Source organism: Mariniflexile ostreae, assembly GCF_042427585.1.
Lineage (GTDB): Bacteria > Bacteroidota > Bacteroidia > Flavobacteriales > Flavobacteriaceae > Pseudalgibacter > Pseudalgibacter ostreae.
On sequence record NZ_JBHMFC010000077.1, the window covers coordinates 1 to 57,671 of the forward strand.

Here is a 57,671-nt window from a genome sequence, read left to right on the forward strand (position 1 = left end):
GAACTTCGGGAAGCAATAAATTGGCTATGGATAGTAATGAATCTGGGAGCATAAATATTTTTGATTCAAAGTTCTTTAATTTTTAGTTACTCCACAACTTTTTGTGTTGACCCGTCAAAGGGGTCAAGGATCAAGTCGTTTTAGGCAAAAATTCTAGTTAATCTATACAGGAAGAATTCTATTTTCTCACACCTCTAAATTGAGCTCTAAAGGCTTTAATTTTAGAACTCAAAAACCACACAAAAAACTGATATTTTCTTCACTTAAATTACTAGAGACCGCTCCACAAACAAAAACCCCTCAAGACTCTGAGGCGCTCCCCCCAGAATCTAAAGGACAAAGCAAAACGAACCTAAAGCAGTTCTCGCAACATCTTTACAGCTGTTTCTGCTGTGATATCTCGTTGTGGTGACCCGAACATTTCGTAACCGACCATAAACTTCTTTACAGTAGCACTTCGCAATAAAGGTGGGTAAAAACTCATGTGCCAATGCCAATGCCCGTTAGCCTCGCCATCTGTTGGCGCTTGATGGATACCGCTAGAATATGGAAAGGATGTATTAAACAATTTATCGTAAGCTTTCGTTAATACCGAAATCGCTTCGGCAAAATTTAAAGCTTGCTCGTCACTCATTGCTAAGATATTAGCTTGCACTGCTTTAGGCACAATCATGGCTTCAAAAGGCCAAATGGCCCAAAACGGCACCAACACCACAAAATCATTATTCTGAAAAATAATACGCTCGTTCTTTTCTAGTTCCTGAGCTAGATAATCTCCTAAAAGACTACTCTTATTAGCCTTATAATACTTAGCCTGTTGGGTGTTTTTCTTATCAACCTCATTTGGAAGTGTCGACTGGCTCCATATTTGGCCATGCGGATGCGGATTGCTACAGCCCATAACAGCACCCTTATTTTCAAAAATTTGAACATAATTAATATCTGGATTTTCTGCCAAAAGTTTAAATTCTTTTTGCCAAGCGAAAACCACTTTCTGAATTTCATTAGGATTCATATGCGCCAAACTCTTGGAATGATCTGGACTAAAGCAAATCACTTTACAAATTCCCGTTTCGCTTTGCGCCTTCATTAAACCATCTTCCACTAAAAAGGTTTTAGAATCACTTTGCAAGGCTGCAAAATCGTTGGTAAACACAAAAACATCTTCGTAATTAGGGTTTACTTCTCCGTTAATCCTTGTGTTTCCAGCACACAAATAACAGGTTTCGTCATAGGTTGGTCTTTTCTCATTTGACACGGCTTCATTTTGACCTTGCCATGGCCTTTTAGCACGATGCGGCGACACCAAAACCCATTCCCCTGTTAATATATTTAATCGTTTATGTGAGTAATCCTGTAAATCTGTATTCATTATATTATTTTTTTATGTTCTATGCCTTAGGAATGAAAATATCTTAAATCCATCTTGATTAAGAGAGATAAAAACTTATATGCTTTTCAAATAAAAAACACTTTATTCTGTCTTTGCTTTTAAGCTTAGCAACCCTGCGTTCGAGATCATCTATCAACCTATTTCTATAATTCCAATACCTCTCCAACTATACCAATCCTGCTCCGTTGGATAAAGACACGGCATAAATTGAACAGGCTTTATTAAATTTATTTTGATATGCTTTGGCTACAGATTCTTGAAACTGTTTGGAGCCACTTTTTAAAACCAAATTAATAGTACAGCCCCCAAAACCACCGCCCATCATTCTAGCACCGATAACTTGGCCACTTGCTTTTGCTTCTTCTACAAGAAAATCCAACTCGTCGCAACTTACCTTGTATTGATTTGAAAGTCCGTAATGTGACGCATACAATAATTTACCAAGGGCCTCCATATTATCGGTTTTCATTGCATTTCCGGCATCAATCGTTCTTTGATTTTCTTGAACCACGTATAGTACCTTTTGATAATCTTCTTCAGATATTTTATCTTTTATACTCAACAAATCCTTTTCTGAAGCATCTCTTAGCGCAGGAATATGTAGCATTTTTGAAACGGACTCGCATACCGAGCGCCTATTATTATAAGCACTATCAGACAAACTGTGTTTCACATTGGTATTGACCAACACCAGTTCATGGTCTTTAAAATCAATCTTAAAAGGTGTCGCCTGAATAGTTCTACAATCTAAAAGCAAAGCATGATCTTTAACTCCAAACATACTGGCATATTGATCCATAATCCCACAGTGGACGCCTGCAAAATTATGTTCTGCTTTTTGAGAGATATAAATCATATCCTTTTTAGACAGCTTTAAACCAAAGGTTTCGTTCAATCCCACAGCTACACTATTTTCTAAAGCAGCAGAAGAAGATAAGCCAGCACCACCAGGAATATCACCACCAAAAACAATATCAAAATTTCCTATTTCAATACCTTTTTTTTGTATTTCAGAAACCACGCCCAGAATATAATTTCCCCAGTGGCCACTTGCCAAAGGCTTAACATTATCTAGCGAGAACTCAATACCGCTATCCTTATCTGCAGCAAAAGCAGTAGAAACTGCAGCATCACTTTTTTGTATAGCAGCCACGATCCCTCTATCGATGGCGGCAGGAAACACAAACCCTTCGTTATAATCGGTATGTTCACCAATAATATTTATCCTTCCCGGAGAAAAAACCAGTAAAGGTTCTGTCTGGAATTTACTCTTAAACTTCGCTTTAATTCTTGCAACCATTGTGTTGTCCATCTTCAATTAGGATTTAATTCAAAAAAATGAATGTTATTGATTTATTATTTTTAGTGCCCAGGTTAAACTATAACGCTCATCCGGTTTTAACACCTGAAGGCCTATTTGATTATTAAAACTATCGGAAACCCCTGTGGTAGGTTCAATGGCAATAGTATTTTCTTTAGGCGGCGTGTACATTTGTAAAAAATTATCTTTAGAAGTCGCTTTAATTTGCAAATCATAATCAGGCGTCTTAAACACTATCGTATCTGCATCCAAAATGTAACAGTCATCCAATTGCTGGTCTTTCACCTCGAACATATCGACCGGACTGATTGGCTCGATACCTGTGGTAATATTTCTATCGCCTAAAATCACTTTTTGATGGGAATTAAAGTCAACCGTACTGTTATACAAATCACTTGACGAAAAATAAGGATGCCACCCCAATGTAAATGGAAAAGCTTTGGTATCTGTATTGGTAACAGAAACTTTTAAGCTTAAGTCCTTTTCAGTGATGGTATATTCCAATTGGATAATATATTTATAAGGAAACCCCATAGATTCCTTTTCTTCAATATATTGTAGGATAACCGACGCGCCAGATTCTGATTTTTTTTGCTCTACAATCTCGAACCTTTTATTGTACACCAAACCGTGCAAGGCATTATGCTCTTCTTTTTGATTGATTTCAAAAGCATAAGCCCGCCCATTAAAAGCATAAGCACCATCCTTAATTCTATTTGCAAAAGGAAATAGAATGGAAGAAGCATAGGTTGTAGCATAAGACAAGGGAGACAGATTTTTTATTACAGCATGTCCATTTAATGTTAGTTCTTGCAAACTCGCCCCTTGGTCTAAATGGATTTTGGCATAAACCTTATTTTTAGAATGTTTTAGCTCTAATAAGTGTAATTCTTGATGGTGATGGATTTTGTACACAGCGTTTCGTTTTTAATACTATAAGGAGTTCCTTACAATAAGGTTATTCGTATTTTCTATTTTGAGTTGTTCTTTATTCAGTATCATCTCTGCTAATCGTTTTCCCATAGCATTAAAATCTGTAGAAATGGTTGTAATGCCACCTTCAACAATTTCCTTTAGTAAGGTGTCGTTATATGAAATCACTCCTATATCATCTTTAAGTTTCAACGATTTATGTTTCATTTCTTTAATAATTTTCAAAAGCATCTTATCTTCAGGAACAATATACAACTCTCCTTTTTCGAGTGGTTTCTTTTTTAAATCCCCAACCACATCATAAGCCAACTGGTGTTCTTCACAAAACATAACAAAACCCGAGCGCATCCCTTCTGGTTGTTTCTTTTGGCAAAAAATCAAGATTAACTTTTTATAATTTTTTATATACACCAATGCCTTATTGAGATTTATATAAATATCTTTTTCAAAATTTTGATAAATAGCAGAGTACACCGATAATTCCTCATGCATTTGGTCTAAAATATACACTTTTTCTTTGGGTAGTATGTGTATATACGACTTGGTGTTTTTTAAATTGGCAGGCATGATCACATAAAAATTATAGTCTCCAGCATGATCATGAATCAATTTACTAAAAACACCTTCATTAAAATGATGAAAAAAGATATCAACCTGAACATGAGGCCCTAAATTTTCTAAAAACGCATTATAAAGATCCTCTTTAAAAGAATTCAGCTCATCGAAAAGCAAAAATATTTTTTGAGAAACAGTTACATTTTCACTAGAAACATAATACCCTTTACCCACAACAGAATGCACGATACCTCTATTTTTCAACTCATTAAAAGCCATCAAAACAGTATCTCTGGAAAGCTTATGGCTTTTTTTAACATTATTGATTGAAGGCAACCTATCCCCTTTTCGTAACGTTCCAGAAAGTATAGCCTCCTCAATAGAATTGATGATTTGTTTATATTTTGGAACCCCTATTTTCTTTTTGATGTCAATCATAGTCTTATGACAAATATATAGTATTTTTTTATACAAAACCATACTAGACCCTACTAGTTTGATTTTATACGTTTAAAGGATCATTTTTAAAATTAAATTTCTATATTTGGTTTCTTAATTAGAAAACAACTAACTAAACTAAAACCATCACTATGACAGTTGGATTTGATTTTTGGGATTATGCGGTATTTATCGCTTATGCCACTTTAATTTTAGGAGTAGGACTATGGGTGTCGCGAGACAAGAAAGGCCATGAAAAAAATGCAGAAGATTATTTCTTAGCCAGCAAATCTTTACCGTGGTGGGCCATAGGCACGTCGTTAATTGCTGCTAACATTTCTGCTGAACAATTTATCGGCATGTCTGGATCGGGATTTGCTCTAGGTCTTGCCATTGCTTCTTACGAATGGATGGCTGCCATCACCTTAATTATAGTTGGTAAATACTTTCTCCCTATCTTTATAGAAAAAGGACTTTATACCATTCCCGAATTTGTGGAAAAACGATTCTCGACCAACCTTAAAACCATATTGGCGGTCTTTTGGATTGCTCTTTACGTGTTTGTAAACCTAGCATCAGTTTTATACTTAGGCGGCCTTGCCATAGAAACTATTATGGGGGTTGATATGATGTATGCCATTATCGGCCTGGCACTATTTGCCGCGGCATATTCTCTATATGGCGGATTGTCTGCAGTCGCTTGGACCGACGTTATTCAGGTGGTCTTTTTAGTCTTAGGAGGATTAGCAACCACATATTTAGCTTTAAACATGGTTTCTGGTGGCGCAGGCATATGGGCCGGGTTCTCAAAAGTAATGGATGCTGCACCAGAAAAATTCCATATGATTTTGGATGAGTTTAACAATGATGGCACCGATAACGCCAACTATTTGAACTTACCAGGAGTTTGGGTTCTTGTTGGGGGACTATGGGTTGCTAATCTTTACTATTGGGGCTTCAATCAATACATCATCCAAAGAACTTTAGCAGCCAAGTCTTTAAAAGAATCACAGAAAGGGATTTTATTGGCAGCTGGATTAAAAATTATTATTCCTCTTATAGTTGTCGTACCTGGAATTGCAGCTTACGTTATTATTAACGATCAAAGCATATTAGATAGCTTAGGTGAAGCTGGACAGATGAATTTACCTACAGCAGGAGAAGCCGATAAAGCTTACCCATGGCTGTTGCAATTTCTCCCCACTGGCCTCAAAGGCGTGGCTTTTGCCGCTTTAGCAGCAGCTATTGTTTCGTCTTTAGCATCCATGCTAAATTCAACATCTACTATCTTTACTATGGATATTTACAAGCAATATATCAACAAAAACGCAAGCGATAAAGCGACTGTAAACGTGGGGCGTATTTCTGCTGCGGTAGCGCTAATTACTGGTGTTATTATGGCACCACTTTTAGGAGGCATAGACCAAGCCTTCCAATTTATACAAGAATGGACCGGTATTGTGAGCCCAGGCATATTAGCCGTATTCATTTTAGGACTGTTCTGGAAAAAAACAACAAACAACGCGGCCATTTGGGGAGCACTTTTATCCATCCCCATAGCATTGGCCTTAAAATTTATTCCTATTCCTGGATTAGAGCCATGGATGCACCAAATGGGATTAACAGCCGTTTTGACGCTATTGGTGATTATAATTTTAAGTTACTTGCAAAATAAAGGCGCTGATGATGAAAAAGGCATCACATTCACTAAAGACCTATTCAAGACGTCTCCCTTATTTAATATCGGAGCATTTGCCATCTGTATCGTTACTGCTGCGCTCTACGCCTTATTCTGGTAAGATGCATAGGAAAAGCATCCATTTTTAATACTTTTTAAACAAAACAGTAAAGAGTCAAAAAAATCTAAATTCATTTTTAGATTTTTTTGACTCTTTTTTTTAACCATTAAAGAAACCTATAACTTTTGTTAAGTAATAATTAATTTTTCGACTTAAGCTTTAAAGATTTCTATCTTTAGAAAAAACATTTTTATGCAAAAAACATACTACGACCCAGCAGACCTTAAAAAGTTTGGAAAAATAAGTGAATGGAGCCCAGAATTAGGTGCTAAATTTTTTGAATATTACGGAAAGGTTTTCGAAGAAGGCGCGCTTACAGCCCGAGAAAAATCTTTAATCGCATTAGCCGTAGCACACACCGAACAATGTCCTTATTGCATTGATGCTTATACAAAAGACGGACTGCAACGTGGTATCACCAAAGAAGAAATGATGGAAGCCCTACATGTAGGAGCCGCCATTAAAAGCGGTGCCACTTTAGTACATGGTGTACAAATGATGAATAAAGTAAACAAGTTAGACCTTTAAACGATTTATAATTTTTAAATTACGTTTGACCTTTTTTATCTGCGAATCGTAATTTATGGACCATAAACCATACATCATAATATGATAAAAAACTCTCTGCATAAACGCAAAAGCGATCTGGCCAATAGCACTAGACAAGTCGATATCCTATCGAACGGTATTTTTAAAAATGGCGACTTACCAACTTTTAAGGATAAAATTTCTGAAACAGGTCAGTTTCCACTTACAGCCAAAAAATTAGAAATATTACAAATTAATCTAGGCTATATGTGCAATCAAGTTTGCGAACATTGCCATGTAGATGCTGGACCAGACCGAAAAGAGATTATGACCAGAGAAACCATGCAGCAATGCTTGGAGGTTATAAAAAACACAGAAGCACATACTCTAGACTTAACGGGCGGGGCGCCAGAAATGAATCCCGACTTCAGATGGTTTGTAGAAGAAGCATCCAAAGTTGGCATTAAAAACTTTATCGTAAGGTCTAATCTGACCATTATTCGCGCAAATAAAAAATATTATGATTTACCAGAGTTCTTTAAGAAACACCAAGTGCATGTTATAAGTTCGATGCCACACTGGACTCGAGGAAAAACCGACAAGCAGCGTGGGGATGGCGTTTTCGACAAATCTATTAAAGCGCTACAAGACCTTAATGCCATTGGTTACGGAATGCCCGAAAGCAACTTAAAGCTAGACTTGGTTTACAATCCTTCGGGAGCATTTATGCCAAGCGACCAAGCTTCTATGGAAAAGGATTTTAAAAAAGCATTAAAACAAGATTTCGACATCCTGTTCCATAACTTATTCGCCATTACCAATTTACCTATTAGCCGATTTCTAGATTATCTAATTGCTTCAGAAAACTACGAAGATTACATGCATGCACTGGTAGAGGCCTACAATCCAACCGCTGTTCCCCACGTTATGTGCACCAACACCTTGTCTATAAGCTGGAACGGCTATTTATACGACTGCGATTTCAACCAAATGCTGGAACTGCCCGTAAACAGTAAGGTAAAACATATTTCAGAATACAATGAAAATTTACTGGAAGGCAGGAACATTTCTATCTCTCAACATTGCTATGGATGTACAGCAGGAGCAGGAAGCAGTTGTCAAGGAAATATAACCTAAAAACACTTGTCATTTAACACCATTTGACACAAAAGGATGACAGAGTCTCTCCAACAAAAAGGCATCTTACATAACAAATACTATTAAATGAGCGCCATTGATTACCAATGGGCATTAATTATTGTGTCCAGTTTAATGCTATTTTACCTATCGCCCTTAGCTAAAACTACAGATCAATTTTTCAGAGCGGTTAGAAAACAAAAAACGCCCCGTACATTTATCCTTACAGGCAGTTTAATTATCTCGTGGATTTTTGCCAAAAGCATTACCAATGCCGCTAATTTAGGCCTCGAATTTGGTATTGTAGGAGGCGTGGCTTATGCTGGCTATTATCTATCATTTGCCGTTGCAGGTTTAATTATTTACAACATGCGCACCATTGGCGGTTTTGAGAGCATCCACCACTTTCTGGTTTCTAAGTTTGGCAGAGGTGCTATGTCTCTTTTTTCTGTTTTAATTTCAATCCGGCTATTTAACGAGGTGTGGAGCAACACCTTGGTTATCGGTAATTATTTTGGCAGTTCGGGAACACGGCCCTTCTATTTATCGATTATTGTTTTCACCCTTTTAACTTTAGCATATACAATAAAAGGAGGATTAAGCAGCTCTATATTCACAGACATTATACAAATGGGCTTATTCGCTGTGTTATTAATGGTTATCTTATCTCATGTTCTTTCTGTGGAAGACTTTAACACCCAAGACATTATAAGGTCAGGGACCTGGCGTTTTGATTTGGGTCTTAATTTATTTTTTGCAGCTCTAATCCAGTCGTTCAGCTATCCGTTTCATGATCCAGTTTTAACCGACAGGGCGTTTATAAGTTCTCCAAAAGTAACCCGCAAAAGTTTTTTATGGGCAAGTGTTTTAGGCGCCTTATGTATTATATTATTTAGTATTATTGGTGTGTATGCCAAAACACAAGGCATGGAAGGCCAGGCCGCTGTAGAAGTTGGAAAAGCTTTTGGTATTGTTATCTTACTGGTGATCAACTTTATAATGATTACTTCTGCAGCTTCAACCCTAGATTCTACATTTTCATCGTTTTCAAAACTATTGGCAATAGATTTGAGTTTTAAAAAAAGCCTCACGTTTGGACGGCTTTCTATGGTTATTATTGCTGTATTAGGAACAATCCCCGTATTTTTAGATGCTGAAATTTTATCTGCAACTACTATTTCTGGAACAATGATTATTGGCTTAACCCCTATTTTTATGTTCTGGAACATGGACGCTCCAAAAATTAGTTTTTATTTGAGTGTGATTTGCGGATTGCTGTTCGGATTTTTTTTAGTTTTCGAAACGTTTCCAAAGGCACTAATTCTAACAGAAGGGAAATACGCCCTTTTACTCTGGATTAACGTTTGGGGCATCCTTAGCTGTATAATATTATATATGATTCCGAAATGGATAAAAAAATAGAAGATTTAGGAAAACTATCTGGAAAAACACTTCTCTTTGGAGGTGTATACAGCAACCTTCAAGCGCTTGAAGCTTTAATTGCTGTTGCCCAAGCAGAAGGCATCCCGGCGCAAAACTGTATTTGCACAGGAGATATCGTGGGGTATTGCGCACAGCCAGAGGAGAGTATTCAGGCTTTCCAATACTGGAATGCGAAAAGTATTCTGGGCAATGTAGAGATCCAATTGCGAGAAGGCGCTGAAGACTGTGGATGCGACTTTAAAAAAGGGTCACGCTGTGATGGTTTTTCACAGCTCTGGTATCCTTATGCACAAAGCAAACTTTCAAAAAACTCCATAGCATTTATTTCAAAACTACCCGACCACATTCAATTTAAATACGCCAATAAGCAAGTCTGCATTGTTCATGGTTCTTATTTTAATGTATCAGAATTTATTTTCAAATCCACCCCCTGGACACGTAAGCTATCTAATTTCGAAACGACTAAAAGTGAGATTATTATTGCTGGACATAGCGGATTGCCTTTTCAGCATGCCAAAAACAACCACCTATGGCTTAATCCGGGTGTTATTGGCATGCCAGCAAACGATGGCAACACAAGTGTTTGGTACGCTATTTTAGATGATAAAGATGGCATATTAACTTATCGTCATCACACATTAAACTATAATTATAAATTAACCCATACTTTAATGGCAAACACGTTACTCCCTAGCGCATATGCTAAAACTATCATGACAGGTATTTGGGACAATACTGAAATTTTACCAGCTACAGAAAGGGGTTTACAGGGATTTGACATATTAATATAGCACATGAGATATTTATTGGTTTTTGTATTTGCATATGCATCCGTTTCCCTTCAAGCACAAGAAACGCTAGAAAGTTTATTAAAGAAGCACAATACCAAAAGCATCCCATACATGACTGTACAGGAGTTGGCTATGCCCAAAACCAATGCAATTATTTTAGACACTCGCGAATTAGACGAATATAAGGTGAGTCATTTAAAAAACGCCATTCATGTGGGGTACAGTCATTTTAAAATTGATAGTGTCCTCTATAACATACAAAACAAGGCTACCCCTATCGTAACCTATTGTTCTTTAGGAATTCGCTCAGAAACCATTGCTATCCATCTTAAAAAAGCAGGTTACACGCATATTAAAAATCTGTATGGCGGTATTTTTGAATGGAAAAACAACAACCTATCGGTTTATAATATTCAGGAAAAAGAAACGGATAGTATTCACACATTCTCCAAAGTTTGGAGCAAATGGTTAAAAAAAGGTATAAAAGTATATGACTAAAGAACTTCTTATCATTTTCGTTAAAAACATCACACTAGGCAAAGTAAAAACACGTTTAGCAAAAACCATTGGTAACGAGGCCGCTTTCGAAGTGTACAGCGCCCTTGTAGAGGTTACCGAACAGGCTACTCAACATATAAACAAGGATAAATGGGTTTGTTTTTCTAACACCATCGTGGATTCAAAGTGGATTGGATATACAAAATCTGTGCAACAAGGCAACGATTTAGGCGAACGCATGAAAAATGCCTTTAAAAAAGGTTTTGAAGCAGGCTACGAACGTATTGTTCTTATAGGCTCTGATTTACCCGATATTTCTAAAGATCATATTCAAGAGGCTTTTGAGAAGTTAGAAGACCATAAGGCCGTTTTTGGACCCGCTGAGGATGGCGGTTATTATTTAGTAGGATTACGGGATATGCATACTTTTATTTTTGAAAACAAACCTTGGAGCACCCCCAACCTATTGCAAGAAACCCTATTGGAACTCAACCAGAACCATATAAAATTTACTACTTTAGTAACGCTAAATGATATCGATACTTTTGAAGATCTAGAAGTCTCGACATTTTACAAATCCAACATACTATTACAACAAAAAATAAAGCAATTAAATGATTAAAGACATAGAAGAAACCGTAAGTTATTTACAGAACAAAGGATTTGATAGCCCTGAAATAGGCATTATACTCGGCACAGGCTTGGGGCAACTCCTCGATTCTATCGAAATTTTAAAAGAAGTAAGCTATAACCACATTCCCAATTTCCCAACGGCAACCGTCGAGTTTCATAAAGGCAAACTCTTTTATGGTAATTTGGAAGGCAAAAAAGTAATGGTTATGCAAGGTCGCTTTCACATATACGAAGGTTACACCTTGCAAGACGTTACGTATCCCGTTCGTATAATGGAAAAACTAGGCATAAAAACCTTATTGGTTTCCAATGCAGCTGGCGCGGTTAATTTAAATTTCAAAAAAGGCGAATTAATGCTTATTGAAGACCATATCAATTTGCAAGGCAGCTCTCCTTTAGCCTTTAAAGGTGTTGAACTATTAGGCGAACGTTTCACAGACATGAGCGCTCCTTATAATGCCGACATCAATTCTAAGTTTAAAACTATTGCTGCAGAGCACAACATCACATTGCATAGTGGCGTTTATGCCAGTGTAGTAGGACCACAATTGGAAACTAAGGCAGAATACAGAATGCTAAGCATTATGGGTGCCGATGCTGTGGGCATGAGTACTGTTCCTGAAATTATTGTAGCCAATCATTTGAAATTAAAAGTTGCCGCTGTTTCTGTTTTAACAGACGAATGCGACCCCAACAACCTAAAACCTGTTGATATTACTGAAATTATTAAAATGGCAGAAAAAGCAGAGCCCCAAATGATTACTCTTTTTAAAGAATTGATAAAACTATTATAAGTATAACTTATTGTTCTCCTAAAATAAAAAAGCAGACCTTACAAACAACACAATAAGGTTATAAATCTTAAAATTAGCAGTTTACTGTTTTAATTTTATTTGATATCTCATTTTTAGATATGGACCCCTATTTAAATATCATAAAAAAATCCTATTCAGGGTATTGGAATTACCTTAAGAATGAAATTTTCTTTCCAAATCATTGGGATAATTATTTCTATGGCCTAATTATCATATCATTAGCAGTCTGGCTTTTAGAGATTATTTTTCCATGGCGAAAAGACCAATCTATTTTTAGAAAGGATTTTTGGTTGGATACTTTTTATATGTTTTTCAACTTCTTCATATTAAATCTTCTTATTTTAATTGCATTATCAAATACGGTAGCCCAGTTTCTAAATGATATTATGGGTGTTGTTGGCCTTTCACTAAAAGACTTTCAGCTTTTTGATGTAAATGAATTACCTACGGGCCTTGGATTACTTGTTTTCTTTCTAATTTCAGATTTCGTACAATGGAACACCCATAGACTATTACACCGCGTTCCTTTTCTATGGAACTTCCATAAAGTGCACCACTCGGTTAAAGAGATGGGGTTTGCCGCCCATTTGCGTTTTCACTGGATGGAACCCGTAGTATACAATTCTTTACTGTATATCCCTATTGCTATTATTGGAAACTATAATGCTAAAGACGTGGCCTTGGTTCACTTTTTCGCTATCATTATAGGGCATTTAAACCATGCCAATTTGGGTTGGGATTACGGTGTATTAAAATACATTTTCAATAATCCGAAAATGCATATATGGCATCATGCAAAAGCATTGCCAAAACATGTTAGATATGGCATTAACTACGGAATAACCTTAAGCCTCTGGGACTATATTTTTAGAACAAACCACATCCCCCATAATGGAAAGGACATTGAACTGGGCTTTTCTGGTGATGACACGTTCCCTAAAGATTTTTTAAGTCAGGAATTGTATCCCGCATCAATAAAACCCAAAAAAAATCAACAAAAAGAGAACACTTAAAATCTTAATTTTCATATGAAACATATTACCGCTATTTGCATCCTATTATTTACAACACTACTATGTGCTGTAAATCAAAAAAACATAAACTTTAAAAAGGAAACGCAAACGGTATTTAATCATGATATCTGGAATGAACTACTCAAAAAGCACGTATCTAACGATGGGCACGTGAACTACAAAGGCTTTATGGCCGATAAACAAAAATTACTGAATTACATAGCAGCTTTGGCTGGAAACACTCCAAATAATTCTTGGACAAAAGAAGAGAAATTAGCCTATTGGATAAATGCTTACAACGCGCTGACCATTGATTTAATTATACGCCATTACCCTATAAAAAGCATTAAGGATATTGACAAACCATGGGACCAAGATTTATGGACATTGGGCAACACATCGTATAGCCTTGGCCATATTGAACATGAAATTTTAAGAAACATGAACGAACCTCGCATCCATTTCGCCATTGTTTGTGCCTCTTTTTCTTGTCCGAAATTGCAAAATTACGCTTTTACAGCCTCGAAATTAAACGCCCAATTAACACATGTTACAAAAGAATTTCTAAATGATGAAGCTAGAAACAGCATTTCAGAAAACAGCTTAGAGCTTTCAAAAATCTTTCAATGGTTTTCCAAAGATTTCAAACAAAATGGCTCTCTAATTGATTTTTTAAATAAATATTCAGACATTACAATTTCCCAGCATGCAAAAAAACGCTTTAAAGATTATAATTGGGATTTAAATGACTAACACGACACCAATCCATTTATGAAAAAAATTATCCTATTTTTAATTTCTTCTCTTTTTCTACTTGGCGCTTGCAAGAGCAACATTTCTAAAGATATGATTCCAAATCGCATTACAGAATCGAACAAATTAAATGCTTTTTTTCAAAAAACCTATGATGAAGATGTCGCAGAATCCCCTATGCAACAGACCAGACTCGGTATTAAAACAGAAGATTATGGTAAATGGGATGATATTTCGGAGAAAAACCGTGATAAAAAACTAAAGATTAATAAAGAGCGATTGGCATTCTTAGAGGATTCCATAAACGTTGATTTACTTGACAAAACGACGTTACTAAGCTATAAGTTAGCTAAAGAAAACCTTCAAAATGATATTTCAGATTTTAAATACCGCTTACACAATTACCCCTTAAACCAGATGTTTGGCTGGCACTCTAGCATTCCTGCATTTTTAATAAATATGCATAAAATTTCAAATATTAGCGATGCCGAGGCCTGTATTTCTAGATTACAAAAGACTACTATATTATTTTCACAAGTAGAAGACGAGCTTAAGCTTAGAGCTGAAAAAGGGATTATGCCACCGAAATTTGTTTTTGATTTGGTAATCAACGATTGTGAAAACATTCTCTCTGGATCACCATTTAACAAGACCACTAATGATAATCTTCTTATTGAAGATTTTAAAAACAAAATCAACGCATTAGCAATTAACAGCCATCAAAAGACCAGCCTAACGCAAGAGGCAAACGATGCTTTATTAAAGCATGTAAAACCCGCCTATACATCACTAATAGCTCTATTAAAAACTCAAAAAGAAAAAGCAACTACAGAAATTGGTGCATGGAAGCTACCAGGCGGCAAAGCATTTTACAATGCTGCTTTACAACGTACCACTACAACAAACATGACATCCGATGAAATTCATGAACTTGGCTTGAGCGAAGTGCAACGTATACATAACGATATGCGCAACATCATGAATACCGTAGGCTTTAAAGGAGACTTACAAGCCTTTTTTACCTTTATGAAAGATAGCGAGCAATTTTATTACCCCAACACTCCTGAAGGCAAAAAGGCATATCTAGCAGAAGCTGCTTCGCTAATTGAAACCATGAAATCTAGGTTAGATGAATTGTTCATTACAAAACCGCGAGCAGATATTGAAGTAAAAGCCGTAGAGGCCTTTAGAGAGAAAAGTGCTGGAAAAGCATTTTACCAAAGAGGCACCCCCGATGGCAGTAGACCAGGAATATTTTATGCTAATTTATACGACATGAAATCCATGCCTACGTACCAAATGGAGGCCTTAGCCTATCACGAAGGTATACCTGGGCACCATATGCAACTGTCTATTGCTCAAGAAATGGACAATCTGCCCATGTTTAGAAAGTTCGCATACTATACTGCTTACTCCGAAGGTTGGGGCTTATACACAGAACTTTTACCAAAAGAAATTGGCATGTACAGCGACCCGTATTCTAACTTTGGACGATTAGCCATGGAGCTTTGGCGTGCTTGCAGATTGGTGGTAGACACGGGTATTCACGATAAGAAGTGGACACGAACACAAGCCATTTCTTTTTATATAGAAAACACACCCAATGCAAAACTTGATGCTGTAAAAATGGTGGAGCGCCACATTGTAATGCCTAGTCAAGCTACAGCATATAAAATAGGCATGAACAAAATACTAAATCTTAGAACCGATGCCAAAACCCGACTGAAAGATAAATTCGATATCCGAGAGTTTCACGAGGTTGTATTGTCTAACGGACTCGTTCCTTTAAACGTTCTAGAAGATCTTGTTGACGAATGGATCGTATCCAAATTAGATTGATGTATTACCGCTTACCATGCCTATAGAAATGTCTTATCTACATTATGTCTCACAAATTATCTATAATTATTCCCACTTTAAATGAAGCAGCCATCATTTACAACTTACTCGATTATCTGATAGAACATACATCAAATAAAGCCCCTATAGAACTAATTTGTGTGGATGGTGGAAGTACAGACAAAACCCAAAGTATCATATCTAAATTCAACAATGTCACACTTTTAAATTCAGAAAAAGGACGTGCTAAACAGATGAATTTAGGTGCAAAAGCTGCTACAGGAAGCATCCTTTATTTTTTACATGCCGACTCCTTCCCTCCTAAACATTTCGATACATATATTATTAATGAAGTGAAAAACGGACAAGAAGCAGGCTGTTTCAGGATGCAGTTTGATAGCAAACATTGGTGGTTACGCTTGGCAAGTTGGTTTACAAAATTCAATTGGCGTATCTGTCGAGGCGGCGATCAAAGCCAATTTATAACCAAAACCCTTTTTGAGGATATAGGCGGGTTTAATGAACATTATGTTATTTATGAAGACAATATCCTAATAAACCAACTGTATGCTAGAAAACAATTTATAGTGATCAATAAAAAACTCGCTACCTCAGCTCGTTTATATAGAAAGCATGGGGTTTGGAAGCTACAATTTTTCTTTTGGGCTATCTACATTAAAAAATGGCTTGGCGCCTCTGGGGAAGAACTTTACCGCTATTATAAAAAGAACATCTGTGACTAAAATCAATTTTTATTCCTTCCTTTTTCATTTGGGTATAAATTGGGCAAATGATCGCTTTGAAACACTTCTTTTGTGTGTATATCAATTCCAGACAGCTTCCCTTTAAAAGCAGCACCCGTATCTATATTCCATACATTTGCGGCATTCATCGGCACATCAGAATCAAAATTAGTTGTGGGAGTATGCCCAATATAAATTTCTTCGTAATGTTTTAATCTTTTAGGATAAAATGCAGACGCTCTTTTAATACGTTTATCCAAAGTCAAAGCTACCTCCCAAAGCGTTCGATCAAAATAAAGGGTCGTCTCAAAAGCCTCTTTTTCAACACCGTGCATAGAAGTAAAACCAGCATGCAGGAATAATCGGTTTGCATCGTCTAAATAATAAAATGGCATGTTTTCTAAAAACTCTAGATGCGCTTTTTTATCTGCTAAAGAAACATCTTTATAACTCGCCATCGTCTCCTCTCCACCGTGCAGATACCAAGTAGAATCTACCGTATCGGTTCTCAACCATCGCTCACACCAAGCATCATGGTTACCTTTTATAAAAATACAGTTTGTCTTTTGTGATAATTCGATTAAAAACTGGATAACCTGTGCCGATTCGCTCCACCCATCAACATAATCGCCTACAAAAATAAGCGTATCGTCTTCTCTCACCTCTATTGCGTTAAGCACTTGCACCAAAGCCTTTAACCCTCCATGAATATCACCTATTGCTATAGTTCTCATAATCTGCTTTTTTTACAAAACTAACAGATCAATTACCATATATAAAATATGTTTTGTACTTTATATGGTTTCTATGAAAATCAACTCATACGCTACACTTAATTTAAATCGATTCTAAATTACATCCCCACCATAAGGTATTACCTTTAACTTCGACCTAATACAACATACTCTAAAAATATGGATCATATTGTTATTATAGGAAATGGTATTGCTGGTGTTACGGCAGCACGTCATATCCGTAAACTTTCCGACAAAAAAATAACTATTATTTCTGAAGAAACCGATTATTTTTTTTCCCGTACAGCACTTATGTATGTTTATATGGGCCACATGACCTTTGAGCATACGCAACCGTACGAGAATTGGTTCTGGGAGAAAAACAACATCCATCTAAAAAAAGCCTATGTTGAAACGGTTGATACTAAAAACAAAACCCTTTGTTTTTCTAAGGGTGCAACCTTAAGCTACGACAAACTTATTATTGCAACAGGTAGCAAACCAAACAAGTTTGGATGGCCCGGACAAGATTTAAAAGGGGTTATGGGCATGTACCATAAGCAAGATTTAGAAAACCTAGAACAGCATGCGCCAAATAACACTGTATGCAAAAGAGCGGTTATTGTTGGTGGTGGTCTAATTGGTATTGAAATGGCCGAAATGTTAAGTTCTAGAAAAATTCCTGTTACGTTTTTAGTTAGGGAAAACAGCTTCTGGAACAACGTCTTGCCAGAAGGCGAAAGCGCACTAATTAACAAGCATATAAAAAGCCATCATATCGATTTGCGCCTTGGAACAAATTTAAAAGATATTATTTCTGATGAAAACGGCCATGTTAAAGGGATACGCATTGCAGAAACAGGAGAAGAAATCCCTTGTAATGTTGTGGGGCTTACAGCTGGTGTTTCACCTAACATCGACCTTTTAAAAAACACGGAAATTGAAACCGCTAAGGGCGTAAAAGTTAATCGCTATTTAGAAACCAATATTCCTGATGTTTATGCTATTGGCGATTGTGCCGAACAACATGAAGGCATAAACCAACGCAAGACTATTGAATCTGTTTGGTACACCGGAAGGATGATGGGTGAAACAGTGGCGCAAACCATTTGCGGAAATCGCATACCATATACCCCCGGCCATTGGTTTAACTCTGCAAAATTTTTTGATATCGAATACCAAACTTATGGTTGGGTGTTCCCTAAGCCCAAAGATCATGAAACACATTTTCATTGGAAACATGAAGACAATACAAAATGCATTACAATTTGTTATGATACCAAAACGAAGCAGTTTTTAGGAATAAACACTTTAGGCATACGCCTGCGCCATGAAACATTTGATAAGTGGCTTAATGAAAAACGAGATGTTAATTATGTAATTGAACATCTAATTGAAGCGAATTTCGATCCAGAATTCTATAAACGTTTTGAAAAAGATATTCTTAAAACTTATAAAAATGAGACATCACAGGTTTAGAAAATCGGTGAACACTATAAAATAATAAAAAAACCATGAGTTCGAAATTAAACCACAGCATGTCTTTAGCGAAACCCGAAGCTAACGATTTATCCATAAAACAAAAAATAGCCGTTTTTTTAGGGGTTGTAGGGCTATTCATTTTCGTATTGGCCTTGTTTAATGCCGAGTTCCCTAATAAAGCCATTTTTCTTACCTCGTCTTTAGCCCTTATTGCTATAGGAACAATCATTTTTGCCAACGACTTGTACTTAACGGCATCTAAAGGAATCAAAAACGATGGAGTTTGGTTTAAATCGATATCCTCTAGAGGCATATTGGGATGGATTGTTGGCATTGTACTTACGGGCTTTTATATTGTTCTGTATTTTTATCCAGAATATTTAGGTCTAGCATCAGATGGTTCTAAAAACACAGGTCTTATTTCATTATTCGACCCTTTAAGTTACATGTTAAGTGGAAACCCTGCGAGCCAATGGTTTGTTTACGGCACATTATATACCTTGGCAATTTTAATTTTCGGATATAAATTCATGCTTAAATACCGTCACAACCGCTACCAACAATTACGTACGGTTTCGGTTATGTTTTTTCAACTCGGATTTGCTTATTTGATACCAGAATTTATGGCCAGGCTAAATAAAAGCCCTGGTTATAACCTCCCTTACTATGATTTAAAAAGCATGTGGCCACTAAATTATTATCTTTTTGATAGTTGGTCTATAAATGGTTTTTTATCTTCTGGAGGACTGGGATTATTGCTTTTAATTTTTGGTGTCTTGTCTATTTTCGTGGTATCACCTATTTTAACCTATAAATATGGGAAACGCTGGTACTGCTCGTGGGTCTGTGGTTGTGGTGGTTTGGCCGAAACAGTTGGCGACCCTTTTAGGCACTTAAGCAGTAAAAAACTATCGGCATGGAAAATTGAGCGCTGGTTGGTACATACGGTTTTAGTATTTTCAATTTTAATGACCACGGCTGTAGTTTATACCTATTTGGGCAATGATCCCAATAAGTTTTGGTTAACCCGTAAAGTACTTCTATTAGGTGTTGGTTTACTATTAACTTTAGTATTCAGTTTGGTTATGGTATTTAAGCGCAAGCAACTTGCCAAAGACGCTCGCTATGGCGCTATTGGTTATTTTGTAATTATTATGGTTTTGTTCCTTATGCATTACACGGGTGCTACAGACAACATTTTTTTAATAAAATCCAGTAGTTTACGGGCTGCTTATGGCTTCTATATCGGTTCGATATTTTCGGGTGTTGTGGGCACAGGTTTCTATCCGATATTAGGCAATAGGGTTTGGTGTCGTTTTGGTTGTCCCATGGCCGCCATACTAGGGTTCCAACAACGTATGTTTTCAAAATTTAGGATAACCACTAATGGCGGACAATGTATTTCATGTGGAAATTGTTCTGTTTATTGCGAAATGGGTATCGATGTACGTGCATATGCCCAAAAAGGTGAAAATATTGTACGCTCCAGTTGTGTGGGTTGCGGTGTGTGTAGTGCCGTTTGTCCAAGAGGTGTTTTAAAATTAGAAAATGGTGCTATGAACGGTCGTATCAACTCTAATGATATCTTATTAGGAAATGATGTAAATTTAATGGACTTGTTAAATAAGAAATAAGGTTTAGAACTTTATCAGAGGCCTCTTTACAAAAATAAGACTCTTTTTTCTAATAACAAATCACCATGTTTTATAGAGCTAACTTAACTATTCTGTTTTCGTTAGCTCTACAAAACATGCTTAATCCTTCCAAGCCTAATAAAAGTAATCATTCGTACACAAAAGTACATTCAAGCAACACATACATTATCACCGTTTTACACCTTTCAAATTAAGCCAAAAAACATTAAACACACTAAAAAGCTTCAGTTCTTTAAAAAACCTCTAGAAACTTAGCTAATTCATATGAAATAAAGAAAATGGGCAGCGATACTTCCTTAAAAACTAAAAGAATAAATTAACTTTGTACCGTAAAATAGAAAATAAACACATCATTATTAAATGACGAAAGTAAAAGTCATCATTCCTGCATATAATGAAGCAGATTCCATAGCTCACGTTATCCATGATATTCCTAGCACCGTAAATGAAATCATTGTGGTTAGTAACAATTCCACAGATCAAACAGAACATAATGCCAAAGCAGCTGGTGCTACCGTTTTATTGGAACCCCGTAGAGGTTATGGTTATGCGTGTTTAAAAGGGATGGAGTATCTTAAAAATCAAGAAGACAAACCTGATATTGTTGTGTTTTTAGATGGCGACTACAGTGATTACCCCGAGGCATTAGATAAAATAATAGCACCCATTATAAACGATGGTATCGATTTCGTGATAGGTTCTCGTGTAAAAGCATTAAGAGCACCAGGCTCCATGACGAAACCTCAAATATTCGGCAACTGGCTAGCTACCACTCTTATGCATTTATTTTTCAATGCTAAATTTACGGATTTAGGCCCTTTTAGAGCGATTAAATACGAAAAATTATTAGCCCTTAAAATGGAGGACAAAACATATGGCTGGACTGTAGAAATGCAATTAAAAGTTTTAAAACATAAATTTTCATATACTGAAATACCTGTAAATTATCGTAATAGAATTGGCGTCTCAAAAGTATCAGGAACCATAAAAGGCGCTATATTTGCAGGCATAAAAATATTAGGTTGGATTTTTAAATACAGCATTAAAAGATGATTATAGAGACCACGATTATAGTAATTTACACCATTGCACTTATTCTTATATTCCTATATTCATTAGCACAGCTAAACCTGCTTGTAAATTACTTGTCATCCAAAAGAAAAAAGGATGATTCGCCGCTATTCGACATGTCAAATCCCGATGAGGTGCCTTACATCACCATTCAACTGCCCGTTTATAACGAAATGTATGTTATGGAACGGCTGCTTGACAATATTGCTTTAATAGATTACCCAAAAAGCAAGTTAGAAATCCAAGTGCTGGACGACTCTACAGATGAAACCGTTGAAAGCACTCGAAAGCATGTTGAAAAAATCCAAGCCACAGGTTTAGATATCAGGCACATTACCCGTACCGATCGCTCAGGCTATAAAGCTGGTGCATTAAAAGAAGGCCTAAAAGTGGCCAAAGGCGAATTTATTGCCATATTTGATTCCGATTTTTTACCAAAACCAGATTGGTTAATGCAAACCGTTCCTTATTTTAAGGATGATAAAATTGGTGTGGTACAAACGCGTTGGGGACATATCAACCGAAGCTACTCCATACTTACAAAAATTCAAGCCTTTGCATTAGATGCCCATTTCACATTAGAGCAAACAGGAAGAAACAGTAAAGGACATTTTATTAACTTTAATGGTACTGCGGGTTTATGGAGAAAAACCTGTATTATAGATGCTGGAAACTGGGAAGGAGACACGCTTACAGAAGACTTGGATCTGAGCTATCGTGCGCAATTAAAAAACTGGAAGTTTAAATACCTTGAACATGTTGAAACTCCTGCAGAATTACCTATTATTATAAGTGCTGCCCGTTCACAGCAATTTAGATGGAACAAAGGTGGTGCAGAAAACTTTAGAAAAATGCTTGGGCGTGTTTTAAGAAGTAAGACTATTTCTCCCAAAACCAAATTACACGGTTTACTGCACTTACTAAATAGTACTATGTTTTTAAATGTACTTATAGTTGGTATTTTAAGCGTTCCGATGCTATATATTAAAAACGAGTATGCACATTTAAGACCTTATTTTTATTTTATGAGTTTCTTTGTAATGAGCAGTATTATTTTCTTCATCTGTTATTGGTTTATGTATAAAAACATTTATGGAAGTGGTTTTAAAAACTTTATAAAATATATAGGTATGTTTTTTGTGTTTTTTTCTATAGCCATGGGCTTTTCATTACATAATTCCATTGCTGTGCTAGAGGGACATATGGGAAAGAAAAGTGAATTTATACGTACTCCTAAGTTTAATATTAGCAAATATAAGGACAATTGGAAAAACAATAAATACATAAAAAAAACGGTATCTGTACACGTGATCTTTGAAGGGCTTCTTATGCTTTACTTCGGGTTTGGTATGTACAGTGCTTTTATTGTTGGCGACCAAGGTGGCGATTTCGGACTCTTCCCCTTTCATCTCATGCTGTTTTCAGGCTTTGGGTATGTGTTTTTTAAATCCTTGACCTCGAAAGTTTAAAAGAGAAAGATTATGCTTTTTTCAATTTAGAAACACCTCAAAGAGGCTTAGCACATTGCAGATAGATAATAAATGATTTTCGGCTTATGCCTATAAAACCATTATTTTTAAACACGAATAAGTACGCTATCGTTATGGTGCTTATAAGTAGCTTGTTATACGGCTTATTTGCATATGATTTGCAACGCACCGAATACACAAAGCTCATGCTCCTGTACACCGCTTTGTTTTTTCTGTTTTATAAGTTAGTGCACGTTTGGAAACACCAGCCAACCTATTTGATGGCTGTCGCTTTTATTTTTAGAGCGATTTTCATTTTGGCCATTCCTAATCTATCACAGGATTTTTATCGTTTTATTTGGGACGGTAGACTCATTATGCAAGGCTTTAATCCATATTTACATACTGTTGAATCTTTTATAAGTAATAACGAGTTTCCCATAGCGCAAGCCGAAGAGCTCTACTTGGGCATGGGTACACTTAATGCGAGCCACTTTAGTAACTATCCGCCTTTAAACCAATTCTGTTTTGTTATTGCCGCAGTATTTAGCGGTAAAAGTATTCTGGGCGCCGTAGCCACTATGCGCTTGCTCATTATTGCCGCAGACTTCGGAACCCTTTATTTTGGCAGTAAACTATTAAAGAAATTAAACCTTTCGGTTTATACTATTTTTTGGTTTATACTCAACCCTTTTATTATCATAGAACTCACTGGGAACCTTCATTTCGAAAGTGTCATGATCTTCTTCCTAATTTGGAGTCTTTACCTGTTACATTCCGGAAAATGGCAATTAGCCGCATGTATTTTAGCATTATCTATATCTGTAAAATTGATACCTCTTATGTTTATGCCCTTGTTTTTTCAGTGGTTTTTGAAACAGGGGAACAACTTAAATAAACCGGTACGTAATAAAAAAACTATAGCTTCTTGCTTTCCAAAAGAAATTAAGACACACTATAACCGACAAGGGATGAAAACTTTTATAGCATTTTCTTTACTTGTTCTTTTAATTAGCGGCTTGCTCTTTTTACCTTTCTTTTCTTCTCAGTTTATAAAAAATTATACCAAAACAGTAGGACTGTGGTTTTATAGTTTCGAGTTTAACGCCAGCTTGTATTATGTTTTTAGAGAAATAGGCTATATGTTTAGCGGTTATAACCAAATTGCTCTCATTGGAAAAGTAACGCCTATGGTTGTAATTGTATTTGTTTTGATAATTACATTTTACAAAAAAAACATAACAAGCACCCAGCTGATAAGCTCAATGATAATGGTTCTATCCTTTTATTATTTTACAGCTTCAACGGTGCACCCATGGTATATAGCAATGCTTTTAATTCTCTCCGTTTTTACCACGTATAAGTTCCCACTGGTTTGGAGCTTTGTAATCATACTCAGTTATTTATCATATATGGATGTAGGCAAAGCAGACAAGTCTGAAAACCTATGGATAATCGCCTTAGAATATGGTGTCGTTTTTGGTGTGTTACTGTATGAGCTTATAGCTAAAAAAAACGCTAACGGCTCGCTAGTGTAGCCATATGTTTTACTCTGAAGGATGACCAAACCTATATCTCATATATTCCTTTACAATATTTTTAAAATAAAAAAAGCCTCCATACAGGAGGCCTAATGCATTATATAACAATTGATAAAACTACACTTTTTCTAAAGCTGTAATGGTGTTTTCTTCATTTTCATCTTCATAACCATCGGCATCCTTAGTCATTTTTATGTCTTTATCGAAAGTGATTTTAAATTTGGTTTTTAATAAAGCATCTGAATTCAAATCAAACGTTTTTAAAACATTAGCATCTACTTTTTGAAAGGTAAGCGTATATTCCTCATTGTCCTTACCCTTCGTAACGAAATTATAACCATAACTTTCATGACCATCATAGGTAGCATAAATAATAAATCCCTTTTGCAGTATTTCATTTTCAAGACTAGCACTAGGATTAAAAACCATTTTAAAACTTGTTAATACCACAAAGGATAAAACCAAACCACTTAACACAATTATTTTTTTAATTTTCATCTCTACTGTTTTTCGTTTTTTTAATAAAGTTTATCGGAAACCCGATTTACCAAAAGCCCGATATGCTTATAATAACTTTAGCTTAAAGTTATTGGCGATGTTTGCTATAAGTGTGTTTCTATATTAATTAAAGGATTTAAGTTAAAAAAAATAATTAATAAATAATCTTAAAATAGTATGGATACGCGCTATGATTTAAGAACTTCTTTTGAATCTTTAAAGCTCTTTTACACCAAAAACGTAGCTTTTGTAAAAAAGGAGATATACTCTTCACCTGATTTTATAACAGCAAACACTTTCAACTTAAGCTAAATTTAGTTAATAGGGTTTAACGTTAATCAAATGCTTTATTTTAAATCGACAATTCCCTACAGATTCAGGACAAGGTTTTCCTTAAAAACATAGTTTGAATGATGGAAACTGGAGTTTAAAGATTTTATGGCCATTTTAATGACCATAAAATCTATACCTATCCAATTTTGGGCGCTCGTCGCTTTACCAAACCCCTATATAAGTATAAAACGTTTCGGTTTCTTTTACATTTAAGGCCAAGTAAAGCCAAGCAAAATCATGTGATTATAGGCATAATTTTAAATCGGCTTTAAGCTTTCTACCCTATAAATAACATCATCCCCGTCGGCATTCTCAACAAATGTTATTCTAAAATTTTGATCTATAAAACGTTCATCATGCTTTAAATCGAATTGTTTTAAAACTCGGGGATGTAACTCTTCAAAGGCTAATTCTTCCCCATTTTCAAACCAAAAAATGTAAAAACCGTTTTCATACGACTTAAAAACAGCAGTTCTCATATCATTTATTTTTATTCATTATCGTCTTCGTCGACTTCATCCATGATGTCGGGTTCTTGTATGGCTTCTGGATCGTTGCCTTCAAAATCCTCATAATCATCTTCATCGTAATTTTCCATAGTAAGTGCGAGCTTAGTACTCACTTTTACTAAATACTTGGTATCTGCAGTAGTAACCTCTACACATTCTACCCATTCGTTATTGGCATTTTTAAAGGAAATAACATTATCGTCATCATATCCATGTGGATATTTTTCAACGAGCAAGGCCAAAATTTCTGGTGTTAATTTTTTAAAATCGACAATTACACGTTTAAGATTATCGTTTCTTTTAGTCATAATTACATGTTTAATAAATAAGCAAATATTAGTGGGGCAACAATAGTCGCATCGCTTTCAATAATAAATTTTGGAGTATTGATATCTAATTTACCCCATGTGATTTTTTCATTTGGCACAGCTCCTGAATACGAACCATAACTTGTAGTAGAATCACTAATTTGACAAAAATAACTCCAAAACGGTGTGTCTGTTCGTTCCATATCTTGGTAGAGCATAGGCACAACACATATTGGGAAATCGCCTGCAATACCACCTCCTATTTGAAAGAAGCCAATACCTTTTGATGAATTTTTCGTGTACCAATCTGCTAGAAAGGTCATGTACTCTATTCCAGATTTCATCGTACTTACCTTTAATTCGCCTTTTAGAACATAGCTTGCGAAAATATTTCCCATGGTACTATCTTCCCAACCTGGACATATTATAGGTAAATTCTTTTCTGCGGCAGCATACATCCACGAGTCTTTTAAATCGATTTCGTAATACTGCTCCAAGACGCCAGACAGTAACATTTTATACATATACTCATGTGGCAAATAACGTTCTCCTTTATCATCGGCATCTTTCCATATTTTATGGATGTGTTCTTGTAATCGCCTAAAGGCTTCATGCTCTGGAATACATGTATCTGTAACACGATTTAAACCTTTCTCCATTAAATCCCACTCCTCTTGAGGGGTTAGGTCTCGGTAGTTTGGCACACGTTTATAATGGGAATGGGCAACTAGATTCATAATATCTTCTTCAAGATTAGCTCCTGTACACGAAATAATCTGTACTTTATCCTGACGGATCATTTCTGCAAAACTTTTTCCCAACTCTGCAGTACTCATAGCACCTGCAAGAGACACTAACATTTTTGCACCAGACTCCAATTGTGCCTCATAGCCTTTAGCGGCATCAACCAAAGCCGCTGCATTAAAGTGCAGGTAATGTTTTTCTATAAATTGTGATATTGGTCCTTTAGTACTCATCGTCATCATTAAATTTTGAAGTGTTATTCTTTTGTTTTGAAATATCGAAAGTATTATCGTATTCGTCATTTATGCCTTCGTCCATAAATTTATAACTTAACATCTTATAATACAATTTTGCAGCTAAGAAATCTGAGGATTTCTCTATTTTATTAGGACAAAGCTCTACAATATCAAATCCTACTACATTTTTCTCTTTAAAGACCTGTTTTAAAAATTCTAGGGTTTCATACCACAATAGTCCACCTGGTTCTGGTGTTCCAGTACTAGGCATAATGGACGGGTCGAAAGCATCTAAATCAAATGTAATAAATACGTTATCGGTCATTTGATCGATTGCAGCATCCATCCATGTGTCGTCAATAGCCATTTCGTGTGCGAAATAGGTTTTTTCTAGATCCATTACAGATTTCTCCATAACATCCATAGAACGGATACCAACTTGTATTAAATTAGTGTTTTGACTGGCTTCATACACTGCACAGGCATGATTACAGCTTGTGCCTTCATAACTTTTTCGTAAATCGGCATGTGCATCAATATGCAACACTGTTAAACTCGGGAACATTTCATTAAACGCGCGAATAGTACCTATAGATATAGAATGCTCTCCACCAAAAACAGTAACGAATTTGTTTTTTTTAATATATTTTTTGGTTGTTTTATGTACCGCATCCACCATCGCTTCAGGCGAGGTGTTCTCGGTAATGGCATCTGCTAAAAAAACACCTTGTTGGTAAACTTCCGTATCGGTTTCAATATCGTAAAGTTCCATGTTTGCAGAAGCATCCAAAAACGCATCCGGACCTTTATCCGATCCTTTCTGCCACGTGCTCGTACCATCATAAGGTACAGGAATCAACACGATTTTCGCACTATCTAACTTTGCGAATTCGTCTGGTATTCCAGCATAATTATTAGTTGTCATTTGATAATTTTTTATTAATTTTTTTTGCTTTATTTTAAATCGTTACCGTTACTTGATTTATACCCTAATATTTTAAGAAGGTCTTCACTTTTCTGTTGTTCGCTAAATAATTCTGTTGTAATATTTCCGTTTTCATCCCGATCAATTAAGATATGTTTTGGCGACGGAATCAAGCAGTGTTGCAAACCACCAAAACCACCTATGGTTTCTTGGTAGGCGCCTGTATTGAAAAACCCAATATACAAGGGCTTGTCCTTATTGTATTTTGGTAAATAAATGGCATTCATGTGCTGCTCACTATTATAATAGTCGTCGCTATCGCAAGTTAAACCACCTAATAGAACACGCTCGTAGCTTTCTTGCCACCTATTGATAGGCAACATGATAAAACGCTTATTAATCGCCCAGGTATCAGGTAAAGTGGTTATGAATGAAGAGTTGATCATGTTCCACTTTTCGCGATCGTTCTGTTGCTTTTGGTAAAGCACTTCATAAATAGCACCGCCGCTTTCTCCTACTGTAAAGCTACCAAATTCTGTAAAAATATGGGGAACGTCTACTTCTTCTTCTTCGCATACTTTTTGTATTTGGTTTAGAATTTCATCGACCATATACTCATAATCAAAATCGAAAACCAAAGAGTTCTTTATAGGAAAACCTCCACCAATATTTAAACTATCTAAAGTGGGGCAAATCTTTTTTAAGCTCGTATAAACTTTTAAACATTTCGATAACTCGTTCCAGTAATAGGCATTATCACGAATGCCTGTATTAATAAAAAAGTGAAGCATTTTAAGGTTTACTTTTTTATTTTTCTGAATTTGATTCTTATAAAAGGGCACTATATTTTTATAACCAATGCCCAAACGAGACGTATAGAACTCAAACTTTGGCTCCTCTTCTGATGCAATACGAATTCCTACATTAAATTTGCCATTTATTTCCTCGGAAAGCAAATCGATTTCTTCATAATTATCTATTATGGGAATGGCATTTTTATGACCATTATTTATCAATCTAGCAATATTAGATATGTATTGTTCGCGTTTAAAACCATTACTGATAACGTAAGTCTCATTTGAAATTTTACCCTCTGCTTTTAAATTTTCAACAATATCGATATCAAATGCAGACGACGTTTCAATATGAATATCGTTTTTTAAAGCCTCATGTAATACATGTTTAAAATGTGAACTTTTTGTACAATAACAATAGCTATAAGTACCTTTATAATTATTTTTTTCGATTGCATTGGCAAACCATTGTTTTGCCTTGTTTATATTGTTAGAGATTTGTGGTAAATATGTGAACTTTAAAGGCGCACCATATGTTTCTACCAATTCCATAAGGTTGATGCCATGAAACTCCAATGTTTTATTTTCAAGTGCAAATTCTTCTTGTGGAAAATCAAAAGTCTGATTTATTAAATCTATATATTTAGTATTCATTTATTATTTTTAAAGTTTAAAGATGTAAAAATTTAATCTAACTAAGTGTTAAACTAACAAAAAAATAACGAATATCAAACTTGTATTTCATTCTGAGTAGTAGGTACAAAGCCATAATGATGCTGACTAGCATATATGGGCAAGGGGGAAGTTAACTTTAAAATCCGGTGGCTTAATCGGTAAGCTGCTCTTGAAAATGACTTCCAAATTTTCAAAAGCCCGAACATATAAACAGGTCTCAATTTGTTTAGTTAAATGCGGTACAAATGAAATATAAATATTTGTATTACATCGTATTTTTGAATGTTTTTTTTATTTTTTTTCACAACAATTATTAACACCATTACTAGCAGGGCACACCCAACAACGGGCTATAGCTCAAAGAGCAAAAGCAAACACAAAACACTCATAACAAGCGCTTTGCGTTTCAAAAAAAACCTCAATTACAATAAGCACTTTATCAGAACAATGTATCGTCTTTAATATTCTTACATCTTAAAGCGCGTTATCCATAAGCTTTGCAAAGGGATTAGTTTTTCTGTTTTGATATCCATGAATAGCGACAATCAAAGTGAGTACTATTGCGCCCCCAAAAGCCACATACATTACAGTGTTATATTGGTCTTTATTTGCGACACCAATGCCTACAAGTGCCCAAGCGCCAACTACGGCAAACTCACGCATATTTCTTTTCCAGACCATTAATATATTAAGAATTACGGCAGCACAAATAACCATTACAGTCCAACTAATTTCCGATAGACCAAAACGGCTCCACTCTATTTTCACTAAATACGCCGAAACGTTCGCAATGCTAGCCACTGCAATCCAGCCGCTATACACCACAAATGGCCACCATAAGAATGCGATAACAGCAAGCGGCTGATCGTCAAGCTCCATTCTATTGTTTACAACTATTTTGAGTAAAGAAAACAAAAGCAAAAACATCAAAACACAAGACACCCCAGTATATTCGTAAAGCCATGCCACTACCCATAATGCATTAAATAAGCAAGACAATATAAACCACCATCCTGTTTTTATAACAAAACTATCAGGGTTTATTGTTTTCGACCAAAGACTCTTAGCTTGGTAAACTACAAAGCCAAAAAGCATAAAATATATAAGCCCCCAAATAGCAAAAGTATATCCCGCAGGTGTAAAAAGTGATGTATACCGGTTTGAAACTGCCCCTATAGTGCTGCCATTAAGAACTCCGGTATTAGACAGGTAGTTTATAAAAACCACCGAAACAAATGCTAGCCCATTGCCTATTTGTAATGTTTTTTTCATTAATAACGGAATTTAGTACAATATAAACTTAATAATAGGCAAAGCCGATCTTTTACAATCAAAAAACTAACTCATTTCCTTTATATAACAAAAAAAAAGCCCATGAGGCTTTTTTATATATTAAATAGCGTTTGTGCTTATAGCATTTTCAAGGTATTCAATTCTTGTTCGCTTAAATGCTTCCAGCTACCTCGGGGAATATCTTTTTTGGTTAGATGGCCAATAGCTACACAGTCCAGACTAATAATCTCATACTTTAAATAATCAAATATCGTTCGAATAATACTATTACCTGTGTTTTTTATTTTTAAGCCAATTTCCTTTTTGGAAGCTCCATCAATATAGCTTACTTCTTCAACCGCAACTAGTTTACCTTCAACTTTAAAACCCGTCTGTATTTTTTTTAAATCTTCAAGCTTTAAATTTTTATCAAGCTCCACCTGAAACAACCTGGTAACCCCTTTTTTAGAGTTTGTAAATTTGTCGTGAATAGTATCGTCGTTAGTAAACAACAACAAGCCTTTGGAGTTTCTCCCTAAACGCCCGATGGGTTTTATTCTGGATGTAGTAGCATTTGCCACCAAATCCATTACTGTTCTCCCTTTCCCCTCACTAGTGGTCGTTGCAAACCCTTTTGGTTTGTTCAACAACACATAGGCCTTTGGTTCTGGGTTTACCCGTGCACCATCAAACCGTACTTCATCCCCTATTTTCACTTTATACCCCATTTCTACAACCACTTTTCCGTTAACAGAAACCAAACCAGTAGCTATATGCACATCGGCTTCACGTCTAGAACATGCACCAGAGTTGGCGATATATTTGTTCAAACGTATTTCATTAGGGTTACTCGATTTCTTTGGGGTCACGTTAGTTTTCTTAATAGGCGCATTTCCGCGCGCAAAACTTTTGCTCTTGGGATTGCTTATTTCACCTTTTTCGGAACCTTTTCCTCCTCCATTTTGCTGCCCTCTTCCAGAAGGTTTTCCTTTTCCACTACTTCCTTGATGTCTACTCATGACTCGTTATTTTTTGACAAAGATACTTTTTAAAATTCTGAATTTTGGATTCCGAATTCCGAATTTCTTAAATTCGATTTAAAACCAACCCAACATTGATTAAAACTATAGAAAAAACACCCGAAACAATAATAAATTTCAAAATATTATGAAGTATTAGATAGTGGATTTTAGTTTTGGAATGCCATAAAAGCAATAAAAACACCAACAATAGAAATACACACAAATACAAATAAAGATACATGTAACCAATTTCAAAACGATACAACAAAAAATAAGCTGGCAGCAAGGTCAATACAGATAAGATAGTCAGCATTACTTTTGAGGCATTTTCACCATACACCACAGGAATAGTTTGATAACCTTGCACCAAATCCCCTTTTATATTTTCTAAATCTTTAGTAAGCTCTCTCATAGATATCATTATAAATAAGAATGTACCATGGACAAAAATAACAGGCTCAAAATTCTTATAATAAATAAAAATGACAAAGAAAGGCGATATCGTTAAAACGGCAGAGGTTAAGTTTCCAATAAATGGCAGTTTTTTTAATTTATGCGAATAGAACCAAATAAGGAATATATAAACTGAAAAAAAAATAACAGCTCTAAAAGACACATAACTGGCTAGAACGACCGATATAAGATTAAGGACAAAGTAGAATGATAACTTGGTATTTTGGCTTACTAGCCGATCTAAACGAGATTTTATAGGTCTGTTAATTAAGTCTTTTTCAGAGTCATAGAAGTTATTAATAATATATCCTGCTGCAATAGTGGCCGAAGATGCCAAAACCAACATAAGCAAATTAACATCAAAAACCACTTCCCTTAGAGGCTTATCATGAGCCAAAATATAAATAGAGGTTAAATATTGAGCCATTACAACTATTAAAATATTGTAACCACGCACTTCAGAAAACATACTAAAAAACTTAAGGAGAATATGTTTTTGCCTTCTGTTTAACATAAAAAATATTTGAAATTATCCCGATAAATATGGAGACAATATAACTTTATAAATTTAGAAGTTATAAACCACTTCTAACTTATAATCTGCAAGCGATTGTTTAGCCTTCTCAATATCTTCTGTAAACCCAAGAATATAACCACCACCGCCAGATCCGCAGAGCTTTAAATAATACTCGTTAGTATCAAGCCCTTTTTTCCATAGTTCATGGAACTGTTGTGGAATCATAGGTTTAAAATGGTTGAGAACCACTTTGGAAAGGCGTTTCGTGTTTTTAAATAAAGATGGCATGTCCCCTTTTAAAAAGTCGTCTACACAAGCATCTGTGTGTTTTATAAATTGATTTTTAATCATATTACGGAACCCGGCCTGCTTCATGTTTTCCATAAACAAACCTACCATGGGCGCTGTTTCACCAATAATACCACTATCAATTAAAAACACCGCTCCTTTTCCATCACTTTGTTGTGCAGGAATACCAGTAGCTTCAATGTTATCTTTTGAATTTATTAGAATAGGAATACTTAAATAACTATTAAGCGGATCCAAACCAGAAGATTTGCCATGAAAAAACGACTCCATTTCAGAAAAAACAGCTTTAAGCTTCAAAAGCTTTTCGCGTGTTAAGTTTTCTAGAACCGTAATTTTATCAAAAGCATATTTATCATAAATAGCAGCCACTAAAGCGCCGCTACTTCCTACTCCATAACCTTGCGGAATGGAAGAATCGAAATACATACCCGCAGTGACATGCTGCTTTAATAATTCGATATCAAAAACAACCAAATCAGCAGAAACCCCCTCTAAATACGCTGCAAATCGCATTAAGCTTTTGTTTGATTCTATAGCCCCTTCTGAAGGGTTCTTAGAGGTCTTTAGGGCACCTTTGTAAAAATTATAAGGAATCGATAAGCCTTTTGAATTTTTAATTATTCCATATTCTCCGAAGAGTAATATTTTTGAGTAAAATAGAGGTCCTTTCATAGATATGGATTAAAAAAATAACAAAAAGATAGCAATTTACACTATTTTAATTTTTTAGAAACACTCATGAGCAATGGAAGTATTTCGTTTGATTTGGGTTAATTTATTATAAAATCATCTTCATTATCAACACCTATACCATACAACGAATACAATTATGATTTTCAGAATGATACCGTTTATTTTAGTTATTAGGTGTTACTCTCTTAACATATTAAGACATTCCAGATTTAAAAAAACAGTATTGATACCATTCACTCTTCTAAATCTACAATATCTTCTGCAAAATTAAAGCTTTTATCTTTAATTATATTCTGTTTTTATCAAATTTTGAAACTCAAATGAGTTTTAAAACCTTCTTTGAGATTTATTCTTCATCCAAAAGATTTGCGCCAAAACCAATGGTATCGCAAATATAATGACCATTTTGGCAATACTCCACTAATTCATTCTTAATAAATTCAAGCACCTGTTCTGTTTCCTTTTCTGGATATAAAACATGCACATTTGCGCCAGCGTCTAGCGTAAAACATAGGTTGGATCCTGTTTGGTTTCTAAACGCCCAAATTTTATTGATAATTTCTAAAGTACTGGGTTTCATTAAAATAAAATAAGGCATACTACTCATCATCATAGCATGCAACGTTAAAGCCTCACTTTCTACTAATGAAATGAAAGCCTTTAAATCCCCCCTTTTTAAAACATCTATCATATGAGATAGATGTTTATGCGCTTGCTTAAACCGTTCTTGTGCAAACGGATGACCATACATTAAATCATGACCCACCGTACTGCTTACTTGTTTTTCACCTTTATCTACCAATAAAATGGTGTCGTTGTAATTTTTAAAATTCTCATGTACCGTGTAAGGAAATTTAACCCCAAACAAATCGGAGCTTCCTTCAATATCGGCATGCTTACCCCAAACCACCACATCACCCTCAATACTTCTGCAGGCACTTCCTGAGCCTAAGCGCGCTAAAAAAGAAGCTTTTTCTGTAAAAAAGCCATCATTAAGAGGCTTTCCGCCCTCAGAACTCATTAACAACTGGTTCTCCATGCTCATTAAACACAATGCCAAAGCGCTCATTCCGGATGCAGAAGATGCAATGCCCGAACTGTGCGGAAAGGTATTTGAAGTTTCAATTTTAAAATGATACGCTCTTAAAAACGGCAAATAAAGTTCGATACGCTTAAAAAACGTTTCGATTTTCGGTTTAAATTCATCTTTCTTTTCGCCATCCAAAAAGACTTCAAATGAAAAATCGGCACCGCTTTCTTTTTTGGAATATTTTAATGTTGTTGTAGTTTTACATGCATCCAACGTAAAACTAATAGATGGATTTTCTGGAATTTGATTTTCCTTTTTTCCCCAATATTTCACTAGAGCGATATTACTAGGCGACGACCATGTAAATGCGCCGCTATGTAACGAGCTATTATATTCCTGATAACGCTCAGGACCAAGAATAAAGTGTTCTATTTTCATGTTGATTTTAATCTGCATGCAAAGATAACCGTTTTCTAAAAACTTAATAGAGACGAATACCTATTTTGATATGTTTTGAGCCACGATATATCCCCCTGTCCAAGCATTTTGAAAATTAAATCCGCCTGTTAAGGCATCGATATCAAGGACTTCTCCTGCAAAATAGAGGTTTTCAACCTGTTTACTCTCAAAGGTCTTGAAATTTATTTCTTTAAGACTCACACCTCCTGCTGTAACAAACTCGTCTTTAAAAGTGCTTTTGCCATTCACATCAAATACAGCAAGAGTAAGCTGCTGCGCTAAATTTTCCAATTGCTGTTTATTTAAATCTGCCCAACGGGTTTCGGCATTCATCTCTGATGCTAAAACTAAGTTTTGCCAAAGTCGCTTTGGCATATCAAAGCTCGCTGATTTAAATACTGTTTTTTTTGCCAAATCATGCTTCTTGCTTTTTAAAACTTCCAAGCAATCCTCAAAAGTTTTTCTTATAAAATTTATCTCTATTTTAAATTTATAATCCCGTTTTGCCAACTCCAAAGCCCCAAAAGCAGAAAGTTTTAAAATAGCAGGTGCACTCATTCCCCAATGGGTAATGAGTAAAGGCCCTTCACTCCACAAATTAGTATCTAAAACTTTTATTTCAACATGTAAAGCCACCACGCCAGGAATATCTTTAATCCGTTCGTCTGTTATATTAAAGGTAAAAAGCGATGGTACGGGCTGTGAAATGGTATGGCCTAAACCCTCTAATAATTTCCACATTTTAGGATTACTTCCTGTGGCCACTACTACTTTTTGAGACAGAAATGCACCTTGAGAGGTTTCAATTTGAAAAACTTGATGTTGCTTTTCAATAGATTTTACGGAGTGGTTCAACAAAACCTCAACACCATGCTTTTGGGCTTCATTTAAAAAACAATCTATAATGGTTTGTGAAGTATTAGAAACCGGAAACATCCTGCCATCTTCTTCAATTTTTAAAGCGACACCACGTTTTTCAAACCACTCTATAGTATCGCCCGTCATAAATTGATGAAAGGGACCTAATAATTCTTTTTCGCCACGGGGATAGTTTTTGGTTAGTTCTTGAGGAACAAACTCCGCATGGGTCACATTGCAACGGCCGCCACCAGATACTTTTACTTTGGTTAGCACCTCTTTTCCACGCTCTAGAATGGCTACTTTTAAGTTCGGGTTTTGTTCTGCTATATTAATGGCTGTAAAAAACCCTGCGGCACCTCCACCCATTATTATCACGTTTTTTTTATTCATAATCTATCGGGAAAATCAGAAATAATACCATCAACACCATAATGTTCCAATCGTTTTATTGCCGAAGGGTCGTTCACGGTCCATGTAAATACCTGAAAGTTTTGGGCTTGTATTTTTTCAACAGCCCTTTTTGTTAACATGGTATAATCAGGATGAATGGATACTGCGCTTATGCCTTTGGCGAATTTAACTGCAGCCTCTAGATCGGTTTCGGTAAGAACCCCCAACATTACCATAGGGTTGATGTTACGTAGAGATGTCAGTAAATCATATTGAAAACTGGATACTAAAAAATCTCGGTAGTTCCATTTTTTTTCATTAACATAAAAATCAATCCAATCACTTATTTTTCTTACTGTATTTTTTCCTTTTAACTCTATGTTTAATAGAAGGTTTTTATCGATTACAGTCATAACTTCTTCTAAAGTGGGAATACTATAGTGATCTAAAACCTTTAATTCTTTTAATTCTGAAAGCGTCCATTTTGAAATTTCTCCAGAACCATTTGTCACCCTATCCAAAGTAAAGTCATGAAAGACGACTAGCTCGCCAGAGGCACAAACATGCACATCTATTTCAACACCTTCAATACCCAATTCCACAGCCTTTTTAATAGACTCTAACGTATTTTCGGCTAAGTGACCTCTAGCGCCTCTATGCCCTATTTTTAGTGGTGGCAGCTTCATTGTATCTGTTTTTTATGAGCGTTTACTGTTTCTGTTTTTTTATTGAATGTTTAGCTTTTAGGTCGCATCAACCCTTCCTGCGCTACAGACGCCACCAATTTACCATCTCTAGTAAAAATATGCCCTCTAGCAAATCCTCTGGCACCAGAAGCGTTTGGCGACTCAATAGAAAAGAGCATCCAATCCTTAAAATCAAAATCTCTAAAATACCACATAGAGTGATCTAAACTTGCTGTTTGTGTGTTGCCCCAATGCGCTTTACTAGCATGTGGATTAAGTATGGATACCAAAATATTATAATCAGAAATATAGGTTAAAATTTGCTGTTTTGTTGCCAAATCTAAGTCCTTAACATTCCCTTTTAACTTAAACCATACATCGTAAAATGGTGGCAAATCTTTTTTATCTAATGGATTAGCCACTATGGTAGGCTTAAATTCGATAGGACGCTCAATTTCAAAAAAAGATTTGAGGCTCTTTGGCAGCATATCGCCCCATTGGTTTAATATCTCTGTCCAACTTAACAAATCTTCAGGCTGTTTTAATCCAGGCTTCATTGTTGTTTGATGCTCATATCCCATTTCCTCTTGATGGAAAGACGCCGAGAGAATAAATATAGTCGTCTCTTTTTGATGTGCTGTTACCCGCCTTACTGAAAAACTCCCTCCATCTCTAATGATGCTCACGTTATAAGTGATTGGCAAATTTAAATTACCAGTTTCCAAAAAATAAGCATGCATAGAATGCAGCACCCTTTTATTGGTTATGGTCCTACTAGCTGCATTTAAAGCCTGAGCTAAAACCTGTCCGCCAAATACTATAGGATTTCCAACAGTTTCACTGATACCGTTAAATTCGTTTTCATTAATTTTCTCTAAAACCAGAAGGTCCAACAAGCCATCAACTGTATTCATAATGTTTATATTCAATATTAAATTTTAGCATTGTAAATTTACAATGTTAATTGCAATTGCCTAAACGATTTGACCCCTTCTTTTATACCGCGATATGTTTCAAAATACCAAGTCGCTTGGTGATCCCTTCTAAGTCTGCTTTATTACTTATGGCGCTTGAAGCATCCTCATAAAGATTTTCCGCTTCCCTTAATGCCATATTTTTATAAGATTCCTCTGCGGTATCAGTATGCTGTAACATATGCTCGAACATGCCCAATAATTTTTGAACAATAACAATATCGTGTTTACAATACGTTCTTAAGGCTCCCATTACCTCATAGAGCAAAACCTTAAATGAGGTGCTTTTCAAATGGACTATAGCGACTCCTGAAGCATTAAAATAATAACTTTTATCTTTCTTTCGCATCCGCATTAAAAACAATTCCGTTAAATAATCGATGGCATTAATTGCCGTACCGGGATCATTTATGCCAGGGGACATCGCTTTTACGGCGATTTCTGTAAGCTGTTTAAAAGCAAGCACGTAATTATCTTCTATAAACTCACTTTTTGAAAAATTAAACGCAGAAAATATACTATCGATAGCATCACTTTTAATTTTTCTTTCAATTCTAAATAAGGGATTTCCTTTAAAAACATATTCGCCTTTATAAACCATAATATCCACCTTAACGCCATGATCTTTTACCGCTTCAAAAACAGCGCTTAAACTAACATCCTCCATATATCCAGATGTTTTAGATTTTAAAACCAGCCAATGGGCACTGTTTGGGAAGCTCGATTCTCCTGTTTTTTCAAATTCGACAAGCGTATTAAGCCTATTTTTAGCGGTGTTAAAAATAACGCTCATGATATTACTAATTTGAATTTCCTGAGATATGGAATGGATAAAATAAATAAAAGCCCCTAGGCAGAACGTCATAAAAACAATAGCCAATAGCACTGAAAACCCTGGAAGCTGGTACTTATCGCCTGTAGGCTCTATAGAAATTAAAGTAAAAATGCAGTATAACAGACAGGAATTATAGATACCCAAAATAACTTGGTGTCGTCTATTGGAAATCAAGCCAGGCAAAACTCTAGGAGAAAAATTACTGGACGCCTGATTAAGCAAAATCATAACCATTGAAAAACTAAAAACCATTATAGAGATTAAGCCTGCTATAAAAGTAGTGAGAATGGTTCTAGCGGTTTCAACATTATTAATAACCAACCACGGCACGTGCTCTACTAAGTACTTAGAAACATGCAGATGCTCTACATAATACATTAAAAAAGCAAACAAAAAACCACCTAAACTTATAAGGCTTGGATAAAATGCAATATTACTTTCCAACTTATAAATGTAATTGAGAACTCTATGCAAAATGGCTTTCATGAATTGTTTTTTCTAGTTAAGAGCATGATACGATACCTTATTTGATTGAAAATTACAGAGAATATGCTTTTAAACAAAGATATTACACACAAAATCTAAACCTATTAGTCGTAAAGAAAGCTATTCTAATTCCAACTTAACCGGCTACGTTCATTCCAATAAGCTTCACCAGAAACCCCTAAAGCCTTCAACACACTTAACTCGTCTTCTGAAAACTTAAAATGCAGAGCCTCTAGGTTTTGCTGAAGCTGGATAGTATTAGAAGCACCACTAAGCACGTAATCAGGATGTAAACAGTCTATAACAAAACGTAAAGCAATAGCATCTACTCCTACTTTATACTTTTGTGCTAATGCCTTTAATACGGTATAGGATGTTTGATAATTGGAAAAATTCGCATTTTCAAACACACGACCGTTTGCCAAAGCTTCCTTAATTATAACTGTTTTTCCTTGTTGAAGTACCTCTTTTAATATAGAAAAAGCAGACTGCTCCAATACATTATATGTCACTTGAAAACTATCAAATAAGACATCGTTATTGTTCTCAACCTTAAGAGCCGCCTCAATAACCTCTTTTTGGTTGGGACCACTTGTTGTGATACCTATTTGCAGCCCTGTTTCTTTTTTTATTTGATAGAGTTTACGTAAAACCTCCTGGTTTTCTAAAACACCACTTTCAAAAGTGGCCGAATGCACTTGATAATATTTTAAATTGGGCAACATGTTTTTGGACAGTTCCCATTGCTCTAAAAGCTTATTTAATTGATGTGATTTAACTTCGTGCTGTCCATTAAAGTCTAGTTCCCAATTGGCCACATAAGTATAGCCCCATTTCGTTCCAAGCACGGCATCGCTGTGGTTTCTCTGGCTATTCCAGTCGTTCAAAAAAGTTTCCCCCTTACCATACGATGGTGCCGTATCAAAATACCGAATTCCTAATTTATAGGCTTCATCCAATACTGCAAAAGCATTTTCCCTAAAGGCTTCCTTAGATTTATCGATGGTTTTATCTGCTCTAATATTAATATATTCTGGTCGTCCCAATGCAGCCAATCCCAACCCTATTTTTGTCATGCTATTTAATCTATAAGTTCCGTTTCAATAACCGTTTCGCTAAGTAATGTTCTATGCACAGGACATTTTGAAGCAATTTCTTTTAATTTATCTTTTTGAGCTTCATCTAAATTCCCAACAAATTTTAATCGTTTCTGTAAATGATCTATTCGGCTTGGTTTATCATCGCCTAACATTAAATCTTCACTATGTTTTTTAGAATAGGTAATATAAGCAAAGACCTCTTGTAAATCCCATTTTTTACGTTCGGCATAAAGTTTAAGTGTCATAACTGTACATGCGGCAAGTCCTGCACTTAAAAAATCATAAGGAGAAGGCCCAAAGTCGTCGCCCCCCATACTTTCTGGTTCGTCTGCTATAAAATCATGTTTCTTGGTTTGGATACTTGTTGTAAAGTTATCTTCTGCCACATTTAAATGTGCCACCAATTGTTCGCCCTTTACATCCAATATCTTATTATCTTGAGGTTCAAAATACCGCTTTACCCACGTACCTATTATATCGCCCACATATTCACTATCTTTTGAATTAGAAAGCAAATGATCGGCATCGTCTAAACTCACAAAACTTTTTGGGTGAAAGGCATTTTTGTACAACATCTCTGCATTTTCAATGCCCACAATTTTATCGAAGGGCGCATGCATAATTAATAAAGGCTTACGTAAATTTTTAGTAATTTCAGGCAAATCGGTTTTATCAAAATCGGCAATAAATTCTTGATTGATTTTAAACGGTCTTCCTCCTATATCCACTTCCACATCTCCTTTTTCTTTAACCTCATCGATGCCGTGAGAAAACAAATGCGTAACATGGTTTACAGTTGCAGGTGCACCAATAGTGGTTACCGCTTTAATATTCTCTAATTTAGATGCCGCCACAATAACTGCTGCACCACCCAAAGAATGTCCCACCAATAACGAAGGTGCCTGGTAATGTTCTTTTAAATAATCGTTAACGGCCAATAAATCTTCCACATTTGCAGAGAAGTGACTTTCAGAAAACTCACCCTCACTTCTCCCTAAACCCGTAAAATCGAAACGAACCACGCCAAAACCGTGACTGGTAAGCGATCTGCTGATGTTTTTAACTGCAGAAAACGAGCTATTACAAGTAAAACAATGTGCAAAAACAGCATAGTAATGTGGTTTTTGGCCTGCAGGAAGCTCTAAATATGCTTGCAATGCATGTCCTTTTTTATTTTGAATATTCAATTTTGTTCTTTGCATCTTTTAAACATTTTAATAAATTAGAAATTTCCCTTATTTTTTTCTTAGAACCCGATCGAGAGAGCATTTAAACAAAGTGCTTTAGTTTCTATGGTTTTCATAACAATAAAACATAATTCTTTATTTTATCTTGATCGGTATGGATTAAAAATTGCTTCAAAAGCAATTGAAGTTTAGGGTTTATAAAACTTTCGCAAAACGGTTTTTTAGGATTTTTATAATAATAATTCTGAATTGCCTCACGGGAGGCTTCAAAAGCAGCAAAATCAAGCACTTGCGTTATTAATAAATTATCAAAATCATTTTGAAACGTTTTAATAATTAGCTTTGCGTCTTGTTTTTGTTTTTCGGAAAACACATAAACCGCTGAACGATACTTCCCTCTCATGGAATGGTTAGAGGTGCTTTTATGAGTGTATAAATGAATCTCAATAATGGTTTTAAGCGCAATGACTTTTGTATTAAAATAAACAATCACCGCTTCTGAAAACGCCTGATTTTCTCCCACCGAAGCGACATAGCCTTGGTCCACTTTTTCAACCCCTTTTAAAGATTGAAACACAGCTTCCGTACACCAATGGCACCCCCCTCCCAACGCTATTCTCATCATACTTATTAAGAACTACACGACAGCATAGAAGCGCCTACTTTATCTCTAGCCCAATCTGGACGTTTTGCGAACCATTTTTGGTATTCCGGTTGCTCATCGTATGGTTTTTTCAGCATTTCAAACAATTCATTTAATACTTTGTAATCTCCTTTATCTGCATCTTCAATAGCCAGTTGCGACATATAATTTCGAAGAACATATTTAGGATTCACCAAATTCATCTTGTCTTTTCTTGCTTTATCCGAGAAGGATTCCAATGTCAATCTATCTGCATAAGCCTTAAACCAAAACATCCATTTTTCTTTAATATCCCCGCGGATGTCCTCTAAAAAATAAAAAGCATCTCTAACGGCCTCTATCCCTTTTAAAGGTTGTTCCTTTTTAAAATCGCCTAAATTTCTAAAGAATATCGTCATGTCCGTTTCCGTTAGTTGCAAATTTTCTTCTAAATCTTTAATTAATACTTTATCTAAATCTATTTTCCGTTCCAAGCCTAGTTTAGAGCGCATCATGTTTAAAGACGCTTGATCAAAATTATTTTTATAATCCTCTAAAACCGCCTCCAGAACGGGCACATCTTCAATTAAAGGATAAAGCGCATTTGCCAATTGCACCAAATTCCACAATCCCATATTAGGCTGATTACCGTAACGATAGCGCTTGTACTGCCTGTCTGTGGTGTTTGGCGTCCAACCAAAATCAAAACCTTCCAACCAACCATAAGGCCCATAATCTATTGTTAGCCCCAGAATAGACATATTATCGGTATTCATAACCCCATGTACAAAACCCACACGTTGCCAATGTAGGATCATCTCTAATGTTTTTTGTGAAACATCTTTAAAAAACTGAACATAGTTTGCTTTCGAAACATCTTCTAAATAAGGAAAGTGATGTTTTATAGTAAAATCCACTAAGGTTTTTAAGGTATGATGATCTTGTTTTGAAGCAAAAATCTGATAGTTTCCGAAACGCAAAAAACTGGGCGATACACGTGTTACGATAGCCCCTTTTTCGTAAGCTGGATTTCCATTATACAAAACATCTCGTAACACTTGGTCGCCTGTTAAGGCCAATGCCAATGCGCGTGTTGTAGGTACGCCTAAATAAAACATAGCTTCGCTACACAAATACTCACGTATCGATGACCGTAAGACTGCCAAGCCATCGGCAGTTCGAGAATACGGTGTTTCTCCTGCTCCTTTTAGTTGTAATACCCAACGTTTATTATTATGAACAACCTCGCACAGATTAATGGCACGGCCATCCCCCAATTGTCCAGCCCAATTTCCAAATTGATGGCCGGCATAGCACATGGCATAAGGCGTAGTATTGGACAAAACCTCATTTCCAGTAAACACATTTAAAAACTGTTCTGTTTTACTATCTGCTTCTGTTAATCCTATATTTTCAAGCATTTCCAAAGCGACATGAAGCAATTCTGGTTTTGCCGTTTTTTTAGGGTTTACATAAGAAAAACAGGCTTTAGACACCTGTCTTCTTGTATTTTCCATAATGGGATCCGCTGGCAATTCTTTGGTGAATGTATCTTTGATATTGAGTTTCATGCGTTACACTTTTTTTAAAAATTCGATTGCTGCATCAGGATTTAGATGAAAATCTGAAAACACGACATTATCATACTTATCAATGAATAAAAACCAGGGGGTCCCACCTGTTTGATAATGCTTCATAATAGTGGACATGGATTTTCCATCGCATCCTGCATCATGGCCAAACGGTATCTTTAAATGATATTTTTCTTGAGTCTCCACTATTTTTCCAAAGGTATTTTCATGATGCCCCTCGAAAACAGTTTGCACTGCTAAAAACACCACTTCAGCATGATCTTTTAAAGCTTCTACCATTTTTTTTAAATCTGGAAACCCTTTACTATGGCAGCCCGGGCACCAATATTGAAAACAATATACCACTTTAAACTTCCCACTTAAAGACGAGAGGGTTATAGGGGTCCTTTTATTCCCTTCAGCATCAATCCACTGGTTCACATCAAATGCTTTAGCTTTAAAAGCTTCTGGATTTTGCTGTGATGGATGGCTCATGTTTAAATTTTTTTATCTGAAACAAGACTCAAGGCTTTTAAATCTTAATCCTTTTTCAGCTTATCGGCATGCATACTGCGAAGTTTCGCTAATTTTGGTGTAATTACCGCACTACAATACCCCTGCGTTTGATTATTGGCATAATAATCTTGATGATAATCTTCGGCAGCATGGAAAACCTCTACAGCACTAATTTCTGTTACGATAGGATTTTCATAATATGCAGCGACGTCGCGGCACACATTTTCTGCAAGTGTTTTTTGGGCATCATTATGATAATAAATTACAGAGCGGTATTGGGTACCCACATCGCCACCTTGTCTATTTAAGGATGTTGGATCATGGCTCGTCATAAAAACTAAAAGTAAATCTTCATATGAAATCGTATGGGCATCAAAGCTCACCTGAACCACTTCGGCATGCCCCGTTAATCCAGAGCACACTTCTCTATAGGTCGGTTTTCCAGGAACGGTACCCCCCATATAGCCCGATACAATTTTTTCAACACCGTCTATTTCTTTAAAGACAGCTTCTATACACCAAAAACAGCCGCCACCCACCGTCATAACTTCTCTTGTTTTGTTTTCCATTATATCATTTATTTTGCTGTTTCTAAAACCATTGATTCTGAGTTCATACAATAGCGCAAACCACTAGGTTCTGGACCATCGGGAAACACATGTCCTAAATGGGCATCACAGGAATTGCACATCACCTCAACCCGTACCATACCAAACGCAGTGTCTTTCTCATACTTTACGGCATTTTCTTTAATAGGTTGTGTGAAGCTGGGCCATCCCGTTCCAGATTCAAATTTTATAGTAGAATCAAATAGAGGAGCATTGCAACAAACGCAGTTATACTTTCCAGACTCATGGGCACTACAAAGCGCACCACTATGTGCAGGCTCTGTTCCTTTTTGTCTAGTAATTATATATTGTTCTGGACTTAATTGAGCTTTCCATTCGGCTTCTGATTTTTCTACTCGTTTATCGGGTGTTGGGTTTCCATTTACCGAAAAACTTATAATATCTTTCCAAGTTAACATAATACGATTCTTTTTTTTAGTTGAAAAAACAACTTTTTAGCCTAAGTATAGTCGTAATTTCATTAAATAACTTACAGATTAAATCTTTTCAAAGGTTTTAAACGTAGCACAACATTTTCAATGTTACAAAAACAAAAAATGTTTAGGGTGTAGAATTAGACACTTGTAACAGTTTTCCATTATAGTACTTGTTTCCATTTAATGAGAAATCAAAAATATACGCTGCCATCCCTAAAGCAGTATTGGAAGCCTGATAGCCAGGAAAAGCCTCTTCTAACATTTCTGTCTGCACCGCACCTAGTGCCAGCACATTAAAAGACACCCCAGAATCTTTATACTCTTCGGCAAGTAACTCTGTTAGATTGATTACCGCAGCCTTACTGGAACTATACGCTGCAAGCCCTGGGAATTTCATACTGCCTTGCACCCCTCCCATAGAACTGATTGTGACCACATGCGCCTTATTTTTCATAAAAGGCAAAACAATTTTGGTTAACTCTGCAACCCCAAAAACGTTGGTTCGGTATACGGTCTCAAAATCGTCCATAGAAATATCAGCAAATGGTTTATTTATCAATGCACCTGCGTTATTAATTAAAACATCTACTTGTTTCCAATTGTTTTTGATGAAATGTTCTACTTCCTTATAAGCCTCTTTATGCCCTAAATCGAATGAAAAACAGGTTACATTTTTAAGTTTAAGGTTTTGAATGGGCGTGTCATTCCTCGAAAGCGCTAAAACGTTGTGTCCTGCTTTTTCAAACAGTTGCACTAATTCAAAACCAATACCTCTACTTGTTCCGGTTATAATAATATTTTTACTCATTTTTTTTGTTTGGGTTTAAAGGTAAAAAAAACCTGATTCAAAGCCGATACTTATCGGGAGAAACAGGTTTTACTCGTAATGTTTAACTATTTGGCTAAATATAAAGCAAACGCCATAGGGTTTCTGCTACAACGCAATCACTTTTTATTCCAATTTACTGCACCACTATCATTTTTGAAATCCCTTGAACTTTTATAATATAGCTGCCATGGGTTAAATTATCAATATCGACCTGTCCTTTTGAAGTATTAAAATAGCTTTTAACTACTGTTCTACCTAACATATCTATAATTTGAACCTGTCCTAAATGCTGTTTTTCCAACGATACATTTAAATACGAACCTTTAATGGGTACAGGGTAGATATGAAGGTTATTTTCCCTTATAGTATTCTCAGTAATATTTAAAGCTTCACTTCCTCCAAAACCAACGCTTACGCCCAAATCCGCTTGTTTATAAGGAAGTCTTGTTCCGCTTGCGCCAAATTCTTCGGCACCAGCATCGAACATCACAGGTCTTGCAGCTCCAAAAACATCATTAATTAAAAAACCATAACTACCTAATCCATAATCTATGGCCGCACTTCCACTTTTTACTCTATACAAATCGCCATCTGAAGCCAACAGCCCTGAAGCAACGTTTATATTTCCCGTTGCTACTATAGTTCCAAAAGCATCGAAAACACCTGTTTGTGAAATATTGTTTTCATACTTAGAAGATGCGCCAGTAAGGTTTGTAGTAACCTGGATAGCCCTATTAGAGTTTGTGTTTGGCATTGTTGTGTTTACGAATAGGATATTATTCCCAACAACCACATTATCAGGCGCAACGCTTTGTGTACTACTAAATTTAGTCCCAATCCGTATTCCATAATCACAATTCACAAATGTATTATTTATTATGATGGTGTTTTTCACCGGGAAATAACCATTTAATACCCCATCATTTCTGCCATTAGCAATGTTAATTCCTCCAACACCACTAGATAAGTTCCCGTTCGGGTATCTGCTTCTAACCCCTTCAATATAATTATTGTAAATTTTATGATTTTCCCCCATCACGCGAACACCTCCACTAAACGCATAACCGTTTGCTAAAAAAAAATTATTATATACTTCACAATTATTTCCGTGCCTTAAAGTTAAGGCACCAGAATAATTTTCAAAAGTATTGTTATAATATTTATTGTTTCCACTTTTGTTAGAAATCACTTCAATCTCACCAACAAAGTTATAAAAATAATTTTCATAAACCTCTGAAGAAGAATCAGACAATGACGTAGAACTGTTACCTAATCTAATAGCATCTTGATCATTATCTGCATTAACAACGGAAGTGCTTTGAGGTTTTCTATTTGCAAAATAATTATGATGAATTTTATGAAAATTCTCTATATTTGTTTCTCTGTTATCATTAATGATACTACCTACACCATGTTTCCCAAGAAAGGAACAGTAACTTATTTCATTATGATGTCCTCTTAATAAAATCCATTTGAATACTTCCGTTTGTTGGGAGGAACTTTGATTAAAGCTGTCTATCTTAATATTTGTAACCTTACAATTATTACAATCGGTGTTAGATGCTCTAAACTCTATTAAAGGTGTTCCTGTTGTAACCATGGCGGGAGGGTTTTGAAAAACAACACCCTCAAAGTATATATAGCTTCCACCTAACTTCACATTGGTTTTTCCAGAAAAGATTACCGCCCCTGGGGTTTCAGCCTTAATGATTATCGGGTTCGTCGCATTGCCATTCTTGTTAATACTGATGGTGACATCGTTCCATATACCACTGTTTGCTAAAATTATTGTTGTACCTGGACCAGCAGCCGAAATAGCATTGTTTAAAGTACTTTGATTAGTTACAGTCTGGCTATAAACGGACCAAGAGCACAACAAAGCAATTACGCCTAAAAAGTTAAATAATTTAATTTTCATGTTCTTTAAGTGTTTTAAGTTGAACCCATCTGGTTTACCAAACTGGTTTACCATAAAGGGTTCAAACATACTGAAATTAAATTATAAAAATCATTTTTTTTTAACTACTGAGCCAAAAATTAAAATTTTACCTGAAGTCTTTCTTTTGTTTTCTAAATTTAGAATGCTTGCATTTTTTAATACTTAAAATCAAGAAGCATTAAAAATGGAAACCTATAAAAAATTCTCACTCTATATATATTTATACGATGGAACTTTCACTAAAAAAATTAATCTAGCAAAGGTATTCATTGAAATTTAAAATATTACTGCGAACTATTAAGAAGGCTAAACTACTAAACGGATTAAAGAATATATCACAGACACGGCTTCTATAGATTTTCTTGATTGCTGTCTGGACTTAATATTCTAATAATATACACGTAAAGAAACAACCATACCTCTAAAATCATAAAAAGAGTCAAGTTTATTTTAAAGCTCTCTCTTTAAATTACAGTATAAAATCCAAAAAAAAAGCACTTACATCCTAGGATGAAAGTGCCTTCAAATAAATTGAAGTTCTCAAGCTTAAGCAAACTCCAATTCTTTATCCGTTTTTGCATATGCTTTTGTTATCGAACGTTTCATCAGAAGCGAAAAAACAAAAGCTATAACAAACAATCCGGCAAAAACTTTTAATGTTGTATCTAGAGACCCTGTAGCGTCTTTAACCATATCATAGATTGTAGGCCCAACCACACCTGCCAATCCCCATGCTGCCAAAACCATACCATGAATAGCACCTAATTGTTTTGTTCCGAATAAATCACCCAAGAATGCTGGCAGAACGGCAAAGCCTCCACCATACATAGTAATTACAGTAAACAACACCACTAAAAAAGCAATTTCTAAAGAGATGGTTGGTAAAAAATAAAAGGCCATAATCTGAAATGCAAAAAATAAAATAAACGTATTTGCTCTTCCCAAGTAATCTGAAAGTGCAGACCATCCAATTCTACCCAAACCATTAAAAACTCCTATCAAACCAACTATGGTTGCGGCTTCCATGGGTGTATAGTTGAGTTTCTCTTGCATCATGGGGCTTGCTGCAGAAATAATGGCTATACCACAGGAAATATTAATAAACATCATAATCCAAATAAAATAAAAGCGTGATGTTTTTAAAGAGGCGTTAGCATCTATATTAGACATATCTGCTTTTATGGTTTTACCCTCTCCTGGTTTATAGCCAGCTGGCAAATAACCTTCCGGTGGCCTTTCAATATACTGTGCAGAAGATAAAATCAAGATCATGTAAATAGCTCCTAAAATATAGAAAGTATTTGCAATTCCTACGGAATCAAACAGAGACTGCATAACAGGGCCAAAAATTAGGGCAGCAAAACCAAACCCCATAATAGCCATTCCTGTTGCCAAACCACGTCTGTCTGGAAACCATTTTACCAATGTACTCACAGGAGTAATGTAGCCCAATCCTAAACCAATACCACCGATAACACCATAACATAAAAGGAACAACCATAATGACCCTAACTGGACTGCCAATCCTGAGCCTAAAATCCCAACACCATAGAGTACCCCAGCAGTTGTACCACTTACTTTAGGCCCTACTTTCTCAACCCATCTGCCTAAAAACGCAGCAGACAGTCCTAAAAGTAATATAGCAATTTTAAAAGCCCATTTAATAACACTGCCATCTACATCAAAAATATCCTTAACAGGATTCGTCATTACAGAATAGGCATAAACCGAACCAATCGAAATGTGAATCCCAACTGCAGATGCCGCGATTAACCAGCGATTTTTAATTTTTTTTGTATTCATATTTTAGATTTAATAGTCGTATAGGATTCAACAATACGTTTTAATTCACTCTAACTTCTTTAAAATAGTTTTTAAGTATGCTTACCGCTGCTTGCAATTCTTCCTCTGTGTTTTCACGGGCATCTTTTAATTCATAGTCCCACCCCAGTGCTTCCCATTTATGGATTCCCAATTTATGATAGGGCTGAATTTCAATTTTTTCGATGGTCTCAAAATCCTTAAAATACTCACCCATGGCATGTAACAGTTCTGGTTTATTGGTAATTTCTGGAATCAACACGTACCTTAGCCACATTTTCTTTCCTGAGGCTTCTCTATATTTTGCAAAATTGAGTGCCGTGTCTTTATTACGCTTCCCCGTTAAAGCTTCATAACCATCTTCTGTCATGTGCTTAATATCCAGCATAACCAAATCGGTATAATCATCTAAAAGCTCTTTGGAAAAGTGGTTCAATATCCTACCATTAGTATCGATATTGGTATGGATACCTTCTTCTTTCAACCTTTTAAAAAAAGGCACTAAAGCTTTTGACTGTAACAAAGGCTCGCCTCCAGATACCGTAACACCACCTCTTTTACCAAAATAAGGTTTCATTTTAAGTGCCATTTGAACTAATTCTTCAACATCGTACTCCTTACCACCAGAAGTCGCTATAGAATCTGGATTATGGCAATAGAGACATTTTAATTTACATCCCTGTAAAAAAACAATCATACGAATTCCTGGACCATCATGTGTTCCAAAAGACTCAATAGAATGTACTTGCAATATGTTCTCTTTAGTTTTGATAAGACTAGGTTTTAAATTAAGCATCCGAAAAAGAAATATAAGATTTCCTTTTCAGATGCTTTTCAAATATTAGTAATAACTACATAGATTCATGGAAAGAACGCGTAATAACTTCCATTTGCTGCTCTCTTGTTAATCTCACAAAGTTAACAGCATAACCAGATACACGAATGGTTAATTGAGGATATTCCTCTGGATGTTCCATGGCATCCAGCAACGTTTCCTTATTTAGCACGTTTACATTAATATGTTGTGCATTTTTGGAAAAATAACCATCCAAAATAGTAGATAAGTTTTCTATTTGCTCTTCAATATTGGCTCCTAAAGATTTTGGTACGATAGAGAACGTATTTGAAATACCATCTAAAGAATCTTTATAATCAATTTTAGAAACTGAATTTAACGAGGCTATAGCACCGTTAGAATCCCGTCCATGCATTGGGTTCGCACCTGGTGCAAATGGTACGCCTTGTTCTCTTCCGTCTGGAGTGGCTCCAGTTTTCTTACCGTAAGACACGTTAGATGTTATGGTTAATACAGACATGGTTGGCTCTGCATTTTTATACACCGCCAGTTTTTTAAGTTCATTATTAAAATCGGCAACCGCTTGCGCAGCAAAAGCATCTACCCTATCGTCATCATTTCCGTATTTTGGAAACTCGCCTTCTATTTTAAAATCTACTGTTAAGCCCTCTTCATTTCGAATTGGTTTTACTTTAGCATATTTAATAGCAGAAAGTGAATCTGCAACAATTGAAAGACCCGCTATCCCGTAAGCAATGTTAATGCCTGGATTGGTATCAATCAATGCCATTTGAGCTTTTTCATAATAATATTTATCATGCATGTAGTGGATAATATTCATAGAATCGTTATACACACGTGCCACTTGTTTCATAGCTATTTTAAAATTAGCCATGACTTTATCGTAATCTAAGTACTCATCATCACAATTCTCAATACCTTTCACCATGAGTTTTCCAGAAAACTCACAGCGCCCACCGTTAATGGCCAATAACAAGGTTTTTGCTAAGTTGGTACGGGCACCGAAAAACTGGATAGATTTTCCTAATTCCTGATAAGACACACAACAAGCGATACCATAATCATCAGACCCTCTAGTGGTTCTCATCAATTCATCATTTTCAAATTGGATGGACGAGGTATCGATAGATACTTTTGCACAATAATTTTTAAAATTTTCTGGTAATTTTTCAGACCAAAGAATAGTCATATTGGGCTCAGGTGATGGCCCTAGGTTGTATAATGTGTTTAAGAATCGGTAAGAAGTTTTGGTTACTTTAGTTCTTCCGTCATCAAACATCCCACCAATGGCTTCTGTTACCCATGTTGGATCACCAGCAAATATTTCATCATAAGCTCCCATTCTTAAATGGCGCACCATTCGTAATTTCATTACAAACTGATCAACAAGCTCTTGAGCTTCTTCTTCATTAATTAAACCTTCCTCTAAATCATTTTCGATATAAATATCTAAAAACGTAGACACGTTACCTAGAGACATTGCTGCACCATCTTGCTCTTTTACAGCTGCTAAATAAGCCATATAGGTCCATTGCACAGCTTCTTGTGCGGTTTCGGCTGGACGACGTAAATCTAAATCGTATTTATCACCCAACTCAATCATTTCATTTAAAGCCTTAATTTGATCGGACACTTCTTCGCGTAAGCGAATTACAGCATCTGTCATAGGGCCTGTAATAGCAGCTAAGTCTGCTTTTTTAGATTTAATAAGAAACTCAATTCCGTATAGTGCCACACGACGATAATCTCCGATAATTCTACCACGAGCATAATTATCAGGCAATCCTGTAAGGAAACCTAAAGAGCGGAATTTTCTAATTTCCGAGGTATACGCTGCAAAAACACCATCATTATGTGATTTTACATATTTTGAAAACAACTCTGTTAAAGCAGCATTTGGTTTTAAACCATGCTCAGCAAGTGCTGTTTGAACTACTTTAAACCCTCCAAAGGGCTTCATGGTTCTTTTTAACAACTCATCAGTTTGCAAACCAACAATAACCTCGTTTTCTTTATCGATATAGCCCGCCTCAAAAGCACTAACTGTTGAAATGGTTTCTGTATCTATAGAACGAACCCCATTGTTCATTCTTTCCTCTTGAGTCGCCTTTTTACAAATTTCCCATAACTTTAGGGTTTTTTCGCTAGCACCAACTAAAAACTCATCTGTGTCGTAATAAGGAGTAATGTTATTAATGACAAAATCCTTGACATTGACCTGTTCAGTCCAAATTCCGAATTTAAATTGTTTTACTTCCATGTTTTATTGTATTACTAATTTATGAAAAAATCTATGTTTATTTTATGATAACAAAAGTAAACACAGGCTTTAATTATAAACATGATAAAAGTCATAAACCCTTTTAAGTAAGAGGCTTGCAACACTCTTCTGTTAACGAAAACGTTTGAAACAAAAACAGCTTACATACTTTTGTTTATAACATTAACATATTTATTTCATAAATAGCACAAAAAGCGCTTTAGAACATACAACTCTCTTTAATTAAAAGGAATTTAATTGTGATTTTCGCAAAAATTAAAAAACTTAAAACCAGATTGTTTCCAAGGCCCCTGAAAACATATTCCAATGGGCTTAAAACGCTTTTCCTTAACCCGTTTCATGCGATATGTTTAAAAAAATTAGTTCGTGCAATAAAGCATAATATAGGACTATTTCTTTTTTTTGTACCCTAACAACTTTTAGTTCTATTTGAAAATACCATTTATTTCCCTAATTTGCATCACACTTAACTTATATAAACCCATGATTAAGGTTACTAGAATTTTTGATTTCCCGCAATATCAACTTGAAAAATTCAATCTTGAAAGAGCGCTCACGACGAAATACAATGACACATGGGTAAGTATCTCTTCAGAAGAATACATCGAACAATTCAATAAGATAAGTAGAGGTTTACTTCGCTTAGGCATTAAACCAAATGACAAAATAGCCGTTATCTCTTCTACAAACCGAACCGAATGGAACGTTTTAGACATAGGGATCTTACAAATTGCAGCTCAAAACATCCCGATTTACCCTACTATAAGCGCCGAAGATTACGAATATATCCTTAACCACTCTGAAGCAACGCATTGTTTTGTTTCCGATGTAGAAATATTGGAAAAATTAAATCAAATAAAAGGGAAAACTAAAGTAAAAGAAGTATATACCTTTGATGAGATAGAAGGAGAGAAAAACTGGAAAATAGTTTTAGAACTTGGTGAAGATCCTAGTAACCAAGACGCTGTGGAAACTCTAAAACAACAGGTTGAACCTAATGATTTAGCTACAATTATTTACACCTCTGGCACGACAGGGAAACCCAAAGGCGTCATGCTATCACATAACAACTTAGTTTCCAATGTTATTGATAGTGAAACACGAGTACCTTTTGACAAGGGGGCTTCAAAGGCCCTAAGTTTTCTTCCCATTTGCCATGTTTTTGAACGTATGATTTTATACCTGTACCAATACTGTGGTGTCGAAATATATTTTGCTGAATCGATTGATAAAATGAGTGATAACCTAAAAGAAATTAAACCTAATGTCATGACGGCGGTACCTCGTCTTTACGAAAAGGTTTATGATAAAATCATCGCTAAAGGAACAGATTTAACTGGCTTAAAAAAAATGATTTTCTTTTGGGCCGTAGATTTGGGTTTAAGATATGAACCCTATGGCGCCAATGGTTGGTGGTATGAAGTACAACTTAAGCTTGCCAAAAAGCTTATTTTTAGCAAATGGCAAGAAGGCTTAGGCGGCAATATAGAACTGATGGTTTCAGGGAGTGCCGCTTTACAACCTAGGTTAAACCGTGTTTTTGCAGCTGCGGGCTTACCTATTATGGAAGGCTATGGCCTTACAGAAACATCTCCGGTTATTGCTGTAAATGATATGCGCCATGGTGGATTTCGAGTTGGCACTGTTGGAAAATTAATCGATAATGTAGAAGTCAAAATAGCCGAAGATGGAGAGATTTTAGTAAAAGGCCCCAATGTCATGCTGGGCTACTATAAAGATCCCGAAAAAACAGCCGAAGCAATAACCGATGGCTATTTCCACACTGGAGATATAGGTGAATTATCGGAAGACGGTTTTTTAAAAATTACCGATCGTAAAAAAGAAATGTTCAAAACCTCTGGCGGTAAATATGTAGCACCATCTCTTTTAGAAAACAAATTAAAACAATCTAGGTTTATTGAACAAATTATGGTGATTGGTGAAGGCGAAAAAATGCCTGCCGCTTTGATACAGCCTAATTTTAATTTTGTAAAAGAATGGGCAAAACGACACAAAATCACGATTACATCAAACGAAGATTTAGTTTCCGATACCCAAGTGCGGGATCGAATTAAAAATGAAATAGATGAAGCCAACAAGAAATTTGGGAAATGGGAACAAATTAAAAAATTCGAACTTACACCAGATGTTTGGTCTATTGAAGGCGGACACCTAACCCCTACCATGAAAATGAAACGTAAAGTAATTAAAGAACTATACACCACCCTTATTGAAAAAATTTACCGTCAAGGATCTTGATAAAAATCAATTTTTAAAGGTTTTTTTCACAAATCAAATACTTTAATTTAAGGACATTAAGCATTCAATCCAACCTTAATTCAAAACGAACTTGTTTACTCAACTTACTAACAAGTCCATACGCTGTTTAAAGGTTAATGTATCGAACTTAAAAAGGAACCAAACCGTTTCCCGCTCTTTTTCTTCGTCTTAAATTTTAGATATCATTCCATTATTTTCACACCTTATTATGCATGCATAATAAAAATTTCTTATATTTGGAATGAACGCGAATTAAAAACATGAAAGAAAAAACTATAGATTACGTCTTGAGAACCACTTGGTTGGCTGTAAATAAGATGTATAATGAAGTAGCATCAAAGTTTGGAAGCACAATGGCAACAGGATTCGCTTTATTAAGTATAGACCCTGAAAAGGGAACGCCATCGACTGCTTTAGGACCTAAAATGGGTATGGAAGCCACAAGTTTATCCCGAATGATAAAAACCATGGAGCAAAATGGCTTAATTACAAGAAAACCAAATCCAGAAGATGGGCGTGGCGTTATCATCCACTTAACAGATTTTGGCAAAGAAAAAAGGGAATTATCGAGAGCCCAAGTATTCACCTTTAACAATGCGGTGAGAAATGGTATTTCAGAAGAAAAAATAAAACATTTCTATGAAGTATCAGAGCATATAAACAATATCGTTTACAATAAAAAAATTTACAATACATCTGATAGTTAACACCCCTCACCAAATTACAGGATATAAAAAAATTAGAAAACATACCAAATTCCAAAAATACGATTAAAATGAGCAAGCGAAGAATTAAAAAAATAGCCATTATTGGCTCTGGAATCATGGGAAGCGGTATTGCATGCCATTTCGCAAATATTGGTGTAGAAGTTTTACTTCTAGATATCATTCCTAAAGAACCTAATGAGGCTGAAAAAACAAAAGGCCTTTCTTTAGAAGACAAAAGTGTTCGAAATCGTATTGTTAATGAGGCGCTATCTGCAGCGTTAAAGTCAAATCCGTCCCCTATTTATAGTAAAGCTTTTGCTAGCAGGATTACCACTGGAAACCTAGAAGACGATATCCAAAAAATATCGCAAGTAGACTGGATTATGGAGGTCGTTATAGAGCGGCTAGACATAAAAAAACAGGTTTTTGAAAACATTGAAAAATATAGAACCCCAGGAACTTTAATTACTTCGAACACCTCAGGAATACCTATAAAATTTATGAGTGAAGGCAGAAGTGACGATTTCCAAAAACACTTTTGTGGCACACATTTTTTTAATCCTGCTCGCTATTTAAAGCTTTTTGAAATTATCCCTGGACCTAAAACATCTAGAGACGTCTTAGATTTTTTAAACAACTACGGCGAACAGTTTTTAGGAAAAACATCGGTTATCGCCAAAGATACCCCTGCTTTTATTGGAAATAGGATTGGCGTTTTTAGCATTATGAGCCTCTTTCACACGGTGAAAGACATGGACTTGACTATTGAAGAGGTTGATAAACTTACAGGGCCTGTTATTGGCAGACCAAAGTCGGCAACCTTTAGAACGGTAGACGTAGTAGGCCTGGACACGCTTGTACATGTGGCCAATGGGATTGCCAAAAATGCTAAAAAAGACGAGCAATTAGCGCTTTTTAAGCTGCCCGGTTTCATCAACACAATGATTGAGCATAAATGGCTTGGAAGCAAAACAGGGCAAGGTTTTTATAAGAAAACAAAAAAAGACGATGGGTCTTCAGAAATCCTATCATTAGACTTAAACACCTTAAAATACAGACCTTCTAAGAAAGCGACATTTGATACTTTAGCCCTCACAAAAACAATAGATAATGTTATAGATCGCTTTACCATCTTAGTCTCAGGAAAAGATAAAGCTGGCAATTTTTACAGAAAAAGCTTTGCTGCCTTATTTGCGTATGTTTCAAATCGAATTCCTGAAATTACAGACGACTTATATAAAATTGATGATGCCATGAAAGCCGGTTTTGGCTGGCAACACGGCCCCTTTCAAATTTGGGATGCCATTGGGGTGGAAAAAGGCATAGAGATTATGAAAGCCGAAGGGTTAGCTCCTGCCACTTG

Annotated in this window: 52 protein-coding genes (1 of these 52 running past the window's edge); 20 read left to right on the top strand and 32 right to left on the bottom strand. The window is 35.7% G+C overall.

The features are described 5' to 3' along the window. Positions 1-352: 352 nt before the first annotated feature. The 4 genes from ACFFU9_RS11810 to ACFFU9_RS11825 all read right to left on the bottom strand — a co-directional run bounded on the left by ACFFU9_RS11810 (position 353) and on the right by ACFFU9_RS11825 (position 4,640). On the bottom strand, positions 353-1,372 hold the full coding sequence (locus ACFFU9_RS11810; protein ID WP_379861652.1) for a UDP-glucose--hexose-1-phosphate uridylyltransferase: 1,020 nt from the start codon (positions 1,370-1,372) through the stop codon (positions 353-355). Positions 1,373-1,559: 187 nt separating this feature from the next. After that, complete coding sequence (gene galK, locus ACFFU9_RS11815) at positions 1,560-2,705, bottom strand: galactokinase (RefSeq protein WP_379861654.1); 1,146 nt, start codon at positions 2,703-2,705, stop codon at positions 1,560-1,562. A gap of 33 nt (positions 2,706-2,738) precedes the next feature. Then, positions 2,739-3,629 carry an aldose 1-epimerase gene (locus ACFFU9_RS11820; RefSeq protein WP_379861655.1) on the bottom strand — a complete coding sequence of 297 codons (891 nt, stop codon included), beginning with the start codon at positions 3,627-3,629 and terminating at the stop codon, positions 2,739-2,741. An 18-nt stretch (positions 3,630-3,647) separates the two neighbouring features. Next, complete coding sequence (locus ACFFU9_RS11825; RefSeq protein ID WP_379861656.1) at positions 3,648-4,640, bottom strand: GntR family transcriptional regulator; 993 nt, start codon at positions 4,638-4,640, stop codon at positions 3,648-3,650. Between the two features lie 152 nt (positions 4,641-4,792). On the opposite strand from ACFFU9_RS11825, the gene ACFFU9_RS11830 reads away from it, so the two are divergent. The 12 genes from ACFFU9_RS11830 to ACFFU9_RS11885 all read left to right on the top strand — a co-directional run bounded on the left by ACFFU9_RS11830 (position 4,793) and on the right by ACFFU9_RS11885 (position 16,632). Further along, positions 4,793-6,439: a sodium/sugar symporter gene (locus ACFFU9_RS11830; protein ID WP_379861657.1), complete on the top strand. Its 1,647-nt coding sequence runs from the start codon at positions 4,793-4,795 to the stop codon at positions 6,437-6,439. Positions 6,440-6,631: 192 nt separating this feature from the next. Continuing rightward, complete coding sequence (locus ACFFU9_RS11835; RefSeq protein WP_379861658.1) at positions 6,632-6,967, top strand: arsenosugar biosynthesis-associated peroxidase-like protein; 336 nt, start codon at positions 6,632-6,634, stop codon at positions 6,965-6,967. An 81-nt stretch (positions 6,968-7,048) separates the two neighbouring features. Next, positions 7,049-8,104, top strand: coding sequence for an arsenosugar biosynthesis radical SAM (seleno)protein ArsS (gene arsS / locus ACFFU9_RS11840; RefSeq protein WP_379861659.1), 1,056 nt, complete (start codon positions 7,049-7,051; stop codon positions 8,102-8,104). 87 nt (positions 8,105-8,191) lie between these two features. Further along, positions 8,192-9,526, top strand: coding sequence for a sodium:solute symporter (locus ACFFU9_RS11845; RefSeq protein ID WP_379861660.1), 1,335 nt, complete (start codon positions 8,192-8,194; stop codon positions 9,524-9,526). Further along, positions 9,511-10,338 (top strand): metallophosphoesterase family protein, encoded by an 828-nt coding sequence (locus tag ACFFU9_RS11850; RefSeq protein WP_379861661.1) that lies wholly within the window; start codon positions 9,511-9,513, stop codon positions 10,336-10,338. Before ACFFU9_RS11845 ends, ACFFU9_RS11850 begins: the two co-directional genes overlap by 16 nt. A 3-nt stretch (positions 10,339-10,341) precedes the next feature. Beyond that, on the top strand, positions 10,342-10,836 hold the full coding sequence (locus ACFFU9_RS11855; protein ID WP_379861662.1) for a rhodanese-like domain-containing protein: 495 nt from the start codon (positions 10,342-10,344) through the stop codon (positions 10,834-10,836). Beyond that, positions 10,829-11,458: a TIGR04282 family arsenosugar biosynthesis glycosyltransferase gene (locus tag ACFFU9_RS11860; RefSeq protein ID WP_379861663.1), complete on the top strand. Its 630-nt coding sequence runs from the start codon at positions 10,829-10,831 to the stop codon at positions 11,456-11,458. The genes ACFFU9_RS11855 and ACFFU9_RS11860 overlap by 8 nt, the downstream gene beginning before the upstream one ends. After that, positions 11,451-12,263 carry a purine-nucleoside phosphorylase gene (locus ACFFU9_RS11865; protein ID WP_379861664.1) on the top strand — a complete coding sequence of 271 codons (813 nt, stop codon included), beginning with the start codon at positions 11,451-11,453 and terminating at the stop codon, positions 12,261-12,263. Before ACFFU9_RS11860 ends, ACFFU9_RS11865 begins: the two co-directional genes overlap by 8 nt. Positions 12,264-12,382: 119 nt before the next feature. After that, entirely contained in the window at positions 12,383-13,297 is a 915-nt protein-coding gene (locus ACFFU9_RS11870) for a sterol desaturase family protein (protein ID WP_379861665.1), read from the top strand. Positions 13,298-13,312: 15 nt separating this feature from the next. Next, positions 13,313-14,050: a DUF547 domain-containing protein gene (locus ACFFU9_RS11875; RefSeq protein WP_379861666.1), complete on the top strand. Its 738-nt coding sequence runs from the start codon at positions 13,313-13,315 to the stop codon at positions 14,048-14,050. Positions 14,051-14,068: 18 nt separating this feature from the next. After that, a complete protein-coding gene (locus ACFFU9_RS11880) occupies positions 14,069-15,889 on the top strand; it encodes a DUF885 domain-containing protein (protein WP_379861667.1) in 1,821 nt (606 codons plus the stop codon). A 44-nt stretch (positions 15,890-15,933) separates the two neighbouring features. Beyond that, positions 15,934-16,632, top strand: coding sequence for a TIGR04283 family arsenosugar biosynthesis glycosyltransferase (locus ACFFU9_RS11885; protein WP_379861668.1), 699 nt, complete (start codon positions 15,934-15,936; stop codon positions 16,630-16,632). A 2-nt stretch (positions 16,633-16,634) separates the two neighbouring features. Here the strand turns inward: ACFFU9_RS11885 and ACFFU9_RS11890 are convergent, their stop codons facing one another. Further along, complete coding sequence (locus tag ACFFU9_RS11890) at positions 16,635-17,366, bottom strand: metallophosphoesterase family protein (protein WP_379861669.1); 732 nt, start codon at positions 17,364-17,366, stop codon at positions 16,635-16,637. Between the two features lie 180 nt (positions 17,367-17,546). Between ACFFU9_RS11890 and ACFFU9_RS11895 the strand changes: the two genes are divergently transcribed. The 5 genes from ACFFU9_RS11895 (at position 17,547) to ACFFU9_RS11915 (ending at position 24,581) form a co-directional block, all read left to right on the top strand. After that, the gene (locus ACFFU9_RS11895) at positions 17,547-18,845 is read left to right on the top strand and encodes an NAD(P)/FAD-dependent oxidoreductase (RefSeq protein ID WP_379861670.1); all 1,299 of its coding nucleotides are present in this window, start codon (positions 17,547-17,549) and stop codon (positions 18,843-18,845) included. A gap of 35 nt (positions 18,846-18,880) precedes the next feature. Beyond that, a complete protein-coding gene (locus ACFFU9_RS11900) occupies positions 18,881-20,482 on the top strand; it encodes a 4Fe-4S binding protein (protein WP_379861671.1) in 1,602 nt (533 codons plus the stop codon). Positions 20,483-20,863: 381 nt separating this feature from the next. After that, on the top strand, positions 20,864-21,556 hold the full coding sequence (locus ACFFU9_RS11905; protein WP_379861672.1) for a glycosyltransferase family 2 protein: 693 nt from the start codon (positions 20,864-20,866) through the stop codon (positions 21,554-21,556). Beyond that, entirely contained in the window at positions 21,553-23,043 is a 1,491-nt protein-coding gene (locus ACFFU9_RS11910; protein ID WP_379861673.1) for a cellulose synthase family protein, read from the top strand. The genes ACFFU9_RS11905 and ACFFU9_RS11910 overlap by 4 nt, the downstream gene beginning before the upstream one ends. Before the next feature lie 86 nt (positions 23,044-23,129). After that, positions 23,130-24,581, top strand: coding sequence for an MptA/MptB family glycosyltransferase (locus ACFFU9_RS11915; protein ID WP_379861674.1), 1,452 nt, complete (start codon positions 23,130-23,132; stop codon positions 24,579-24,581). Positions 24,582-24,701: 120 nt separating this feature from the next. Here ACFFU9_RS11915 and ACFFU9_RS11920 read toward each other — a convergent pair whose 3' ends face one another. From ACFFU9_RS11920 to pflB, 27 genes are all read right to left on the bottom strand, one after another. Beyond that, positions 24,702-25,082 carry a hypothetical protein gene (locus ACFFU9_RS11920; protein WP_379861675.1) on the bottom strand — a complete coding sequence of 127 codons (381 nt, stop codon included), beginning with the start codon at positions 25,080-25,082 and terminating at the stop codon, positions 24,702-24,704. A 590-nt stretch (positions 25,083-25,672) separates the two neighbouring features. After that, positions 25,673-25,894: a hypothetical protein gene (locus ACFFU9_RS11925; protein WP_379861676.1), complete on the bottom strand. Its 222-nt coding sequence runs from the start codon at positions 25,892-25,894 to the stop codon at positions 25,673-25,675. An 11-nt stretch (positions 25,895-25,905) separates the two neighbouring features. Further along, a complete protein-coding gene (locus tag ACFFU9_RS11930) occupies positions 25,906-26,232 on the bottom strand; it encodes a hypothetical protein (RefSeq protein WP_379861677.1) in 327 nt (108 codons plus the stop codon). 2 nt (positions 26,233-26,234) lie between these two features. Continuing rightward, positions 26,235-27,209 carry a deoxyhypusine synthase family protein gene (locus ACFFU9_RS11935; RefSeq protein WP_379861678.1) on the bottom strand — a complete coding sequence of 325 codons (975 nt, stop codon included), beginning with the start codon at positions 27,207-27,209 and terminating at the stop codon, positions 26,235-26,237. Next, positions 27,199-28,137, bottom strand: a complete 939-nt coding sequence (gene speB, locus ACFFU9_RS11940; RefSeq protein WP_379861679.1) for an agmatinase — start codon at positions 28,135-28,137, stop codon at positions 27,199-27,201. Before speB ends, ACFFU9_RS11935 begins: the two co-directional genes overlap by 11 nt. Before the next feature lie 29 nt (positions 28,138-28,166). Next, entirely contained in the window at positions 28,167-29,585 is a 1,419-nt protein-coding gene (locus ACFFU9_RS11945; RefSeq protein WP_379861680.1) for an arginine decarboxylase, read from the bottom strand. A gap of 495 nt (positions 29,586-30,080) precedes the next feature. After that, positions 30,081-30,878, bottom strand: coding sequence for a TspO-related membrane protein (locus ACFFU9_RS11950; protein WP_379861682.1), 798 nt, complete (start codon positions 30,876-30,878; stop codon positions 30,081-30,083). 137 nt (positions 30,879-31,015) lie between these two features. Next, entirely contained in the window at positions 31,016-31,897 is an 882-nt protein-coding gene (locus ACFFU9_RS11955) for a pseudouridine synthase (protein ID WP_379861683.1), read from the bottom strand. Between the two features lie 67 nt (positions 31,898-31,964). Then, the gene (locus tag ACFFU9_RS11960; protein WP_379861684.1) at positions 31,965-32,867 is read right to left on the bottom strand and encodes a geranylgeranylglycerol-phosphate geranylgeranyltransferase; all 903 of its coding nucleotides are present in this window, start codon (positions 32,865-32,867) and stop codon (positions 31,965-31,967) included. A gap of 54 nt (positions 32,868-32,921) precedes the next feature. After that, on the bottom strand, positions 32,922-33,851 hold the full coding sequence (locus tag ACFFU9_RS11965) for a mevalonate kinase family protein (protein WP_379861686.1): 930 nt from the start codon (positions 33,849-33,851) through the stop codon (positions 32,922-32,924). 367 nt (positions 33,852-34,218) lie between these two features. Next, the gene (locus ACFFU9_RS11970) at positions 34,219-35,340 is read right to left on the bottom strand and encodes a diphosphomevalonate decarboxylase (protein WP_379861688.1); all 1,122 of its coding nucleotides are present in this window, start codon (positions 35,338-35,340) and stop codon (positions 34,219-34,221) included. A gap of 60 nt (positions 35,341-35,400) precedes the next feature. Next, a complete protein-coding gene (locus ACFFU9_RS11975) occupies positions 35,401-36,612 on the bottom strand; it encodes a BaiN/RdsA family NAD(P)/FAD-dependent oxidoreductase (RefSeq protein WP_379861689.1) in 1,212 nt (403 codons plus the stop codon). Next, on the bottom strand, positions 36,609-37,298 hold the full coding sequence (locus ACFFU9_RS11980; RefSeq protein ID WP_379861690.1) for a glycerophosphodiester phosphodiesterase: 690 nt from the start codon (positions 37,296-37,298) through the stop codon (positions 36,609-36,611). The genes ACFFU9_RS11975 and ACFFU9_RS11980 overlap by 4 nt, the downstream gene beginning before the upstream one ends. A 50-nt stretch (positions 37,299-37,348) precedes the next feature. Further along, positions 37,349-38,212, bottom strand: a complete 864-nt coding sequence (locus ACFFU9_RS11985) for an acyl-CoA thioesterase (RefSeq protein WP_379861691.1) — start codon at positions 38,210-38,212, stop codon at positions 37,349-37,351. 82 nt (positions 38,213-38,294) lie between these two features. Continuing rightward, entirely contained in the window at positions 38,295-39,593 is a 1,299-nt protein-coding gene (locus tag ACFFU9_RS11990) for a DUF2254 domain-containing protein (RefSeq protein WP_379861692.1), read from the bottom strand. A 125-nt stretch (positions 39,594-39,718) separates the two neighbouring features. Then, a complete protein-coding gene (locus ACFFU9_RS11995) occupies positions 39,719-40,669 on the bottom strand; it encodes an aldo/keto reductase (RefSeq protein WP_379861693.1) in 951 nt (316 codons plus the stop codon). Between the two features lie 5 nt (positions 40,670-40,674). Further along, positions 40,675-41,895 carry a bifunctional alpha/beta hydrolase/OsmC family protein gene (locus tag ACFFU9_RS12000; protein ID WP_379861694.1) on the bottom strand — a complete coding sequence of 407 codons (1,221 nt, stop codon included), beginning with the start codon at positions 41,893-41,895 and terminating at the stop codon, positions 40,675-40,677. A 97-nt stretch (positions 41,896-41,992) separates the two neighbouring features. Next, entirely contained in the window at positions 41,993-42,505 is a 513-nt protein-coding gene (locus tag ACFFU9_RS12005) for a peptide-methionine (S)-S-oxide reductase (RefSeq protein WP_379861695.1), read from the bottom strand. Between the two features lie 5 nt (positions 42,506-42,510). Next, on the bottom strand, positions 42,511-44,073 hold the full coding sequence (locus tag ACFFU9_RS12010) for a protein adenylyltransferase SelO (RefSeq protein ID WP_379861696.1): 1,563 nt from the start codon (positions 44,071-44,073) through the stop codon (positions 42,511-42,513). Between the two features lie 3 nt (positions 44,074-44,076). After that, positions 44,077-44,568, bottom strand: coding sequence for a TlpA family protein disulfide reductase (locus ACFFU9_RS12015; RefSeq protein ID WP_379861697.1), 492 nt, complete (start codon positions 44,566-44,568; stop codon positions 44,077-44,079). Positions 44,569-44,612: 44 nt separating this feature from the next. Beyond that, positions 44,613-45,158, bottom strand: coding sequence for a peptide-methionine (S)-S-oxide reductase MsrA (gene msrA, locus ACFFU9_RS12020; protein ID WP_379861698.1), 546 nt, complete (start codon positions 45,156-45,158; stop codon positions 44,613-44,615). Positions 45,159-45,166: 8 nt separating this feature from the next. Beyond that, a complete protein-coding gene (gene msrB, locus ACFFU9_RS12025) occupies positions 45,167-45,616 on the bottom strand; it encodes a peptide-methionine (R)-S-oxide reductase MsrB (protein WP_379861699.1) in 450 nt (149 codons plus the stop codon). A 142-nt stretch (positions 45,617-45,758) separates the two neighbouring features. Continuing rightward, positions 45,759-46,442, bottom strand: a complete 684-nt coding sequence (locus ACFFU9_RS12030; RefSeq protein ID WP_379861700.1) for an SDR family NAD(P)-dependent oxidoreductase — start codon at positions 46,440-46,442, stop codon at positions 45,759-45,761. 154 nt (positions 46,443-46,596) lie between these two features. Beyond that, positions 46,597-48,381: a chondroitinase-B domain-containing protein gene (locus ACFFU9_RS12035; protein WP_379861701.1), complete on the bottom strand. Its 1,785-nt coding sequence runs from the start codon at positions 48,379-48,381 to the stop codon at positions 46,597-46,599. Positions 48,382-48,948: 567 nt separating this feature from the next. After that, entirely contained in the window at positions 48,949-50,205 is a 1,257-nt protein-coding gene (locus tag ACFFU9_RS12040) for an L-lactate MFS transporter (RefSeq protein ID WP_379861702.1), read from the bottom strand. Positions 50,206-50,245: 40 nt separating this feature from the next. Continuing rightward, positions 50,246-51,019 carry a pyruvate formate-lyase-activating protein gene (pflA, locus tag ACFFU9_RS12045; protein WP_379861703.1) on the bottom strand — a complete coding sequence of 258 codons (774 nt, stop codon included), beginning with the start codon at positions 51,017-51,019 and terminating at the stop codon, positions 50,246-50,248. A gap of 55 nt (positions 51,020-51,074) precedes the next feature. After that, positions 51,075-53,300, bottom strand: a complete 2,226-nt coding sequence (gene pflB / locus ACFFU9_RS12050; RefSeq protein ID WP_379861704.1) for a formate C-acetyltransferase — start codon at positions 53,298-53,300, stop codon at positions 51,075-51,077. A 504-nt stretch (positions 53,301-53,804) separates the two neighbouring features. Between pflB and ACFFU9_RS12055 the strand changes: the two genes are divergently transcribed. The 3 genes from ACFFU9_RS12055 to ACFFU9_RS12065 form a co-directional block, all read left to right on the top strand. Continuing rightward, positions 53,805-55,580, top strand: a complete 1,776-nt coding sequence (locus tag ACFFU9_RS12055; RefSeq protein WP_379861705.1) for an AMP-dependent synthetase/ligase — start codon at positions 53,805-53,807, stop codon at positions 55,578-55,580. A gap of 281 nt (positions 55,581-55,861) precedes the next feature. After that, complete coding sequence (locus tag ACFFU9_RS12060) at positions 55,862-56,308, top strand: MarR family winged helix-turn-helix transcriptional regulator (RefSeq protein ID WP_379861706.1); 447 nt, start codon at positions 55,862-55,864, stop codon at positions 56,306-56,308. A gap of 68 nt (positions 56,309-56,376) precedes the next feature. Then, positions 56,377-57,671 carry the 5' portion of a 3-hydroxyacyl-CoA dehydrogenase/enoyl-CoA hydratase family protein gene (locus tag ACFFU9_RS12065; RefSeq protein ID WP_379861707.1) on the top strand. Its footprint extends 1,114 nt past the window's final position, so the window shows 1,295 of its 2,409 coding nt (coding positions 1-1,295); it begins with the start codon at positions 56,377-56,379; its stop codon lies off the right edge, out of view.

Coding starts and splice junctions, on each gene's coding strand:
- ACFFU9_RS11955 (WP_379861683.1), bottom strand. CDS start 31,897: ATGAGTAGACATCAAGGAAGTAGTGGAAAAGGAAAACCTTCTGGAAGA.
- ACFFU9_RS11825 (WP_379861656.1), bottom strand. CDS start 4,640: ATGATTGACATCAAAAAGAAAATAGGGGTTCCAAAATATAAACAAATC.
- ACFFU9_RS12055 (WP_379861705.1), top strand. CDS start 53,805: ATGATTAAGGTTACTAGAATTTTTGATTTCCCGCAATATCAACTTGAA.
- ACFFU9_RS11810 (WP_379861652.1), bottom strand. CDS start 1,372: ATGAATACAGATTTACAGGATTACTCACATAAACGATTAAATATATTA.
- ACFFU9_RS11855 (WP_379861662.1), top strand. CDS start 10,342: ATGAGATATTTATTGGTTTTTGTATTTGCATATGCATCCGTTTCCCTT.
- ACFFU9_RS11975 (WP_379861689.1), bottom strand. CDS start 36,612: ATGAATAAAAAAAACGTGATAATAATGGGTGGAGGTGCCGCAGGGTTT.
- ACFFU9_RS12060 (WP_379861706.1), top strand. CDS start 55,862: ATGAAAGAAAAAACTATAGATTACGTCTTGAGAACCACTTGGTTGGCT.
- ACFFU9_RS11935 (WP_379861678.1), bottom strand. CDS start 27,209: ATGAGTACTAAAGGACCAATATCACAATTTATAGAAAAACATTACCTG.
- pflB (WP_379861704.1), bottom strand. CDS start 53,300: ATGGAAGTAAAACAATTTAAATTCGGAATTTGGACTGAACAGGTCAAT.
- ACFFU9_RS11850 (WP_379861661.1), top strand. CDS start 9,511: ATGGATAAAAAAATAGAAGATTTAGGAAAACTATCTGGAAAAACACTT.
- ACFFU9_RS11945 (WP_379861680.1), bottom strand. CDS start 29,585: ATGAATACTAAATATATAGATTTAATAAATCAGACTTTTGATTTTCCA.
- ACFFU9_RS11965 (WP_379861686.1), bottom strand. CDS start 33,851: ATGAAAGGACCTCTATTTTACTCAAAAATATTACTCTTCGGAGAATAT.
- speB (WP_379861679.1), bottom strand. CDS start 28,137: ATGACAACTAATAATTATGCTGGAATACCAGACGAATTCGCAAAGTTA.
- ACFFU9_RS11960 (WP_379861684.1), bottom strand. CDS start 32,867: ATGTTAAACAGAAGGCAAAAACATATTCTCCTTAAGTTTTTTAGTATG.
- ACFFU9_RS11980 (WP_379861690.1), bottom strand. CDS start 37,298: ATGAAGCTGCCACCACTAAAAATAGGGCATAGAGGCGCTAGAGGTCAC.
- ACFFU9_RS11915 (WP_379861674.1), top strand. CDS start 23,130: ATGCCTATAAAACCATTATTTTTAAACACGAATAAGTACGCTATCGTT.
- ACFFU9_RS12015 (WP_379861697.1), bottom strand. CDS start 44,568: ATGAGCCATCCATCACAGCAAAATCCAGAAGCTTTTAAAGCTAAAGCA.
- ACFFU9_RS12000 (WP_379861694.1), bottom strand. CDS start 41,895: ATGCAAAGAACAAAATTGAATATTCAAAATAAAAAAGGACATGCATTG.
- ACFFU9_RS11910 (WP_379861673.1), top strand. CDS start 21,553: ATGATTATAGAGACCACGATTATAGTAATTTACACCATTGCACTTATT.
- msrA (WP_379861698.1), bottom strand. CDS start 45,158: ATGGAAAACAAAACAAGAGAAGTTATGACGGTGGGTGGCGGCTGTTTT.
- ACFFU9_RS11845 (WP_379861660.1), top strand. CDS start 8,192: ATGAGCGCCATTGATTACCAATGGGCATTAATTATTGTGTCCAGTTTA.
- arsS (WP_379861659.1), top strand. CDS start 7,049: ATGATAAAAAACTCTCTGCATAAACGCAAAAGCGATCTGGCCAATAGC.
- ACFFU9_RS12005 (WP_379861695.1), bottom strand. CDS start 42,505: ATGATGAGAATAGCGTTGGGAGGGGGGTGCCATTGGTGTACGGAAGCT.
- ACFFU9_RS11895 (WP_379861670.1), top strand. CDS start 17,547: ATGGATCATATTGTTATTATAGGAAATGGTATTGCTGGTGTTACGGCA.
- ACFFU9_RS11905 (WP_379861672.1), top strand. CDS start 20,864: ATGACGAAAGTAAAAGTCATCATTCCTGCATATAATGAAGCAGATTCC.
- ACFFU9_RS12010 (WP_379861696.1), bottom strand. CDS start 44,073: ATGAAACTCAATATCAAAGATACATTCACCAAAGAATTGCCAGCGGAT.
- ACFFU9_RS12035 (WP_379861701.1), bottom strand. CDS start 48,381: ATGAAAATTAAATTATTTAACTTTTTAGGCGTAATTGCTTTGTTGTGC.
- ACFFU9_RS12030 (WP_379861700.1), bottom strand. CDS start 46,442: ATGAGTAAAAATATTATTATAACCGGAACAAGTAGAGGTATTGGTTTT.
- pflA (WP_379861703.1), bottom strand. CDS start 51,019: ATGCTTAATTTAAAACCTAGTCTTATCAAAACTAAAGAGAACATATTG.
- galK (WP_379861654.1), bottom strand. CDS start 2,705: ATGGACAACACAATGGTTGCAAGAATTAAAGCGAAGTTTAAGAGTAAA.
- ACFFU9_RS11900 (WP_379861671.1), top strand. CDS start 18,881: ATGAGTTCGAAATTAAACCACAGCATGTCTTTAGCGAAACCCGAAGCT.
- ACFFU9_RS11865 (WP_379861664.1), top strand. CDS start 11,451: ATGATTAAAGACATAGAAGAAACCGTAAGTTATTTACAGAACAAAGGA.
- ACFFU9_RS11970 (WP_379861688.1), bottom strand. CDS start 35,340: ATGAAAATAGAACACTTTATTCTTGGTCCTGAGCGTTATCAGGAATAT.
- ACFFU9_RS11880 (WP_379861667.1), top strand. CDS start 14,069: ATGAAAAAAATTATCCTATTTTTAATTTCTTCTCTTTTTCTACTTGGC.
- ACFFU9_RS11870 (WP_379861665.1), top strand. CDS start 12,383: ATGGACCCCTATTTAAATATCATAAAAAAATCCTATTCAGGGTATTGG.
- ACFFU9_RS11890 (WP_379861669.1), bottom strand. CDS start 17,366: ATGAGAACTATAGCAATAGGTGATATTCATGGAGGGTTAAAGGCTTTG.
- ACFFU9_RS11985 (WP_379861691.1), bottom strand. CDS start 38,212: ATGAATACAGTTGATGGCTTGTTGGACCTTCTGGTTTTAGAGAAAATT.
- ACFFU9_RS11830 (WP_379861657.1), top strand. CDS start 4,793: ATGACAGTTGGATTTGATTTTTGGGATTATGCGGTATTTATCGCTTAT.
- ACFFU9_RS11835 (WP_379861658.1), top strand. CDS start 6,632: ATGCAAAAAACATACTACGACCCAGCAGACCTTAAAAAGTTTGGAAAA.
- ACFFU9_RS11875 (WP_379861666.1), top strand. CDS start 13,313: ATGAAACATATTACCGCTATTTGCATCCTATTATTTACAACACTACTA.
- ACFFU9_RS11920 (WP_379861675.1), bottom strand. CDS start 25,082: ATGAAAATTAAAAAAATAATTGTGTTAAGTGGTTTGGTTTTATCCTTT.
- ACFFU9_RS11925 (WP_379861676.1), bottom strand. CDS start 25,894: ATGAGAACTGCTGTTTTTAAGTCGTATGAAAACGGTTTTTACATTTTT.
- ACFFU9_RS11860 (WP_379861663.1), top strand. CDS start 10,829: ATGACTAAAGAACTTCTTATCATTTTCGTTAAAAACATCACACTAGGC.
- ACFFU9_RS11990 (WP_379861692.1), bottom strand. CDS start 39,593: ATGAAAGCCATTTTGCATAGAGTTCTCAATTACATTTATAAGTTGGAA.
- ACFFU9_RS11885 (WP_379861668.1), top strand. CDS start 15,934: ATGTCTCACAAATTATCTATAATTATTCCCACTTTAAATGAAGCAGCC.
- ACFFU9_RS11930 (WP_379861677.1), bottom strand. CDS start 26,232: ATGACTAAAAGAAACGATAATCTTAAACGTGTAATTGTCGATTTTAAA.
- ACFFU9_RS11995 (WP_379861693.1), bottom strand. CDS start 40,669: ATGACAAAAATAGGGTTGGGATTGGCTGCATTGGGACGACCAGAATAT.
- msrB (WP_379861699.1), bottom strand. CDS start 45,616: ATGTTAACTTGGAAAGATATTATAAGTTTTTCGGTAAATGGAAACCCA.
- ACFFU9_RS12040 (WP_379861702.1), bottom strand. CDS start 50,205: ATGAATACAAAAAAAATTAAAAATCGCTGGTTAATCGCGGCATCTGCA.
- ACFFU9_RS11950 (WP_379861682.1), bottom strand. CDS start 30,878: ATGAAAAAAACATTACAAATAGGCAATGGGCTAGCATTTGTTTCGGTG.